50 protein-coding genes and 1 pseudogene (1 of these 51 only partly in view) are annotated in these 57,671 nt (G+C 44.6%); 3 read left to right on the top strand and 48 right to left on the bottom strand.

Annotated features, from left to right (window positions below):
• From tsaD to KP625_RS07760, 16 genes are all read right to left on the bottom strand, one after another.
• On the bottom strand, positions 1 to 445 hold the start of the coding sequence (tsaD, locus tag KP625_RS07685) for a tRNA (adenosine(37)-N6)-threonylcarbamoyltransferase complex transferase subunit TsaD (protein WP_238297063.1). It extends 575 nt beyond the left edge of the window; the window shows 445 of its 1,020 coding nt (coding positions 1-445); the start codon lies at positions 443 to 445; its stop codon lies beyond the left edge, outside the window.
• A 112-nt stretch (positions 446 to 557) separates the two neighbouring features.
• The gene (locus KP625_RS07690; RefSeq protein WP_238297066.1) at positions 558 to 1,172 is read right to left on the bottom strand and encodes a DUF6715 family protein; all 615 of its coding nucleotides are present in this window, start codon (positions 1,170 to 1,172) and stop codon (positions 558 to 560) included.
• 6 nt (positions 1,173 to 1,178) lie between these two features.
• Positions 1,179 to 2,090 (bottom strand): ribonuclease Z, encoded by a 912-nt coding sequence (locus KP625_RS07695; RefSeq protein WP_238297067.1) that lies wholly within the window; start codon positions 2,088 to 2,090, stop codon positions 1,179 to 1,181.
• Between the two features lies 1 nt (position 2,091).
• Positions 2,092 to 2,655 (bottom strand): ribosomal protein S18-alanine N-acetyltransferase, encoded by a 564-nt coding sequence (rimI, locus tag KP625_RS07700; RefSeq protein ID WP_238297069.1) that lies wholly within the window; start codon positions 2,653 to 2,655, stop codon positions 2,092 to 2,094.
• Between the two features lie 3 nt (positions 2,656 to 2,658).
• The gene (gene tsaB, locus KP625_RS07705; protein WP_238297071.1) at positions 2,659 to 3,375 is read right to left on the bottom strand and encodes a tRNA (adenosine(37)-N6)-threonylcarbamoyltransferase complex dimerization subunit type 1 TsaB; all 717 of its coding nucleotides are present in this window, start codon (positions 3,373 to 3,375) and stop codon (positions 2,659 to 2,661) included.
• Entirely contained in the window at positions 3,372 to 3,815 is a 444-nt protein-coding gene (gene tsaE, locus KP625_RS07710) for a tRNA (adenosine(37)-N6)-threonylcarbamoyltransferase complex ATPase subunit type 1 TsaE (RefSeq protein ID WP_177970568.1), read from the bottom strand. The genes tsaB and tsaE overlap by 4 nt, the downstream gene beginning before the upstream one ends.
• Entirely contained in the window at positions 3,799 to 4,338 is a 540-nt protein-coding gene (locus KP625_RS07715; RefSeq protein ID WP_238297073.1) for a YcxB family protein, read from the bottom strand. The genes tsaE and KP625_RS07715 overlap by 17 nt, the downstream gene beginning before the upstream one ends.
• A gap of 20 nt (positions 4,339 to 4,358) precedes the next feature.
• Entirely contained in the window at positions 4,359 to 4,841 is a 483-nt protein-coding gene (locus tag KP625_RS07720; protein ID WP_177970565.1) for a deoxycytidylate deaminase, read from the bottom strand.
• 165 nt (positions 4,842 to 5,006) lie between these two features.
• Complete coding sequence (locus tag KP625_RS07725; RefSeq protein WP_238297075.1) at positions 5,007 to 6,218, bottom strand: homoserine dehydrogenase; 1,212 nt, start codon at positions 6,216 to 6,218, stop codon at positions 5,007 to 5,009.
• Positions 6,215 to 6,700 (bottom strand): chemotaxis protein CheW, encoded by a 486-nt coding sequence (locus KP625_RS07730; RefSeq protein WP_177970563.1) that lies wholly within the window; start codon positions 6,698 to 6,700, stop codon positions 6,215 to 6,217. Before KP625_RS07730 ends, KP625_RS07725 begins: the two co-directional genes overlap by 4 nt.
• Positions 6,701 to 6,759: 59 nt before the next feature.
• A protein-coding gene (gene prfB / locus KP625_RS07735; protein ID WP_238297077.1) for a peptide chain release factor 2 occupies positions 6,760 to 7,879 on the bottom strand; the annotation gives its coding sequence in 2 pieces (ribosomal slippage) (positions 6,760 to 7,803 and positions 7,805 to 7,879; 1,119 coding nt in all).
• 230 nt (positions 7,880 to 8,109) lie between these two features.
• Entirely contained in the window at positions 8,110 to 10,683 is a 2,574-nt protein-coding gene (gene secA, locus KP625_RS07740; RefSeq protein ID WP_177970560.1) for a preprotein translocase subunit SecA, read from the bottom strand.
• Positions 10,684 to 10,874: 191 nt separating this feature from the next.
• Entirely contained in the window at positions 10,875 to 11,402 is a 528-nt protein-coding gene (hpf, locus tag KP625_RS07745; protein WP_177970558.1) for a ribosome hibernation-promoting factor, HPF/YfiA family, read from the bottom strand.
• A gap of 220 nt (positions 11,403 to 11,622) precedes the next feature.
• Positions 11,623 to 12,933 (bottom strand): C40 family peptidase, encoded by a 1,311-nt coding sequence (locus tag KP625_RS07750; protein WP_238297079.1) that lies wholly within the window; start codon positions 12,931 to 12,933, stop codon positions 11,623 to 11,625.
• Positions 12,934 to 13,305: 372 nt separating this feature from the next.
• Positions 13,306 to 14,487, bottom strand: a complete 1,182-nt coding sequence (locus KP625_RS07755; RefSeq protein ID WP_238297081.1) for a sugar transporter — start codon at positions 14,485 to 14,487, stop codon at positions 13,306 to 13,308.
• Positions 14,488 to 14,696: 209 nt separating this feature from the next.
• A complete protein-coding gene (locus KP625_RS07760; protein WP_238297083.1) occupies positions 14,697 to 14,888 on the bottom strand; it encodes a YjfB family protein in 192 nt (63 codons plus the stop codon).
• A 204-nt stretch (positions 14,889 to 15,092) separates the two neighbouring features.
• Between KP625_RS07760 and KP625_RS07765 the strand changes: the two genes are divergently transcribed.
• Positions 15,093 to 15,866, top strand: a complete 774-nt coding sequence (locus KP625_RS07765) for a LytR/AlgR family response regulator transcription factor (RefSeq protein WP_238297086.1) — start codon at positions 15,093 to 15,095, stop codon at positions 15,864 to 15,866.
• Positions 15,867 to 15,902: 36 nt separating this feature from the next.
• On the opposite strand, the gene KP625_RS07770 is transcribed toward KP625_RS07765, so the two are convergent.
• Together KP625_RS07770 and KP625_RS07775 are read right to left on the bottom strand one after the other, a co-directional pair.
• Positions 15,903 to 16,745, bottom strand: a complete 843-nt coding sequence (locus KP625_RS07770; RefSeq protein WP_238297088.1) for an accessory gene regulator B family protein — start codon at positions 16,743 to 16,745, stop codon at positions 15,903 to 15,905.
• Positions 16,746 to 16,835: 90 nt separating this feature from the next.
• Entirely contained in the window at positions 16,836 to 16,982 is a 147-nt protein-coding gene (locus KP625_RS07775) for a hypothetical protein (RefSeq protein WP_238297089.1), read from the bottom strand.
• Between the two features lie 250 nt (positions 16,983 to 17,232).
• Here KP625_RS07775 and KP625_RS07780 point away from each other — a divergent pair, with 250 nt between their 5' ends.
• Complete coding sequence (locus KP625_RS07780; protein ID WP_238297091.1) at positions 17,233 to 18,507, top strand: sensor histidine kinase; 1,275 nt, start codon at positions 17,233 to 17,235, stop codon at positions 18,505 to 18,507.
• Here KP625_RS07780 and KP625_RS07785 read toward each other — a convergent pair.
• The 25 genes from KP625_RS07785 to mltG all read right to left on the bottom strand — a co-directional run bounded on the left by KP625_RS07785 (position 18,502) and on the right by mltG (position 52,287).
• Positions 18,502 to 19,179: an N-acetylmuramoyl-L-alanine amidase gene (locus KP625_RS07785; protein ID WP_238297093.1), complete on the bottom strand. Its 678-nt coding sequence runs from the start codon at positions 19,177 to 19,179 to the stop codon at positions 18,502 to 18,504. The genes KP625_RS07780 and KP625_RS07785 overlap by 6 nt on opposite strands.
• Positions 19,180 to 19,398: 219 nt before the next feature.
• A complete protein-coding gene (gene aspS / locus KP625_RS07790; RefSeq protein ID WP_238297095.1) occupies positions 19,399 to 21,210 on the bottom strand; it encodes an aspartate--tRNA ligase in 1,812 nt (603 codons plus the stop codon).
• Between the two features lie 114 nt (positions 21,211 to 21,324).
• On the bottom strand, positions 21,325 to 22,587 hold the full coding sequence (gene hisS / locus KP625_RS07795; protein WP_238297097.1) for a histidine--tRNA ligase: 1,263 nt from the start codon (positions 22,585 to 22,587) through the stop codon (positions 21,325 to 21,327).
• A gap of 36 nt (positions 22,588 to 22,623) precedes the next feature.
• On the bottom strand, positions 22,624 to 24,264 hold the full coding sequence (gene hemZ / locus KP625_RS07800) for a coproporphyrinogen dehydrogenase HemZ (protein ID WP_238297099.1): 1,641 nt from the start codon (positions 24,262 to 24,264) through the stop codon (positions 22,624 to 22,626).
• A gap of 1 nt (position 24,265) precedes the next feature.
• Positions 24,266 to 24,898, bottom strand: a complete 633-nt coding sequence (locus tag KP625_RS07805) for an MBL fold metallo-hydrolase (RefSeq protein WP_238297101.1) — start codon at positions 24,896 to 24,898, stop codon at positions 24,266 to 24,268.
• Between the two features lie 239 nt (positions 24,899 to 25,137).
• Entirely contained in the window at positions 25,138 to 27,414 is a 2,277-nt protein-coding gene (locus KP625_RS07810) for a RelA/SpoT family protein (RefSeq protein ID WP_238297102.1), read from the bottom strand.
• A 70-nt stretch (positions 27,415 to 27,484) separates the two neighbouring features.
• Entirely contained in the window at positions 27,485 to 28,009 is a 525-nt protein-coding gene (locus KP625_RS07815) for an adenine phosphoribosyltransferase (RefSeq protein ID WP_238297103.1), read from the bottom strand.
• 31 nt (positions 28,010 to 28,040) lie between these two features.
• Positions 28,041 to 29,882 carry a single-stranded-DNA-specific exonuclease RecJ gene (gene recJ / locus KP625_RS07820; RefSeq protein ID WP_238297104.1) on the bottom strand — a complete coding sequence of 614 codons (1,842 nt, stop codon included), beginning with the start codon at positions 29,880 to 29,882 and terminating at the stop codon, positions 28,041 to 28,043.
• A 71-nt stretch (positions 29,883 to 29,953) separates the two neighbouring features.
• Complete coding sequence (gene secD, locus KP625_RS07825; RefSeq protein WP_238297105.1) at positions 29,954 to 32,164, bottom strand: protein translocase subunit SecD; 2,211 nt, start codon at positions 32,162 to 32,164, stop codon at positions 29,954 to 29,956.
• 24 nt (positions 32,165 to 32,188) lie between these two features.
• A complete protein-coding gene (scfB, locus tag KP625_RS07830; protein ID WP_177970351.1) occupies positions 32,189 to 33,577 on the bottom strand; it encodes a thioether cross-link-forming SCIFF peptide maturase in 1,389 nt (462 codons plus the stop codon).
• A 105-nt stretch (positions 33,578 to 33,682) separates the two neighbouring features.
• Positions 33,683 to 33,823 (bottom strand): six-cysteine ranthipeptide SCIFF, encoded by a 141-nt coding sequence (gene scfA / locus KP625_RS07835; protein ID WP_021986091.1) that lies wholly within the window; start codon positions 33,821 to 33,823, stop codon positions 33,683 to 33,685.
• A gap of 161 nt (positions 33,824 to 33,984) precedes the next feature.
• Positions 33,985 to 34,344 (bottom strand): TIGR04086 family membrane protein, encoded by a 360-nt coding sequence (locus tag KP625_RS07840; protein ID WP_238297106.1) that lies wholly within the window; start codon positions 34,342 to 34,344, stop codon positions 33,985 to 33,987.
• A 125-nt stretch (positions 34,345 to 34,469) separates the two neighbouring features.
• A complete protein-coding gene (locus KP625_RS07845) occupies positions 34,470 to 35,672 on the bottom strand; it encodes a cation:proton antiporter (protein WP_238297107.1) in 1,203 nt (400 codons plus the stop codon).
• A gap of 2 nt (positions 35,673 to 35,674) precedes the next feature.
• Positions 35,675 to 36,022 carry a hypothetical protein gene (locus tag KP625_RS07850; protein WP_177970346.1) on the bottom strand — a complete coding sequence of 116 codons (348 nt, stop codon included), beginning with the start codon at positions 36,020 to 36,022 and terminating at the stop codon, positions 35,675 to 35,677.
• Between the two features lie 144 nt (positions 36,023 to 36,166).
• Complete coding sequence (locus KP625_RS07855) at positions 36,167 to 36,820, bottom strand: HAD family hydrolase (RefSeq protein WP_238297108.1); 654 nt, start codon at positions 36,818 to 36,820, stop codon at positions 36,167 to 36,169.
• Positions 36,821 to 36,886: 66 nt separating this feature from the next.
• The gene (locus tag KP625_RS07860; RefSeq protein ID WP_238297109.1) at positions 36,887 to 37,114 is read right to left on the bottom strand and encodes a hypothetical protein; all 228 of its coding nucleotides are present in this window, start codon (positions 37,112 to 37,114) and stop codon (positions 36,887 to 36,889) included.
• A 5-nt stretch (positions 37,115 to 37,119) separates the two neighbouring features.
• Positions 37,120 to 37,413, bottom strand: a complete 294-nt coding sequence (locus tag KP625_RS07865) for a hypothetical protein (RefSeq protein ID WP_238297110.1) — start codon at positions 37,411 to 37,413, stop codon at positions 37,120 to 37,122.
• 13 nt (positions 37,414 to 37,426) lie between these two features.
• Positions 37,427 to 38,158, bottom strand: a complete 732-nt coding sequence (locus tag KP625_RS07870) for a PP2C family protein-serine/threonine phosphatase (protein WP_238297112.1) — start codon at positions 38,156 to 38,158, stop codon at positions 37,427 to 37,429.
• A 134-nt stretch (positions 38,159 to 38,292) separates the two neighbouring features.
• Entirely contained in the window at positions 38,293 to 43,812 is a 5,520-nt protein-coding gene (locus KP625_RS07875) for an Ig-like domain-containing protein (RefSeq protein ID WP_238297114.1), read from the bottom strand.
• Between the two features lie 20 nt (positions 43,813 to 43,832).
• On the bottom strand, positions 43,833 to 44,654 hold the full coding sequence (locus KP625_RS07880; protein WP_238297116.1) for a hypothetical protein: 822 nt from the start codon (positions 44,652 to 44,654) through the stop codon (positions 43,833 to 43,835).
• 5 nt (positions 44,655 to 44,659) lie between these two features.
• Positions 44,660 to 46,864, bottom strand: a complete 2,205-nt coding sequence (locus KP625_RS07885; RefSeq protein ID WP_238297118.1) for a serine/threonine-protein kinase — start codon at positions 46,862 to 46,864, stop codon at positions 44,660 to 44,662.
• Positions 46,865 to 46,881: 17 nt separating this feature from the next.
• Complete coding sequence (locus KP625_RS07890) at positions 46,882 to 47,652, bottom strand: PP2C family protein-serine/threonine phosphatase (protein WP_238297119.1); 771 nt, start codon at positions 47,650 to 47,652, stop codon at positions 46,882 to 46,884.
• A 1-nt stretch (position 47,653) separates the two neighbouring features.
• Positions 47,654 to 49,348 carry an FHA domain-containing protein gene (locus KP625_RS07895; RefSeq protein ID WP_238297121.1) on the bottom strand — a complete coding sequence of 565 codons (1,695 nt, stop codon included), beginning with the start codon at positions 49,346 to 49,348 and terminating at the stop codon, positions 47,654 to 47,656.
• A 33-nt stretch (positions 49,349 to 49,381) separates the two neighbouring features.
• Positions 49,382 to 51,124 carry an FHA domain-containing protein gene (locus KP625_RS07900; RefSeq protein ID WP_238297123.1) on the bottom strand — a complete coding sequence of 581 codons (1,743 nt, stop codon included), beginning with the start codon at positions 51,122 to 51,124 and terminating at the stop codon, positions 49,382 to 49,384.
• A 26-nt stretch (positions 51,125 to 51,150) separates the two neighbouring features.
• Complete coding sequence (mltG, locus tag KP625_RS07905) at positions 51,151 to 52,287, bottom strand: endolytic transglycosylase MltG (protein WP_238297125.1); 1,137 nt, start codon at positions 52,285 to 52,287, stop codon at positions 51,151 to 51,153.
• A gap of 118 nt (positions 52,288 to 52,405) precedes the next feature.
• On the opposite strand from mltG, the gene KP625_RS07910 reads away from it, so the two are divergent.
• Positions 52,406 to 52,933, top strand: a complete 528-nt coding sequence (locus KP625_RS07910; protein WP_441316597.1) for a peptidylprolyl isomerase — start codon at positions 52,406 to 52,408, stop codon at positions 52,931 to 52,933.
• Between the two features lie 104 nt (positions 52,934 to 53,037).
• Here the strand turns inward: KP625_RS07910 and KP625_RS07915 are convergent, their stop codons facing one another.
• The 5 genes and pseudogenes from KP625_RS07915 to KP625_RS07940 form a co-directional block, all read right to left on the bottom strand.
• On the bottom strand, positions 53,038 to 53,799 hold the full coding sequence (locus KP625_RS07915) for an amino acid ABC transporter ATP-binding protein (RefSeq protein ID WP_238297127.1): 762 nt from the start codon (positions 53,797 to 53,799) through the stop codon (positions 53,038 to 53,040).
• A 15-nt stretch (positions 53,800 to 53,814) separates the two neighbouring features.
• The gene (locus tag KP625_RS07920) at positions 53,815 to 54,450 is read right to left on the bottom strand and encodes an amino acid ABC transporter permease (RefSeq protein ID WP_238299923.1); all 636 of its coding nucleotides are present in this window, start codon (positions 54,448 to 54,450) and stop codon (positions 53,815 to 53,817) included.
• A 180-nt stretch (positions 54,451 to 54,630) separates the two neighbouring features.
• Positions 54,631 to 56,103: pseudogene (locus tag KP625_RS13675) on the bottom strand (transporter substrate-binding domain-containing protein); the annotation flags it as partial.
• 284 nt (positions 56,104 to 56,387) lie between these two features.
• Entirely contained in the window at positions 56,388 to 56,645 is a 258-nt protein-coding gene (locus KP625_RS07935; protein WP_238297128.1) for a hypothetical protein, read from the bottom strand.
• A 51-nt stretch (positions 56,646 to 56,696) separates the two neighbouring features.
• A complete protein-coding gene (locus KP625_RS07940; RefSeq protein WP_238297129.1) occupies positions 56,697 to 57,440 on the bottom strand; it encodes a YesL family protein in 744 nt (247 codons plus the stop codon).
• Positions 57,441 to 57,671: the final 231 nt, after the last annotated feature.

A 57,671-nucleotide genomic window follows, 5' to 3' on the forward strand; every position in this document is an offset into this window, starting at 1 on the left:
TCTTCACATACACCAGATGAGAATGTCCACCTGAAGCTACCATACACATAAATGGCGGTTCTAAGTCCGGGTGTTCAATATAATTTGCCGCAATATGCCCCTCGATATGATGCACACCAACGAGTGGCTTGTTCTTTGCATAAGCAACTGCCTTTGCCGCACTCACGCCAACCAAAAGCGCACCAACCAGCCCCGGTCCATAAGTCACTGCAACAGCATCAATATCATCCCATCCGACATGTGCTTCCCCGATTGCTGCTCGGATCACCTGATTGACTTTCTCCACATGCTTCCGCGATGCGATTTCCGGCACGACTCCGCCATACAGTTTGTGCAATTCAATCTGTGAATAGATAATATTGGATTTTACTTCTCGTCCATCGACAACAATTGCCGCTGCCGTCTCATCACAGGATGATTCAATTGAAAGTATTGTTGTACTCATAACGTTTCCTCTTTATATCTGTTTTCTTTTTATATATGCCGCACCGATTCCGCACAACCATTCATATTCTGACTGCTTGCGTAATTTCTACTGTGCATATTCTATCCGAGCCTCACTCCGTCATCCCTGCCTGCGTAGTCACAGAGCCACTTGGTAACTGGGATTCTGTCCAGCCGTAAATCTTCCACCGGTCATTTTCCTTGACCATGGCATACTGCCGGTAAAAATAGCCCAGATTGTCACCGGTATTGATTGTAATGCACACCTCCAACAGCGCCATATCTTTTCCATCTTTCGTAAAATACTGTACCTGGCTTGCCTCCGGAAGCTCGCACATCTTGTATGTGTAACCCTGTTTCTTTACCGCTTCGATATCTTTCTGCAAATTCGTCAGGCTATCGCTCTCCGGGTTCGCTACGAGCAAATCGGTACAATACAACTGCCGCACCTTTTTGTTCATAGAATCCAGCTCATCATCCGTCAGTTTCTGTCCGTAAAAGGCCTTAAAATAACGATTGTGCAGCTTTGCTACATCCCGTGGTGTCTTCGGGTATTCCGCTGTCATATCATATTCCATCAATGCTTCCACTTCCGTCTTCTGCGATTCGCTTCGCCGGATGGAAGAACGATCGTTCAAATAGTTGAAATACCAAAGCACCAGTACAACCAGCAATACCGCCACAATTATGCCTTTAATTGTCACTTCTTTTTTCTTATTTTTCGCCATGCAGCATCAATCCTCTTCAAAATTCAAAACCATCTCTGTACGGTCCTTCGCAATATAGCTTCTCGGAAATATCGCCTGCACCATTTCTTCAAACTCCTTCGGGCGGTTGGTTGCCGGACTGTAATGTGTCAGCCACATCTCCGTCACCTGTGCGTCTTTCGCAAGTTCCGCTGCCTCCCGCATCATCATATGCTTATGTTCCTTCGCTTTGGAAAGCTTCTCTTCCTCACCATACATGCCCTCACAGATAAATAAATCCGCATCTTTTGCACATTGCACAATCGCATCTACCGGCCGGGTATCTGTGCAATAAGTAACTTTCAAGCCCTTACGCGGCTTTCCCATAACCATATCGCTCGTATAAATATTCCCTTCAAAATCCACATTCTCACCCTTTTGCAGCAGGCTCCAATACTGTACCGGAAGTCCCAACTCTCTGGCACGTAAGGCATCGAATTTACCTGCACGGTCAAGTTCAATATTATACCCATAACAAATCACACGATGGTTCACGCGAAATGCCCGAATACGCAAACCACAGATCTCGATTACTTCCTCCGGCTGCTCTAACTCAATAAATTTTATCTCAAACGGAAGTTCCGGCGCGATAACCCGAAGTGAATTCACCACCCGTTCCAATCCTTTTGGGCCAATCATCGTCAAAGGTTCTGTCCGCTCGGCATTCCCCATCGTCAGAAGCATACCCGGAAGTCCACTGATATGATCCGCATGAAAATGCGTGATACAAATCACATCAATCGGTTTGAAACTCCAGCCCTGCAAACGTATTTGATTTTGTGTACCCTCACCGCAGTCGATCAGGATACTGCTTCCGTTATACCGCACCATCAGTGAGGTCAACGCCCGATATGGAAGCGGCAGCATGCCACCTGTTCCAAGCAAACACAACTCTAACATTCTATTCTCCGTTTTCTGTAAATATTATCTCATAGATATCCGCATCCTCATCCGGATGCTTATAATATTTTTTCCTGACAGCAAGCAAATGATATCCATTCTTCTCATATAAACACTTTGCTGCAATATTTCCATGACGCACTTCCAACAGGCCGCGCATAGAACCCCTCTGCACAAACGAAAGATATGCCTCCATCAGCATCTGTCCGATTCCATCCTTCCGGCTTTCCGGATTGACTGCTACCCTCAGCAATTCCGTCTCATCACCAAGTATATTCGCAAGCAAATAACCACAAGGTGTTCCCGCATCGTTCTCTACAATCCACAGATGATTGTAACTTTGTGCAAGGGAATCCGCCACCATCGCCTCTGTCCAAGCATCCGCAAACGAGTCAACTTCCATCTGTGCCACTTCATGTGCAGCAATCGTCAAATCATATCTTTCCGCCCGTACGGACATCGCCTGGGCATTTTCTGCCATCTGTCCGGACAAGATTTTCGATTCCGCTTCACAGTCCTTCGTTACACATTCTGCAATTGTGCAATTGTAATATTGAATCTTCAACTTCTATGCCTGTCCCTCTGCCGCAAGCTTCTCTTCACGTTCCCGCTCTGCCTGAGATTTGCGCAGATAAATCGGAATCAGATCATCTGCCGGTTCTGCCTTGCCCTGCTTAAAATACTCCTTGCCAAGGCTTGCAACCGCTGACGCACGCTGGCGGTTCAAATGTGCCGGTGCATATGTATATGGCACCTGCATACATTCTGTAAGCACCGATGCATATACCGGGCAGCCATCTCCAAGAAAGATGACTTCGCGTTCCATCGCATTTAACTTCTCCGCAAGCACCCGGATATCCATTGCAGACTGATCCAGAAACACCTGCATGCCATCCGTCGTAAATTCATATATGCCTGTATAAACCTGACTTCTTCTCGCATCCATAATCGGGCAGATCAGCTTATCGCTGCCCCACAGATTATACGCAAGCCCATGGCAGGTCGGCACCGATATCACCGGCTTTTCAAGCGCCATTCCCAGACCTTTCACAGTCGCCGCGCCAATCCGAAGCCCGGTAAAAGATCCCGGTCCCGCCGCAACCGCGATGGCATCAATCGTATTCAAGTCTAACTCTGTCATCTTCACAATCTCATCCAACATCGGGAGTAAAGTCTGTGAATGCGTCTTCTTATAATTTACCGAATATTCTGCTACCAGCAGGTTATCCTCGACAAGCGCCACACTTGCCACCATGCCGGAACTGTCAATACCTAAGATTTTCATCTCGTTATCTCCTCAACCGTAATCGTTCGATAGTCGAACCCTTTTTCGACATCTTTTTGGATTGTCACTTTCTTATATCTCATCGGCAATATGTCATAGATCAGCTCCGCCCATTCAATCAGGCAGACACCTTCACCGTCGACTGCTTCATAATAACCAATCTCGTCCATCTCATCATCACTGCCAATCCGATAGACATCGAAATGGTAAAACGGCATACGACCTTCGTCATACTCCTTCAATATCGTAAATGTCGGACTGCTGATCGGCTCTGTCACACCAAGCCCTGCACCAAAGCCCTGTGAGAATACCGTCTTGCCACAGCCAAGATCTCCATACAGGCAATACACCTCACCCGGCTTCGCCTGTTCTGCCAGTTCTTTGCCGATTGCAAAGGTCTCCTCCGGGCTAAAACTTTCCTTCTTAAATACCTTTTCCACTTTGATACCTCTTCAAACTTCTGCTGACCCTCGGCTTATATCCGGCAGTAAAATTCACCACCGATGCCAGAATCTTACCCTTGTCATCACCCAGTTGGTCGAGCGGAATTACAAACGCGTGCATCCGGTTTGTATAAACTGCCAGCATGTATTTTGTCATAAGCAGACGATACACGCCCTTCCACTCAAGATTCATATGTTCTTCGCCCTGTGACACACCGATTCCATCATCACTGAATGTATAAACAAGCGGCTGCTTATATGAAGGGCTTGTCTTCAACTGCTTAAATGTCTTGAATGCAAGCGAAAGAGGATTAATCACGGTAAACATCAAGGCCACGATAATAAAAATTGCTTTCTGTCTGCCTGATGTCGTATTCCAGCCGATCACAAGCATCACTATCGCACCCAAACTCAACACCAACCCTAATATTCCACTCATGCTTCGATAGTTTGTATTCATTACATAACTAAACAATGCCGGAAATGTCATATTTACACTTTTCGTCTTTGCTTCTGTCATAATTTCCTCCGGTCAGATCTTTATAATTCAAATTCAATCTTTTTATGCTGATTCTCGTACTCGGTATATTTGACGCCCGCCATCTCGAACATCTTCTTTGATGCCATCGTACTATCCGAATCCGCATATTTATCCGACATATAAATCACTTCTTTGATGCCTGCCTGAATGATCGCCTTCGCACATTCATTGCACGGGAACAAGGTTACATAGCAACGTGAGCCACGCAATGTGCCTCCTCCACGGTAATTCAGAATCGCATTTAATTCCGCATGACAGACAAAGAAATATTTACTCGCCATTCCTTCGCCTTCCCGATCCCATGGCATCTCATCATCATTACACCCGGACGGCATACCATTGTAGCCTACCGTTAAAATCCGGTTATCCTGATCCACGATACAGGCTCCCACCTGAGTGTTCGGATCTTTGCTACGATTCGCAGACATGATTGCGATTCCCATAAAATATTGATCCCATGTAATATAATCACTACGTTTCATAAACTGCCACCTCATTTCCCAAGAAATCAAATGCACATCATTACATATTACATACAAATTTGCATATACGAGCACTTGCCATGCAAAACACAAATCGAAAACAGTTGCATCACCGCATGGCAATGCAACTGTATTCTATCATATTTATTTTTGTTTGTCACTTTATTATAATGCAGTACGGATGCGCATAATCATGTCAATCTGCTTGCTCTTCCCCTCAAATGCGCCTTCCGTCAGTTTCTCTGTCAGGAATGCATATTCACCGCTTACATCTGCAAGTGTCACATACTCTACATCACCGAAGACCCTCTCAACTGTCTCCCTAGATGTTGTGTCTGCCACGCGGACAAAGAATCGACACGTGAAGTTTGTTCTGTCACCAAGTTCGACCTTATCCTGCTCCCAAATTGTCATGATGTTTGTGCCCTGATGCTTCACAGCATCTACCACATCAGCTACAACCGCACTTGCTGTCGGAAGTTTGCCTGCGCCCTTGCCATAGAACATCGTATCACCGAGCATATTTCCATTTACGAAAATACCGTTGAACACGCCATTGACATGTCCTAACGGATGATCGCTGTCGATCATAAACGGTGCTACCATCGAATAAATCTTTCCATCTGTTTCCCACTTGCTTGTACCGAGGAGCTTGATACTTGCATGCAATGCCTTTGCATATTCAATATCAGTCTTTGTAATCTTCGTGATGCCTTCTGTATAAATATCACGGTAGTCTACCTGCTTACCTAATGCAAGGGATGTCAGGATTGCAATCTTACGACAGGCATCATAACCTTCCACATCTGCCTCCGGATTACGTTCCGCATAACCCTTCTCCTGTGCACGCTTCAGCACTTCTTCAAAAGACTTGCCTTCGTCTGTCATCTTAGACAGAATATAGTTTGTTGTACCATTTAATATACCGGTAATCTCTGTAATCTCATCTGCGGTCAGAGACTGATTGAGTGGACGAATGATAGGAATTCCACCGCCAACGCTTGCCTCAAACAGGAAGTTTACATTGTTAGCCTTTGCGATTGCCAGAAGCTCTGCACCATGTGCTGCAACTAACTCTTTGTTGGAAGTACAAACACTCTTGCCTGCCTCTAATGCCTGCTTCGTAAAATCATACGCCGGCTTAATGCCTCCCATTACCTCTACGATAATTTTCACTTCCGGATCATTCACAATCACATTGTAATCATGCACAAGAACCTTCTCAACCGGATCGCCGGGGAAGTCTCTCAAATCAAGGACATACTTGATGTTTACCTCCTGTCCGGCACGCTTGTTGATACTTGCGTGATTTTTGTTGATTACCTCTACTACTCCGGAACCTACTGTACCGTAGCCAAGCACTGCAATGTTAATCATTTTCCGCTCATCTCCTTTTCTAATGCGTTTTCAATCTGTCCAAATTCATGATCGGACATCAATGTGTCAACCGCGATGCTGATCACGATTTCCTCTTGATCGGATTCCGGCAGAGTCAATCTTACAACATCCTCTAAATATCCGGTTTCCTCTGTATGTACTACCATCGGAATCTGTTTAATGTCCTCTTCCTCTACATTCACAATTCCGAGCACGGTGTCCACCTCAATCGCAAGTTTCATACCATGTGTCTCCGTGATCAAAAGCTGCGTCTCCACCGTCTCCTCCGGCATATCAAACAACCGCTTCAAGCTAAATACAGGTATCACTTCATTTCTAAGATGAATAATTCCTTTGATGCATGCAGGTCCCATCGGCACGGGTACCACATGATATACATACTCTATGCCATTGATCTTCGACAGCTTCATGCTATATTTTTGATCATTCAATCGAAACACTATGTACTTCGTCACTGCCATGCACATTCCTCCTTTTCATAACCTTGTGCGCTCCACACACCCTTATCTCATCATCCAGATTACTCTGTTTTTTCCTTCGTGTTGATCCATTTCAAATATGCACTGATAAACCCATCAATGCCGCCATCTAATACCGCCTGCGCATTCGTACACTCAAAGCCTGTTCTTGCGTCCTTCACCATCGTATACGGCTGCAGAACATAATTTCGAATCTGACTTCCCCAGCCATTATCGGTCACCTCTCCACGAATACCCGCAAGTTTTGCTTTATTTTCTTCTTCTTTCATCATAAAGAGCTTTGCATTAAGCATCTTCATTGCGGTATCCTTGTTGCTGTGCTGGGATCGCTCATTCTGACATTGTACCACAATTCCGGTCGGAATATGCGTAATACGGATTGCCGAGCTCGTCTTGTTGATATGCTGTCCACCGGCACCGCTCGAACGATATGTATCAATCCTCAGATCATCCGGATTGATCTCCACCTGAATACTGTCATCTAATTCCGGCATCACATCAACCGCCGCAAAACTTGTCTGCCGCTTGCCCGCCGCGTTAAACGGAGAAATACGTACCAGACGATGCACACCTTTCTCGGATTTTAAATATCCATACGCATGCAGTCCATTCACCCGGAACGTCACAGATTTGATACCTGCTTCTTCTCCATCCAGATAATCCAGCACTTCTACAGAAAAACCCTTCTTCTCTGCAAACCTCGTATACATGCGATACAACATCTGTGCCCAGTCGCACGCTTCTGTACCACCGACCCCTGCATGAATCGTAACAATTGCATTGTTCGCATCGTATTCTTCAGAAAGAAGTGTGTCGATGCGAAACTCCTCAAACTTCTCTTCAAAGCTCGCAAGTTCGGCTGCAATCTCATCAATCAGACCGGCATCATTTTCTTCCTCCGCCATCTCAATCAATGTTCCGATATCTTCATACTGTGTTGAAAGTGCATCAAATTCCTCAATTGTATCTTTCAGATTCTTCAATTCTTTCATAACCTGCTGGCTATGTTCCACATCATCCCAGAACCCGGGCTGTTCAAGCATCGGTTCTAGCTGCCTGATGCGTAACTGCTTACCAGCGATGTCAAAGTGAATCCCTCACTTCCGCAAGTGGAGTTTTGTATTCATTTAAAGTATATCGAAACTGATCTAACTCTATCACTTCCGTCACCGCCTCTCATAATTTAACTATCTTCCACGATATTATAGCATATACAGTTCTACGCAGACGCGCTCCCGCTCAGTTCAGCACGTAATGGTACTAAATTCGCGATAAAAAACAATCGCTCATTAAGTACCAACGTGCTTCAATGGTCTGCTTAAGAACATGTAATGCTATATATCGTAATATACATTTTCTCTAAATAATTATGATTCAGATATTCCTTATCCTTACAAGTTTCTGCCACAGCACATCTTGTATTTCTTGCCGCTGCCACATGGACATGGATCGTTACGCCCAATCTTTGCGCTCTCACGTCGAACCGGTCCCTTCTTTGCAGAATCATCCTTGTTCGTTCCGGTTACCTTGGCAACTTCTTCACGCTCTACCTTCTGCTCAATCTTGACATGGAGCAGCATACGGACGGTATCCTCGCGGATAGCTGCTGTCATCTCATTGAACATATCAAAGCCGGCAAACTTATACTCAACAACCGGATCTTTACTACCATACGCCTGAAGAGTGATACCCTGGCGAAGCTGTGTCATATCGTCCAGATGTGCCATCCACTTCTTATCAATCACCTTCAGCAATACGACACGCTCAATCTCACGGAAATGCTCCGGTTCCGGAAACTCTGCTTCCTTCGCTTCGTATACCTTCGCTGCCTCTTCCTTAATTCTCTGCTTAAACTTATCCAGCTTGCCGGTTTTCTTCTCTTCCTCTGTCAACTCAATCGGCTCCATCGGGATAATCGGGATCAGAAGCTGATTCAATTCGCCGATCTGCCACTCACCGGGAGCAAGATCCGCTGAGCAGGTCTTGTCAATATAATTCTCAACTGTATCCTGAATGAACTTGAAGATAACATCACGCATATTCTCGCCATCCAACACACGACGGCGCTCTGCATAGATAACCTCTCGCTGATCATTATTTACCTGATCATATTCCATCAGGTTCTTACGGATTGCAAAGTTGTTGCTCTCAATCTTCATCTGTGCTTTCTCAACGAATTTGGTGATTGTACTATGCTGGATTTCTTCACCTTCCGGAATCTTCAACGCATCATAAACCGCTTTTACCTTCTCTGAACCAAACAAACGCATCAGGTCATCATCCAGAGACAGATAGAATTTGGATTCACCCGGATCACCCTGACGACCGGCACGGCCACGCAGCTGGTTATCAATACGACGGGACTCATGACGCTCTGTACCGATAATCTTCAAGCCGCCAAGTTCTGCCACACCTTCACCAAGCTTAATATCTGTACCACGGCCAGCCATGTTGGTTGCAATCGTAACCGCACCACGCTGTCCGGCATCCGCAACAATCTCAGCCTCCAGTTCGTGGAACTTCGCATTCAATACCTTGTGCTGGATACCACGCTTTGTAAGCATACGGCTAAGTTCCTCAGATGCTTCAATCGTAATCGTACCAACCAGCACCGGCTGTCCTTTATCGTGTGCTTCCGCAACCGCCTGTACAATTGCATCCAGCTTTTCCTTCTTCGTCTTAAATATAGAATCATGATGATCGATTCGCTGTACCGGCAGGTTTGTCGGAACAACGACAACATCCATACCGTAAATCTCACGGAACTCTTCTTCCTCTGTGAGGGCTGTACCGGTCATACCTGCCTTCTTCTTATATTTGTTAAAGAAGTTCTGGAAGGTAATCGTTGCCAGTGTACGGCTCTCCCGTTTTACCTTTACATTTTCCTTTGCTTCAATCGCCTGATGCAGGCCATCCGAAAAACGCCGTCCCGGCATGATACGTCCGGTAAACTCATCAACAATCAAAACTTCATCATCTTTTACAACATAATCCTTATCACGGAACATAAGTGCATGTGCACGTAATGCCATAATCATGTTGTGCTGGATATCAATATTATCTGCATCCGAGAAGTTATCAATATGGAAAAACTGTTCAACTTCCTTGACGCCCTGTGCGGTAAGAACAACCTGCTTATCTTTCTCATCTACTAAGTAATCGCCATCTTCCTCAATCTCGGTTCCCATGATTGCATCGAGCTTGCTGAGTTCCATCGAAGCAGTTCCCCGCTTCATACGGCGTGCAAGGTAATCACACATCTTGTACAGATCCGTAGACTTACCACTCTGTCCGGAAATAATCAATGGTGTACGCGCCTCATCAATCAATACAGAATCGACCTCATCGACAATTGCGTAATGCAAGTCTCGCTGCACGAGCTGCTCCTTGTAAATAACCATATTATCACGTAGATAATCGAAACCAAGTTCGTTGTTTGTTACATATGTAATATCGCAGTTGTATGCTGCACGTCTCGCATCGTTCTTGTCACTATTTAAGATTACGCCTACCGTCAGTCCAAGGAATTCATGCACCTTTCCCATCCACTCTGCATCACGCTTTGCCAGATAATCGTTGACAGTTACGATATGAACGCCCTTTCCCTCAAGCGCATTCAGATATGCAGGAAGGGTAGAAACCAGTGTCTTACCTTCACCAGTACGCATCTCCGGGATACGTCCCTGATGCAGCAGGATACCACCGATCAACTGCACACGATAATGCTTCATATGAAGAACCCTGTCTGCTGCCTCCCGTACCACCGCAAATGCTTCCGGAAGCAGATCATCGAGTGTCTCACCTTTTTCAAGGCGTTCCTTAAACTCCGGTGTCTTTGCCTTCAGCTCTTCATCACTAAGTGCCTGCATAGACGCATCGAGTGCTTCAATCTTATCTACAATTGGATATATTTTCTTAAGCTCTTTATCGCTATGTGTTCCAAATATTTTTTCTAATAAGCTCATTTCTTACCTCCCTGAGCACGATTCAATCTAATACCACAACTTGTAATATAACATTAAATGCCATGTAACGCAAGACGTTTCCGCGCCGGAAACAGGATTCCCGCGCATAAAATCCTCCTAAACAAATATCCCGGAGACCTTCGTCTCCGGGATACCGTCTTTTTATAACCCTCTATACATAACTGAAACTATTAAAATTCCGGCTCAATCAATCCGAATGTATTACCTCTACGCTTGTATACGACATTTACCTTGTCTGTCTCTGCGTTACGGAATACGAAGAAGTTATGTCCGAGCAGATCCATCTGGATGCATGCATCTTCCGGATACATAGGCTCCAGGACAACTTTCTTGCTACGGATAATCTGAACATCCTCGTCCTCGAGTCCTTCTACATCAAAGAAATCACTGTTGATGTATCCTGCATTCTGCTCCTTGTCCAAAATACGTTTCTTATGGCGTGTCACCTGACGTTCGATAATCTCTACGACCAAATCAATGGATACATACATATTATCGCTTGCCTGCTCTGCACGAATCGTATGCCCCTTCATCGGGATTGTAACTTCAATCTTCTGGCGATCCTTATCTACAGAAAGAGTAACCTGTGCGGCTGTATCTTCTGCGAAGAACTTCTCGATTCTCTCAAGCTTCTCATAGATAGCCTGTTTCAATGCGTCTGTAACCTCAATGTTTTTTCCACTAATGATGTAATTCATAAGCCCCAGCTCCTTTACGTCGAACTATAGAAAATAAAAAAGTGCAAGAAGCACATCTATCTTCTATGTTCAGTATTATAGCACACCGAACCCCCTTTTGGGAAGGGATTTTTCGTCAAAATACACAAAAAAAATCATTTTTAAGGAAAAAGCAAAAGGACATTTCCGATTCTGTTCGGAAATGTCCTTTTTACACATTATTAGAAGTTTAAATTGCGTACTAATTTGCGATTCTGCAAGCCTTAAATGGTGTGCTGTAATTTACACTGGAAATCTTAATTCCCGTACGACGGTTACTTGCATGAACAATCTGTCCGTTTCCAATATAGATTCCGACATGCTGCACAGATCCGGATCCATGATCATAGAACACAAGATCTCCCGGCTGAAGTGCTGCAAGACTGATTGCAGTTCCTGCATTGCTCTGTGTTGTTGCAGTTCTCGGCAGAGAATATCCAAAGTTCTTATATACACTCTGGACGAATCCCGAACAATCCGCGCCATTCGTCAGGCTTGTACCTCCATAAACATACGGATTTCCAACAAACTGACTTGCGAAGTTTGCAACCTGCTGGCCAAGCTCAGATACAGGAACATCTGTCACAGGCGCTTCTGTTGTTGGTGCCTCTGTTGTTGGCGCTTCTGTTGTTGGTGCTTCCGTTGCAGGTGCTTCTGTTGTCTGCTCCTGTGCCGGTGTGCTCACCGCCTTTGCCGTCGGCATATTATAGGAAATTGTAATATACTCATTCTTCACATAACCTGTAGTTCCGTCAAGCTGGATCTTTGTCCATGCATCGCCTGTGGAAACAATCGGATATGTCTCACCCTGTGCAAGAATTGTAATACGCTCGCTATCCACGCTTGCATCACTACGGAGTGTCAATGCTGCCGTATTGACAACTGCTACCTTTGAAAGGTTTGCAGCCGCATAGCTTGCAGCGTCACCGTCAAATACAAGAAATTCATTCTTGATATATCCATCTACATTACCGGATGTAATATGGGACCATGTATCGCCCTTTTCTACCACATTCACGAGACCAAATCCATCAATGGTTCCCACCTTTGTAGAATTTACATCTCCAGCCTGGCGGATATTTACAGAACCGGATGCTTTCACAACTGCTTTACCCGTAAAATCCATAACCGGTGATGCCGCTGCTTCTTCCTGCGCCGGTGCTTCTGTTGTTGCTTCTTCGGTTGTCGTCTCAGTTGCAGGAGCCTCGGTTGTTATTTCCGTTACCTCTCCTGTTGTCTGTGCAACTTCTTCAATACTTCCTGTCACAACCGCATCTGTAGCAGTTGCCTCTGCAAGTGCAGTTGTTGCTACCGCATCCTCAGGAGTTGCTTCTGTAAATACGGCTCCGCCGTTTACTTCAATATAATGGTCAACGATCGAAGTTATACTTACGTTTGCGTCACTATATACGAATTCATCCGCCAATACCTTATATGTATATGTACCCATGGACGAAGCGAATATGCAACCTGCCGCCGCTGCCGCCAACCACTTTTTTGATGGTTTTCTCATGTTCTTACCTCCAATTTGTTACAAATATGTTACAACTTATTACATTGCCCATTATAGCAACCTGTAATATTATTGTCAACCAATTTTTGGATGTTTTTTCAAAAGTTCACAATTTATTCGCATTTTTACAGCATTTCTGCCACATTCAAGCCCTCTTTTTCTGTCAACTTTTTTCAAAAGATAGTTCACATAAAATTATTACATTTTGTAACATTTTGAAATATTTAGTACATGATATTGAGTGACAAATCCTTGTAATACAATATATAGAAATCCGCCCACAGCATTATAACAAGCTCTTCATCTTCTTTACATAAAAATCCCGGTAGCAACAGCCACCGGGATTCTACAGTTCTTTTTCACTTTTATTCTTTATCTGTGTTCTGACAGTTCCATACTATTTGTCACAATCGTTACAAAGAATACCGCAGATATCACTGCAAAAATCGCACCTACAAAGCCAATATGCGGCAGATGTCCATTCGAGCAGACAATTCCGCCGATCCAGCTCCCCGCACCGATTCCAAAATTAAATATTCCCGAGAAGATGGACATCGCAACCGAAGACGACTGCTCATCTGTACAGCGGATTGTCTCTGATTGGAACGATACATTAAACACAAGTACCGTAATTCCCCACAGTGCGCAAAGCACCATCATAAACCAAGGCTGCTTCGATGCCGGCAACAGCAATGCGAGTTCGATTGCAAGAGAAATCATCACTGTCCGCAGGAAACGCAGACGATAGCGGTCATAAAACTTTGAGAACAGAAAACTTCCAAGCAGGCCCGCTGCGCCAAACAAAAACAGCGTCACCGTGATTGTATTATTCTTCATTCCCGCAACCTGTTGCAAAAACGGATCAATATAACTGTAACTTGTGTAGTAACCAACCACAAACAGGAAAGTCTGTGCATATACACATACCAGCGAACGGTTCTTAAACAATCCCGGAAGCTGTTTGATGCGGAACGGTTCCCCTGCATCCATCTTCGGGAACAAAAATGCCATATATAAAACCACAATAAATGTGATAATTGCAACAATCAAAAATGCACTGCGCCAGCCTGCATAATGTCCAACCAGGCGTCCCAGAGGCAGCCCTGCAATTGTGGCAACCGAGGTTCCTGTTACAACCATACTAAGTGCCAGAGACTGATGTTCTTCTGACGCCATCCGCACCGCGATCGGTGACGCAATCGACCAGAAGATTGCATGTGCACATGCAACGCCAATTCGGGACACCATCAGCATACCATAACTGTTGGATAGCACGGAAAGTACCTGGCAGATGCCAAACAGCGTAACCGTTCCCATAAATAATTTCTTATAATCTATCTTGCTCACCAAAAGCATGAGCGGAAGCGACAACAACATAACGATCCAGGAATATACCGTGATCAGCATTCCCGCTTTCGCCTCTGAAATCTCAAAATTCTTCGCTATATCCGTGAGTAACCCGATCGGCATAAATTCCGATGTATTAAATATGAATGCAGACACCGTCATTCCTATAAGTGGAAGTCTTTCCTTTGCTGTCATCTTTGTTCTCATATTATATTACCTCTTCTACTAATAAATATTATAAACAGTATGTCTTTCATCAATTGTCATTCGATTTCACCGGAAATCAAATTGCATTTTAATAGAAAGGTTTTAGAAAAGCAATACATAGAGTTTTCATATTTTTCATTTATTTGCTTTTTTGATTACCAACAAAAAAGTCCTGCATCTTCACGCAGGACTCTACATCATATCTTTAATTATAAACGAATATCTATATTGGCACCGACATTCGGATTAACAGACTGCTCCATCATCTGCGTAAGCATCGCTCCACTTGTCTCAACTGTATCAAGTGACTTTCGGAGCATCGCCATGTCAATTGCATTCATGCTGCCAGTATCGCTGACCGCCAATGTGATATTCGAATTTCCAACAGCTGCTATATTCATATAACCCTCCATAGTTCCTTTCCCCAAAACGCTTATATTCTTGTAGTTATATTACCGCTTTTCCCCCGGAATTGCAAGTGTTACCTATAGGTTCGTTTTGTGTGTCTAATGTTCATATATAACATGTTTACCATTCTTTTATCTATCATTTTTTTACGTTTTTTAGCATGTATTTTACGTTGTTTTTTATCGCCAGAGCAAAAGATGTTGACACAGAAATTGCGAAATATTTATAATATACGAACATACGAGAGGAGCGATTTCATGGATATTTTGATCGTAGAAGATGATCCTGCCCAGTTAGATGGCATCGAGGCTATCTTACTCGAGAAATATGATAATATGAATTGCATAAAAGCAGACACCTACAAGCAGGCAGTCAAAATGATGCAGGCAAACAAGGTTCAGTTATTTCTTCTGGATATCTCCTTGGGGGATGAGGATTCCTTGCAGGACGGCGTAGCGCTCGGAACTTATATTCGTTCTATCCCACGCTATGCCAAAACGCCTATTTTATTTTTAACTGCACTTTCCACGGACGCACCTCGCGCAATTCACGCAACCAACTGTTACGATTATCTCGTTAAACCATACAAAAAGGAAGATCTGCTGCTTACAATTGACAAACTGATTCACAATCGCTTTCTGGATGTGACCCCGATTGAATTACGTGATGTAAACGGAATTTACTTCCGTGTTCTACCGGAGAAAATCCTGTACATCGAAGCCGGTGGTAAAAATTTAACGATTTATACCGAAAGCGATGTCATCCTAGCTACCGGTCTCCGGCTGAAAGAAATCATTGCACAGCTTCCACCAAACTTCATACAGAGTCATCGTGGTTTTATCATCAACAGCGACTATGTCAATTCCTACGACCCGACTAACGCAATTCTTTATCTGGGCAACCACAATCTTCCCACACCGGTCGGACGCAAATTTAAAGATATCGTCAAAAAAGCAATTAGCAGGGACTGAAAAGATTTTACCAAAACACTTTCAGCCCCTGCTAATTTATTGCCTCTTCCAAAAATCGTGCACCGCCTGATAATGGATATCCTGTACCAACCGGTTCTTCTCCTCATCGGTCAAAAGAGCCAGAAATGCATCCTTTTCCGAATCGGAAAATCCTTTAAATGCACTTGTTCGTTCCTTTCTTGTCATTTTTTCAAACTCCGCCGGATACCGAACCAGCCCATCCAATCTTTGTTCATAGTTTCTGGTATATTCCATAAAAAGCTTTTCCGCTTCCGCCGACACCGTCACCGGTGCATCCTGATTCTGATAATACATATAATCCTCTCTCAACAATACAACACCTGCCTCTACAATCTGTAATACCAATGTCCATCCAACAAATGCAGCACATGCAGGGAAAATGGTTATACAGATGCTCAAGACAGCCAATCCTAACAGCCCTCTTATCTGAATTTTGCGTTTTCGTTCTCCCTTGTAAACCGGACGATTCGGTGACGGAAGCGGCGCTATCTTAATCATCAAATATGCCACAACCAGAATCAATCCCGCAGTTACAATCTGAGAGACAGGTGCAAGTGTGCCTCCCACCACTGCCAGCACATACACGCTTATCGAAACAACTGTACAACCTATATTTGTCTTCATGTGAATACCGCCCAGAAAGCGGCGAACAAGATTCACTGTCAAAAAACAGAACAGAAACTCTCGAAAGAATCCCGATATTGCAAAAACGAAAAATAGAAGTAGATTTTTCTGTAAATCCCCAACTAACGATTCGACTGCATAGCATATTTTGGCACAGTGTATATCTGCCACATCATATTCCTGCCCAACCAAATATTCCGTTATGCACGTTCCAATCTTATGATTTATCCCCATGTCCACATCCCCAGTCTCTGATTCATAACAGATGGGATATCCGCCCAATTCCGTGCAACGGATACCCCCAATGTTATTTTGTTACTGTGCTTAGTTGTCCTCTTCAGACTCCATCTCAACTCTCATGCAATCCGGAAGCTCCGGCTCTCCCCAAAAGTTTTTACATCCTGTAAGAGTCAAAATAACATCTGTCAGGTCCTCCAACTGCGCAGCAACTACTCTCTTCATATCTTTCATCACACATCTCCTCCTTCTTATGAAAGCATATTCTCGGAAATTCATCTTCAAACGAATTTCTGTATTATACTTACCACGAATATTCCGTGAGTACAAGTAGTTTGGAACGAACGACATCCACCAGGGAATAAACAACATTTTTTTCAAATATTTTACAGTTTTTGCGTTCAAACGCACATATCATATATAACAATTGACATAAATCGCAAAAGCATATAATATTTTAAAAAATGCAAGGGGAAATTTACTTATGATTAATTTTGCAATCTCAAGCGGTTCATATGTTATTGAAGCTATCGCCGAATTACTTCTAATCAGCTCATTGCTTGGCAAGAAAAAGAAATTGTTATTTTCACCATTGATAATTCTACTCCCACTCTGTGGAATCATCAACAATCTACTGTACTACTGTATTCCAAATATCTTCGGATGGTTTATAGCCTTTCCCGTTTCTTTATTAACCTATTGTCTAATTTTACATATATCAATATTTGAAGTTATCTTCCCTTTTATATTAAGTTTTGTTAGTTGCGGTTTGATTGAAGCCATGTCAATGATTGCGTTTCCCACTGCAGTGTTTGCGCTATCTGAAGAAACCATTCAGTTTATTGGAAACTGTGTTATTTTAATTGTTTGCATTGCTATCTCATTCCTCCCGCTTCGCAAATTATATATTTTTATCAACAGCGGAAATCTAATTGGAAAACTTGTCCTTTCCTACATTTGTCTATTACTTATTGTGATGGTAGCTCTCTCAAAAATTGATTCTATTAACGCCATCGCAGTTTTACCATTAACGTTCTCATTCATGATCGTCCTGCTTCTTGCAGACATCATGGTTTTAAATCAGCAACGTACAATCACGATGCAGAAACAGGACATTGAGAACTACCAGACTTACGAGCCGATGACACATAATTTAATTTCTGATATTCTCGGAAAACAGCATGATTTCAACAACCAGATGAATGCCATTCGGATGCTGCCTTACACATACAAAGATTATGAGTCATTGAGCGAAGCTATTGCAAATTACTCTTCTTATCTGGAAGATGAATTCAACGAATCTGAACTGCTGAAGATTAATCTCCCCGTTGTAGCAGGATTCGTGTTCAGTAAGATAAAAGAAGCAGCCAAGAAAGACCGCATTTTATCAGTGAAAATCAAAAACAAATCATTGGTGACACAGGTGCCGGAATATGACTTGATCCGTATTCTCGGCATTCTGATTGATAATGCCATCGAAGCATCCAGCAACAAGCATCCGGTATATTTGATTCTTGACAGTCAGGACGGTCACATACTCATGCAGACAAAAAACGAAGGCAGAGAAATCTCTTCCGAGATGCGCAAAAAAATGTTTATTCGCGGCTACTCCACCAAAGTATCCGGCACGGCACGCAGCCCCCGCGGGCAGGGTCTACCAAATCTAAAAGAGCTTGTAGACCATTACGGCGGCAAAATCTATCTGGACAACGAGACATTTCACGAGCAGACTTGGATTTGTTTTTCAATCAAACTATAATTTGCATACCGCCCTCGCGATTGCAACAGCAATCTTCTGCTGATACTCCGGATTCTGCAGATTTCCGCATTCCGCCGGATTACTCAGGAATCCACATTCTACAATCACGCCTGGGCAGCTGCTGTTTTTCAGGATATACAGATCATTTCCGGTTTTAATCTCCCGTTCTTTCGGCGGCTGCAGATCTGCAATCAACTGTGCCTGTATCGTTTGCGCTAATTCCTTTGATTTATCCGATGGCCCATAATAAAACACTTGCGGACCGCTGATTTCTGTTTCCGGATAGCTGTTTTGGTGAATGCTGATCATGCAATCTGCACCACTTGCATTAATAAGACTTACACGGTTATGCATATCCGATACCTTCTTATTTGCCGCTCCCTGCGTCGCCAGACACACATCCGCATCTCTCGTCAAAATCACCTTCACACCACGCACCTGCAGCTGTGCTTTCAAGCATAACGCAATCTGTAGATTCACATCTTTTTCCTTTATATTATCCACACCGATTTTCCCCGGATCATTTCCACCATGTCCGGCATCTATCACCACTACCAGCTCCCTCTGCATCCCCGCCTTATTGCAATACAGGACACAGTTCAAGATAAGCAGCACCATAAAGACCGTAAATCCAAACAGCAAACGCACTTTTTTATGTTGAAGAATCTGCATAGACAAGACTCCGGTAGAAATTTCTTCTTTTAATCATATGCAGATTCCGGATTTGTATTCTGTCATTTTTCTATGTAAATCAGCCCCTACAAAATACATTTTGTTCCCATCGGTCGCCAAACAGACTGGTGTCTGCCTGATACAAAGCAAAAAGGAGACCGAAATTAATCAATCTCCCTGCATCACTTTCTCTATATTGGATTCACACCGATTCCACCATTACTCAGTGTCCGGCTCTGCCTTTGCTTCCGGCTTTGCAATTGCTATACCAAGCTCTTCAAGCTGTTTTGCATCAACCGTATTCGGTGCCTCACTCATCAGGCAGGAAGCATCCTTTACCTTCGGGAATGCGATAACGTCACGGATAGAATCTTCTTTCGCCATCAGCATAACGAGACGGTCCAATCCGTATGCAAGTCCTGCGTGTGGTGGTACACCATATTTGAATGCATTGAGCAAAAATCCGAACTGGTCGTATGCACGCTCCATTGTAAATCCAAGTGCCTTGAACATCATTTCCTGGATGTCATCCTGATGGATACGCACGGAACCACCACCGATTTCTGTACCATTTAATACGATGTCATATGCTTTCGCACGAACTCTGCCCGGATCAGACTCGATATACTGCAGATCCTCTTCCATCGGCATAGTAAACGGATGGTGCATTGCCTGATATCTGCCAAGTTCCTCGCTCCACTCAAGCAGCGGAAACTCTGTAATCCATACAAAACGGTATTCATCCTTCTTCAGAAGGCCAAGCTGATTTGCAATCTCCAGACGAAGTGCACCAAGTACATCATAGACAAGCTTGCTCTTATCTGCTGCAAAGAGCAGTAAATCGCCCGGCTTACCCTGCATCTTCTCAACAAGCGCCTGCATCTCTTCGTCCTTCATGAACTTTGCGAAAGATGACTTCATCGTTCCATCCTCATGGATTGCAATATATGCAAGTCCCTTTGCACCGTAACCCTTGGCAAAGTCAACGAGAGCATCAATTTTCTTTCTCGGCATTGCGCCCTGTCCCTCGGCATTGATACCACGTACGCTTCCGCCGGCTTCAATCGCATTCTTGAATACGACAAATTCACAATCCTTCACAACATCTGTCACATCACAAAGCTCCATACCAAAACGGAGATCCGGCTTATCAGAACCGAAACGTTCCATCGCCTCTTTGTATGTCATACGCTGAATCGGGAGCTGCACATCCACGCCGATAACTTCCTTGAACAGTTTTGCAAGCAGACGCTCATTGACATCGATAACATCATCGACATCCACAAAAGAAAGCTCCATATCAATCTGTGTAAATTCCGGCTGTCTGTCGGCACGCAGATCCTCGTCTCGATAACAGCGTGCAATCTGGAAATAGCGGTCGTAACCAGAACACATCAAAAGCTGCTTGTAGATCTGTGGCGACTGTGGCAATGCATAGAACTCACCCGGATGTATACGGCTTGGTACAAGGTAATCACGTGCGCCTTCCGGAGTTGACTTACAAAGTGTCGGTGTCTCAATCTCGATAAAGCCTTCGTCTGCCATGAAGGAACGAACCAGTGTTGTCACCTTGCTGCGCATCATGATATTCTTCTGAAGGTCCGGACGGCGAAGATCCAGATAACGGTATTTCAGGCGAAGATCTTCCTTCGTCTTGCTGTTTTCCTCGATTGGGAACGGTGGTGTATCTGCTTCTGCAAGGATACGGATATCCTTCGCGATCACTTCGATATCACCGGTTGCAAGGTTCTCGTTGACTGCGCCGCCACGCTTTGCAACCTCACCGGTGATTGCAACTACAAACTCGGAGCGAAGCTTCTCTGCCTTTGCGAAGCTTATCTTCCCGCAGTTTGCTTCCTCGAAAATCACCTGCAGAATGCCGCTTCGATCACGCAGATCAACGAAGATAATTCCACCTTTGTTCCGGCTCTTCTGCACCCATCCCATCACGGTGACGGTATCCCCAATCATCGTATTATTTACTTCTGTACATCTGTGACTTCTGTGAAGTCCCTGCATTGACTCTGCCATTTTCATAGCCTCCTGTGTCTAAGTTAATTTATAAAGACCTGCTCCTATCTCTGACATTCTGCGTTTGCAATTATCTACATCAGTTGTGGAGCTTTTTTATATCATAAACAATGATTAACCTTCAAAAGAATCCGCATAGAATTCCTCAAACTGTGTATAACCCTCCGCGGTCATCTGATCCTTCTGGAACTTCTTGTTCTTCTTCATGATCGCGATATTCACGATCTGTCCCTCGGCTCTTGCCTGTTTTGCCTGCTCTAAGATCTTAAGCAGCTTGTCGCTTGGCATCTTCCTGTCGATTAAGTATGCGGTCTTGTTCTTGCTTCCCGGTACTTCGAAATCACGCTCTAACAAAAGCATGATGATTCGCTCGAATCCGATAGAGAATCCACACGCCGGTGTTGGCTGACCGGTGAATTTGCCGATCATCTCATCGTAACGTCCGCCGCCGCCGACCGATCCGCCATACTCATCCATCGAAATCTCGAAGATTGGACCTGTGTAATATGACATACCGCGTACCAGAGTCGGATCAAATGCCATCTTGAAGTCCGCACTCTTCGTGCTCTCCACGCTGTCAATGATCGTCTTCAAATTCTCAGCAACCTCTTCCGGTAAGAACTCACCAAGAGTCTCCTTCAGATACTGTACGCCGCTGATATCAGCTGTCACCTTCTCGAACAGTTCGAGATATTTTGTCACAGCGTCCTCGGCATAGCCTTCCTTCAGGAGCTCTTCCTTGACGCCATCCAAACCAATCTTATCCATCTTATCGAGGATGATAAATACGGTATCATAATCCGCTTCCGCAAATCCGCTGTAAGCAGCCATCGCCTTTAAGATACGACGATCATTGATACGGATCGTGAAGTTCTTGAAATCCAGCTTGCCAAGCAATGTCGTTGTCGCTAAGATCAGCTCGATCTCTGCTAAGATTGTTGGCTCACCTAAAATATCAATATCACACTGCATGAACTGTCTGTAACGACCACGCTGTGGACGGTCAGCTCTCCATACATTTCCCATCTGCAACGCCTTAAACGGGCTCGGCAGCTCGTTCGCATTGTTCGAATAATATCTACAAAGCGGTACAGTCAGATCGTAACGGAGTCCGCCGTCAACTAAGTCAAGCTCTTCCTTTGCCTCGTCGATCTTCAGCTTCTCACCACGCTTCAAGATCTTGAAGATGAGCTTCTCATTCTCGCCGCCCTGCTTGCTGTTTAAGTTCTCGATATGCTCGACACATGGTGTCTCCATCGAATTAAATCCGAATGTCTTATAGGTATCCTTGATCAATGCGATGCAATAATCACGGATTGCCATCTCCTTTGGTAATATATCTTTCATGCCGGTGACCGGCTTCTTCTTCATTGCCATCTTTTTCCTCCCGCTTGTATTCATTCTCGTTCGATTTTAAAACGCTTTGCGCTTTCGGTCAAGCATTTCATCAAAACGGTTGATATAATCATCGACAGATTTGCAGTTTTCTACCCGCTCCACACGATTTTCCGCATGATAGACAAGCTTCGTCGACGCGCCTGCGCCCGCCGCAATGATATCTGTCATCTCTTCCATAATCAAAATATTATATAAACATTCGCAGCCCGGCTTCGCATATCCGACATTCTCCAGATTACCACCGATATTCTTCTGCCGGTACAGATAATATGGTTCCATGCCAAGTGCCTGTGCCGTCTCCTGCGCCGCCGTATGCATCGCATCCATATCGTGATGGATCGTGGATTTGTAATCGTCCATCTGCTGGTTCAGGTTCGCCGCACGCTTGATTGCCAGCGAATGTACCGTCAGGCTCTCCGGTGCCAACGCCCGCACTTCCGCAAGCGTATGCCGCATACTGTCTAAGTCTTCTCCCGGAAGTCCCGCAATCAGATCCATGTTGATATTATCAAAGCCTGCCTGTCGTGCCATCGCAAATGCTTCCTTCACCTGAGCCGCATTGTGCGCACGCCCGATCGTCCGCAGTGTCTCGTCGTTCATCGTCTGCGGATTGATGCTGATACGCGTCACGCCATATTCCTTCATCACCGCAAGCTTCTCCGGTGTGATACTGTCCGGGCGTCCTGCCTCCACGGTAAAATCCACAAGCCCACCGGCAGCCTCCGGTTCCTGTAACCGGAATACGGTCTGAATCCGCTTCAATAGCACTGCAAGCAGCTCATGCGAGATTGACGTCGGCGTTCCGCCGCCAATGTAGATTGCGACTAACCGTTTATGCTTATACTGTTCTGCCACATAAGCTAATTCCTTGCAGAGCGTATCAATATACGTCCTTGCTTTCTCCGCGTAAATTCCGATCGGATATGACGTGAACGAACAATACAGGCAACGGCTTGGACAAAACGGAATCCCAACATACAGACAATAATCATTGTCGAGATCAATTCCTTTCACCAGACGATGCTCATTTTCTGCCACTGTCGTTGCAAGCTCCGCTTTCTGCACGCTTGTATCGTAGGTATCACGGTAATATTGTACGATTTTATCGTGGATTTCCTGCTGCTTTGCAAGTGCCAGATTGACATTTTCCACGAATCCATGTCCGTTCACTCCAGTTTCGTCGGTTTCGTCCGAATCACCCAGAAGCTCCTGTGCACCTACATCCATATACTCCACAAGCTTTGTCATCGCGATTTTTGTCGGACGTACCCCGGTCAGGTCGCCCCACAGAAGTCTCCGGTCCGCAAACTGTCCGAGTAGCCGGTAGGACGCCATCTTCAATATGTTTCGAAACCCTGCCTTATCCCGGTAATCAACAAGAATCTTCGCCCGCAGTCCACAGGTCGATATCAGCAGCTTATCCTTATACGCCGGAAGCTCCGGCACCTCCTGCAGATCATCCGGTTTGTCGCACGCATGTCCATGCTTGCACACCGTCAGGATGGTAGATACTTCCTCATACCGAATCAGAAGCCGAAGGTCAAAATCATCGGACAAGTTCTCATCCTCAACAATCTTCACGCCCGGATAAAACGCCATAATCATCGCCCGCAGGTCGTTGTTATATAATTGATTATTCTGGTCTAGCAGTATCATCTTAGAAATAAGGATTACCCTTCTTTTCCTTTCCAATCATTGTCTGTGCATCATGTCCCGGAAGCACAAGCGTCTCATCCGGCAGTGTAAATAACTTCTCACGGATAGCTTCTTCCAGCGCCCTCGCATCTCCCGTCGGGAAATCGGTTCTTCCGACACTGTAGCAAAACAGCGTATCCCCGGTAAAGACAACCTTCTCCTCCGGGAAATAGTAGCACATGCCACCTTTCGTATGTCCCGGCACCAACAGGCACTTACATGTCCGTCCGAGCACCTCGATTTCAGTGCCATCCTCCAAATAGATATCTGCCTGCGCCGTAAATGCCGCACCGAACGAAGACGACAGATTCAAAGCAGGGCTCTCCATAACTTCCTTCTCTGCTGCCGCCGCATACACCTTAATATCCGGGTATTCCTTCTTTACACCCGCAAGTGCCCCGATATGGTCAAAATGTCCATGCGTTAAGAGCACTGCCTGCGGATGCCAGTTTCGGTCTTTCCAGTCCTTTATCAAAATATCTGCTCTATCTCCGGGGTCAATAATCACCGCTTCCCGTGTATCTGTATCTCCCATCGTATAACAATTCGTCGCACAGATCCCGAGCACTTTCTTCGTTATTTCAATCTTTCCCATAAAACTCCTTTCAAGGTCAGACGCCACTGTGATTTGATTGTATCATTTTCCAATTCGTAGATAGAGTTGGACACAATCTACCAATTCATATGCAGACCGTTGAAGCACGCTGGTACTTAATGAGCGACTGCTCTTTGTCGCGAATTTAGTACCACTGCGTGCTGAACCGAGCGAGAGCGCGTCTGCATGGAATTGCGTAGTTGTGTTCAACTCTTCCACCAATATGTTAATTCATACAATCAACCCGTGGTCCGCTCGATGTCGATGATTCCTTCCACATTCCGGATCTTCGCAATCATCTTGTTGAGCTGCTCCTTCGAGCGAATCTCAAACTTAACGGAAACCGTCGCCTTACCCTGTTTGTTGACACGCACATTCATACCTGTCAGATTGATATTCTCCTCATTGAAGATCTTAGACAGCGAGAACACCAGTCCCTTACTGTCATTTGCATAGATATTGATCTCCGTCATATACATCTTCTGATTCTGCAGCAGGTCTTCCGACCACTCTGCCTCAATCAGACGTTTCCGGTCAAACTCATCCATACAAAGCACATTCACACAGTCGGTACGATGAATTGATACACCACGACCACGCGTGATATAACCGACAATCTCATCCCCCGGCACCGGAGCACAACAACGTGAGAAACGCACCGCCACATCGTCCATACCTTTGACCACAATACCACCCTTTGCATGCTTGTGGCTTTCGCCTCTGCCAGGTGCATTAATCTTGTCAACGATCTGTTCCTCTGTGACCTTCTTCGCTTCTTCTTTTTTGTATTCTTCCTGCAGACGATTGACAACCTGTCCTTCTTTCAGACCGCCATGTCCGATAGATGCAAGCACCGCATCCCATGTCAGGAAATTATATTTCTTCATTACCTTTTCCTGCAGTTCCGGCTGCAAAAGGTTCGGCAACACGATACCCTTCGTCTTACAGTACGCAGCAATCGCATCTTTACCACGCTGGATATTATCTGTCTTGTTCTCCTGGCGGAACCACTGGTTAATCTTCGTCTTAGCCTGGGAACTCTTGACTACAGACAGCCAATCCATACTTGGACCTTTGGAATTCTGTGAGGTAATAATCTCGACACGGTCACCATTGTGAAGCTCTGTCTCTATCGGCACCTGACGTCCATTGACACGTGCACCGATCAGTTTATTTCCGACTGCCGTATGGATACTATACGCAAAATCAATCGGTGTTGAGCCTGCCGGAAGATTCTTGACATCACCCGCCGGGGTAAATACATACACCTGATCGGAGAACAAATCCAGATCCGTCTTGACAACGTTCATGAATTCTTTGTTATCCGTTGTATCGGTCTGCCATTCCAGAATCTGACGAAGCCAGCTTAACTTCTGTTCTTCGTTATCATTCTTACCATTGCCGCCTTCTTTGTATTTCCAGTGCGCGGCGATACCATATTCCGCAGTACGGTGCATCTCATAGGTTCGAATCTGAATCTCGAACGGACGGCCGCCCGGTCCAATCAATGTCGTATGAAGAGACTGATACATATTCTCCTTCGGCATCGCAATATAATCTTTAAAACGTCCCGGAATCGGCTTGTATTTCTCATGGATAATTCCGAGTGCCGCATAACAATCACGCACCGTATCAACCTTGATACGAATTGCATGGATATCGTAAATCTGATCCAGTGTCTTGTTCTGTGTAATCATCTTCTTGTAAATGGAAAACAGATGCTTGACACGTCCGTCCACTTCTGCCTCAATGCCCGCTTCTTTCATATATTGCTTGACCTGTTCTACCATCTGTATGATAAAATCTTCACTCGCATTCAGACGCGTTGTGATCTCTTCCTTCAAGTTCTTATACACATCCGGATAGAGATACTGCATAGAAAGATCATCGAGTTCGACCTTAATTTTGGAAATACCAAGACGGTGTGCAAGAGGTGCATAAATATCCATCGTCTCACGCGATTTCTCGATCTGTTTTGCAGGAGACTGATACTGCATCGTCCGCAGGTTGTGCAGACGATCGGCAAGTTTAATCAATATAACCCGGATATCCTTCGCCATCGCAAGGAACATCTTACGCAGGTTCTCTGCCTGCACCTCAATCTTGTCCTGTGACAGATCGAGCTGTGTCAGCTTTGTAACACCATCAACAAGCAAAGCAACCTCTTCGGAGAACTCCTTTGCAATCTCTTCCCGCGTCATCACCGTATCCTCAACGACATCATGCAGGATGCCGGCTACGATCGTCTCCTTATCAAGCTCCAGTTCTGCCAGAATGATTGCCACGCAAAGCGGATGGATAATATAAGGTTCCCCGGACTTTCGTTTCTGTCCTTCATGTGCCTTGCTTGCAATCTTGTATGCCTTCTCGATCTCCGACAAATCTGTCGTCGGACGATATGACCGTATCGTATCAATCAGCTTCTTATATAACTCCTCCGGCGGGGTAAAATCCTCCGGTTTACTGATTTCTTTTTTCAGAGTATCATGTGGTATTTTATAAGTTGTATCGGCCATAGAAATCACTTCTTTCCTCGATTATAGTCGTATAACATATCTAAAATCCGCTTTTTTAGATTGCGGAAGCTTACTCACCTTCGTACTGTACAACAGATGCTACATCGTAGCCTTCCAGCAGTTTTCTTCCGCCAAGATCTGTCAGTTCAATCAGGAAGATCATCTTCACTACCTCGCCACCCAGTTCTTCCACCAGTTTTGCAGCTGCCTGAATTGTACCTCCTGTTGCGATCAGATCATCTACCAGAACAACCTTATCACCCGGCTTGATAGCATCCTTATGAATCTCGATAGTTGCAGAGCCGTATTCCAGATCATAACTCATCTCAACCGTCTCACGCGGAAGCTTTCCCTTCTTACGAACCGGGATAAATCCCTTTTTATTCGCATAGGCAAGTGGCGCTCCAAAGATAAATCCCCTCGACTCTGTACCGGCAATCAGGTCATAATCCACACCATCCAGCAATTTGTTCAGTTCATCAATCGCCAATGCGTACCCCTCCGGGCTCTCCAGTACACTTGTCACATCCCGGAATATGATTCCCTTGCTCGGGAAATCCGGAATACTGATAATATAATCCTTTACACTTTTCATTTGCGTTCCTCCTGCCTTCACTTATATATCTTTATTCTTGATAATGTACACTCTTTCGAATCGATACCGGTTCCATCTGAATCGAAACCGTTCCATTAAATTCATTCTTTTTCACATGGTATAAAACATCAATCAAAGCATGATTTTGAAAACCCTTCAATATTCTATCACATTCTTCGTCTCCAAACCACACTTTTATGTTATCCAATAACTCTTTTCCGCGAAATACCATCGCATTGATGTTCGTTCCATTGCCATCCACAAAGGTACAGCGCGCATACTGTGCTTCATTTCCAACCATACGGATACGGCGAATTCCTAATTTCACAATTCCAAACAACGGTCTTGGATTTGCACTTCCATACGGTTCCAGTTTCGCAAGCTCGTTGTATAATGGCAGCGTCAACTGTCGCAGAGTACAGGATTCATCAACATACATCTTCTCGACCAGATCTTCATCTGTCAATCCGCAATCTCTGTTCAAAGCCTCTCGCAGTGCATCAAAATTCTTCCGTTTCATTGTGAATCCCGCTGCCATCGGATGTCCACCGACTTTCTCGAACAAATCCTTGTGTTCACACAGCTTATCGAACATGTTATACGCTTCGATTGAACGGCCGGATCCTTTTAAATCCTGCCCATTATCCGCATCGGTAAACACAAGCGTCGGCCGGTAAAAGGATTCCTTCAGCTTACTCGCAACCAACCCTGCGATACTCTCATGAATTCCCGGCATATATACTACAAGCACCTTATCATCGCCCACTTGTATCTCCCGCGTTCCATCGTCCGTCGGAATCAGGCGGATGTCCCTGCGCACCCAGTCTGTGGCTTTAATCACACCCCGGTCCGTCATTTCCTTCCGAACCGTATTCAATCGTGCCATATCCTGTGCGAGGCTTTGTGCTCTTGCAGTATTCTCCGTCAGCAGCAGTTCCAGCCCTTCCTTGGCACTCTCCAGACGTCCGGTTGAATTCAGACTTGGTCCGATTCGAAAGCTCAGATGATGCACTTCTATCGTTATATCTTCCAGGCCAAGCGCTTTTTTGAGTGCATTAATTCCAAGATTCGTACTATTTGTAAGTTTGCGCAGCCCGTGTTTGACAAAAATCCGGTTTTCATCTGTGAGCGGCATAATATCACACACCGTTCCAAGTGCCAGAATATCCATATAGTCATCCGCATCTTCCCACCGAAGCTCCATCACACGATATAAATGCCGGATGAATTTGTAAGCCACTCCCGCTCCGCACAAACCTTTGTACGGATATCCGCATCCCGGCTGGTGCGGATCGATAATCGCATCCGCTTTTACAAACTGGTATTCTTTTTTACCATCTGCCCCTACAACGCACGGTACTTCATGATGATCGGTCACAATCACCGTCATGCCAAGCTCTTTTGCCCTGTTCACTGCCGCCTCTGCCGCGATTCCATTATCGCAGGTGATGATCGTATCCACGCCATCCGCATACGCCGCATCCACAAGCCGCACATTCATTCCATATCCATCTAATATACGATGCGGTATATCGTAGGAGATATCTGCGCCCGCTTTCCAAAGTCCCTGATACAAAATATAATTGGAAGTGATTCCATCCACATCATAATCCGAGATAATCCGAATCTTCTTTCCATTCCTTATTTTGTCACTCATGATCCTGCAGCCTTTGTCCATATCCTTCATCAATGTCGGATCATATACATAGGACAGATCATCGCTCAGATACCGTTCTACCGCTTCTGCCTCCGTAATCTCACGGTTCACAATGATATGTGCCAGAATCGGGCTGATGGAAAACTGTTCCGCCAGCGCATGCACATCTGCCATCGGCGGTTTCACGCGCCAGTCTTCTTTTTTGTATTCTGCCATATATTTTCTCCTGTCACCGGTTATCAAAACTACAAAAATGGGCCTGTCGAAGCAGGCCCACCGTCTATGCTTTATGCATTTTTCTTTGCGAATTTCTTCTTCATGGTATACCACAGTGGTCCAGTGATACATACAGAAGAGTACGCACCACATACAATACCAAGCATCAGGGTGAATGTAAATTCCTTCAGGGATGCAACACCCATCACGAACAAAACGAATACCATGATAAAGGTTGTAAGAGATGTATAAATTGTTCTTGTAAAGGTCTGCCCGATACTCTTGTTGACAAGGTCTTCCAGGCTTTCCTTACTATCCTGTGTACGCATATTCTCACGAATACGGTCGAAGATAATGATTGTCGCGTTGATAGAATAACCAACGATCGTCAGCATACATGCGATAAATGTATTACCGACAGACAATGTGCCAATCGAATATGCCGCAAATACAACCAATACATCATGTACAAGTGCAAGCACTGCACTCACACCGAACTTCACATCTGAGAACCGGAACGCAATATACAGAAGCATCAATACCGAAGATACCGCAATCGCTACAATCGCATCCTTCTTCATCTCGCCACTGATTGTGGAACTGATACTCTGATTATCAACTTCCGTTGCCGCAAACTGTGACTTCAACAGATCGTCAACCTTAGCACTCTGCTCTTCTGTAAGCTCAGCGGTCTTGAAGATAACCTGATTCGTACCTTCGACTGTCTGAATCTGAATCGTTCCGGCATCAATGCCGACTGCTTCCGCAATGGCCGGTGCGACTTCCGATTCAGCACGCTCCAGAGTATATACATTATCCTCTGCAAAAGTTGCTGTCGTTGATGTACCACCCGTAAACTCCAGACTGTAATTGAGTGACTTACCGATTCTTGAATGATTTACGCCAAGGAATGCAAGTCCCGCAACAATTACGATCAGAGAAGCAATACCGCAGATCTTGAAGTTCTTTACATAACCATGGATCTTCGGCTCTTTTGCCTTACCATACATCTTCGGATTCTGTACACCAAGCTCTAAGAATGAGTTCAAAAGCATCTTTGTCACAAACAGCGCTGTGAACATGGAAAGCACAATACCAAGCATCAATGTAACAGCAAATCCCTTAATACTACCGGAACCAAGTGCCATCAACACAACGGTTGCGATCAAAGTTGTGATGTTACCATCCAGAATAGCGGAAAGCGCCTTAGAAAAACCTGCCTTTACCGCAGCGCGCACACCGTTGCCTGCCGAAATCTCCTCACGGATACGTGTGAAGATAATAACATTCGCATCCACCGCCATACCGATGGAAAGAATAATACCTGCGATACCCGGCAGCGTCAGTGTTATATGACGAATGCTCAAAATCAAAAGCATCAATACAACATATCCTGTCAACGCCAGACTGGCAATAAATCCAGGGAAACGATACAGCACAATCATCAAGACACATACCAGTGCAAAACCGATTGCACCTGCAATCAAACTTGTGGAAACCGCTCTCTGTCCAAGCTTCGCACCTACGATATTATACTGAATCTGCTTTAACTCCAAAGGCAATGCACCGATCTTGATTGTCGATGCAAGATTCTCTGCCTCTTCGTAGCTTGAAATCTTATTGATTACTGCATTTCCATCTGTGATGGCTGCCTGTACTGTCGGAGCACTTGCAACCGCACCATCATAGATGATATAGATTGGTTTTCCGATGTTTGCAGATGTCACAGCTGCGAACTTCTGTGCACCCTCATCTGTGAACTGAAGCTGTACCACGTAATCCTTCACTGTACCGCTATCATCTACACCTGCCTGTGCATTCTTGATATCAGAGCCTGTCAGAGCTGCTTCGTATGCATCATTTGTGCCATTGCTCTGGTTGCTCTGCCAGATCGTATAATTTGTAGAATCCAGGAACAGAAGCTGTCCAGGCTGACCAAGCTCGTCCAACACGTCATGCGCATCTACCTTCTCTGTATTCAAAGGAATCTCAACGGTGATACGGTCGTTTCCTTCCTGATATACCTCACCTTCAGAGCTGTATGCATCCACTCTTCGCTGCAACTTATCTACCGTTGCGTTAATCTCATCACTTGATGGTTTCTCGTCCTGAATCTCATATGTAACGGACAAACCACCCTGCAGATCCAGTCCCAAAGGAACATTCGCAGTTTTACCGGATTCATTCTTTCCCACACCGGCGATCGCCATATAGATACCGCCAGCCAGAAGCAGGAAGAAAATAATCAGATTGATGACTGCTTTTCTTTTTGTTTTCTTCATCTCTTTGTCTCTCCTTCATTTATTTTACTCTGCCGCTTCGTCTTCGCCGTCCGCCAGAGCTGCTTTCATCATAATTGCACATTCGACACGCTTGCGCTGCAACTCACAGCCCACATCGTATGCATCTAATATATTACCGTGAAACTGATACGAATTCGCCGCGCAGCCGCCACTGCAATAGAATCTTGCGAAGCAATCCTTACATTTATCCTTGGCATAGACATTGCAAAGCTTAAATTCCTCCACAATATCATTTCTGTCCACGCCATGGAATACATCACCCAGCTTGAATTCATCATGTCCGACAAACTGATGGCACGGGTACAGATCTCCGGTCGGTGTCACTGCCAGATATTCCGTTCCGGAACCACATCCGGACAGACGCTTGTACACACACGGTCCACCGTTTAAGTCAAGCTTATAATGGAAAAATGTCACCGGTTTTCCTTCCTTCTGCCGGCGGATCAGGTCAACTGCCAGCTTATCATACTGCTCGAAAATCACCGGTAAATCTTCCTCACGGATCGCATAATCATTCTCATCCGGTGTAACAACCGGCTCAATGGAAATCTCCTTGAAACCAAGCTCGGTCATCAATTCAAAATCCTTCGTGAAATCCAGATTGTTTCTCGTAAATGTCCCGCGCACGTAATAGCTCTTATCACCACGCTTCTCCACAAACTTCTGGAACTTCGGTACGATGATGTCATAGCTGCCCTTGCCATTTCTGGTCGGACGCATCCTATCGTTGATCTCTTTTCTGCCATCGAGGCTCAATACAACGTTTGAGATTTCTCTGTTACAGAAATCAATGACTTCATCATTTAACAGCATACCGTTTGTCGTCAGGGTGAAACGGAAATTCTTGTTTGCCGCCTTCTCCTTGCTTCGTCCGTATGCTACAATCTCCTTTACCACATCAAAGTTCATGAGCGGCTCGCCGCCAAAGAAATCAACTTCCAGATTCACACGGTTTCCGGAATTCTCTATCAAAAAGTCAATCGCCTGCTTACCAACCTCCAAGCTCATAAGCTCCCGCTTCTGACCATGATATTCACCCTCATCCGCAAAGCAATACTTGCAGGCAAGGTTACAATCATGTGCGATATGTAAGCAAAGTGCCTTGACCACGGTTTTTCTCTTCTTAAAATCTATAATGACATCCTTGAATACATCTTCTGTGAATAACAATTCTTTCTCTTCCAATTCGGAAATGTCAGAATACGCATCCTGAATATCTTCCTTGCTATAGGTATCTCCATACTTCTCTAAAATTGTCTGTTCAATCTCTTCGAATTTCTTGTCCTTGTACATGGCAATCATATCATATACAAGGTCATCCACTACATGTACGGAGCCGCTGCACACATCAAGCACGATATTATACCCATTGTTCTTGTACTGGTGTACCACTTTCTTAGTCACTCCTATTTCTCTTATTCATTAAGGAAAGGGGACATCGCAGGACATCCCCTTTTCTTGTGTGAAGTGTATGTACTACACTTTCTGTATCTGTAATTAGTTGTTCTCGCAGCTCTGATTACCAACGGTACAGCTTGTCTTACATGCTGACTGGCAAGATGTCTGGCATTCACCGCAACCACCCTTAACTACAGTGCTCTTCATTGTCTTCTCTGTTAAAGTCTTAATTCTCTTCATCCTTATCGCCTCCTACTAGCATTATTAATGAGTATTTTATCACATTATACGTAATATGTCATCCCTAAATTTTAACAATATACGCAATATGTCACCACGTATAAACAGGGTAACCTGCGCATGCATCATCCGGATTCCCTGCCTCATATGCCACGCATTACCTACGATAAAAATGCGCCGATTGCTCCACCGCCGACACAAATCAGTGTGTTGAGCAGTCCCGACTGGATAATGCCCTGTGCATTTCCGCGCGCGATCAATGACAAAATAAGCAGAATAACCGCATAGCAAAGCCCAATCAGGATGCCCCACAAAAGGCGCTTTACCTCCATGCATTTGCCGATAAAGAATCCGCCGATCGCACTTGACAGCAGGTAGATAAATACAACACCTAGCTCCACCACATTCTCACTAAACCCCAGCTTATACAGCGCAAATGACAGGATCACAAGCAAAAGTCCTGTCATAACGTATGAGGCAGCCAGAGCCTTCAAAAAACAAAACGCAACCCGTTTCTCCATACAATCTCCTGATTCGATTCTTTCTCCGAACTGCATGTGATGTACAACAAACAATCCGGTAAATCCAAACATTTTTGTAATATATATGAAAAAAGAGCTGCGTTTATTACTTTCTATATTTATTTTTACGCTTTCGCGTTTATTTTTTTCTTTGGTTCTTCCACAAGTTCACCCGCCTTCTTTAAAGCAAGCTTCGTGATGACCGGGCCTATCAGTTCATAGATCACAACGCCGCACAGCACGATTGTCTGGATCTGGGCTGCGTACTGCGGCAGAGATTTACCCGCAGATGTTGCAAGTCCGATTGCAACGCCTTCCTGCGGAACCAGTGTAAGACCAAGCCATTTTTGAACAACCTTCGGTGCCTTCGATATCTTCGCGCCAAACGCAGCACCAAGTGCCTTTCCTACGATACGGCCTACAACATAAACCGCACCAACAACTCCGACAGATACAATAACTGTGACATCCAGCGATGCGCCGGACAGGATGAAAAACATCATATAGATCGGTGGTGTGATACGATCCAGTGGCTCATAGATTTTGTCGCTCTGCTTTGAAATATTCACAAAAATCGTGCTGAGCATCATGCAGGCAAGCAGGGAAGAAAATCCAACCATATCAGAGACACCAACACACAAGCAGATCATCATGATTGTGATTGCCAGCCTGTTTCCACGTCCTGTGTAGAACTTCACAAGGATTGCCATGATTACGCCAAGCACAGCGCCAAATAACAATCCGCCGAATATCTCAATACAAGGAGCAATCAGAAGTTTGCCAACCGGTGCACTGCCACTCGAGCTGATTACATTCGCCACCGCCATCGAAAGTCCATATGCGACCAATGCAACCGCATCATCAAGTGCCACAACCGGAAGCAGGGTGCTTGTCACAGGGCCTTTCGTCTTATACTGTTTCACGATCATCATTGTAGATGCCGCTGCTGTCGCGGATGCGATCGCACCAAGAGCCAGCGCGAAGCTGACATTATATCCAAGCAGAAGCAGGATTGTGTCTACGACAAATACCGCTCCCATACCTTCTGTAATTCCAACAATAATCGGAGCTTTTCCGACTTTTTTCAAGAATGTTGTCTTGAACTCCGCGCCGATAGAAAATGCGATACAGCCAAGTGCCAACTCCGTTAACAGATCCATGCTGTCAATTAATTCTTCGCTCAGGATCTTCAGGCAGTTCGGACCAATCAGCAGTCCGATTACCAGGTAACCTGTCACATTCGGAAGCCTCATCTGTTTGACAATCTTGCCCGCGATCAGTGCCGCCAACAGCATGATTCCCAAATACGTTAGTATATTTAAATCCATGATTACGCACCCAGTCCTTCCACAAATGATACTGGAAGTGCAAACATAATTCCGGTGTTTGGCTTATCCAGACCGATTACATCGTTAATCGTCTTGCGTGCTTTCTTCATCTCCTCGTCATTTACAACAAAGAACATCATCTTTACTACTTCATGGTCATCGTCATCTGCAAGAATGGAACGAAGCATCCCAAAGATCGGGAGATCGTCCATCTTCTCAACGACACTCGCCATACCGGTACCATCTACGATCGTACCGCCATGAACACCTTCTTCTACAAGCTCCTTGCAAATCTCGCTTACCAGATCTTCATGTTTCAAAATTACCACAAGCAAATTCATGTTACTCATCTTTCTCCATCCTCCATATTCTTCTTATATCGAGCAAATATCATGTATTCGAAGATGTATGTAGATATGATTCTACACAGACGCGCTCTGTTTTAGAATCATATCTACATACATCTTCCATCTACATAGCAGTCTTGTTCGACACTATATTAACTCCTTCAGGCGGTCAATGCGTCCGAATTCGTATACTTTCTTTGCGTACTGTTTCGTAATGTCGTTTGGCTCAATCAGATCGATTACCATGACCGGATACATACCTGCGCGACCGGCAGACAGGATTCCGTTGATAGAATCTTCCACCGCGATTGCTTCCTCCGGCTTCACGTCTAACATCTCACACGCTTTTAAGTAAATATCCGGTGCCGGTTTACCGTGTTCCACCGTATCGCCGAACACCAGCTCGTCAAAATACCGGTCAATATGATGGGCTTTCAGATATCCGGTTGCACGCTCACGTACCGTAGATGTTGCAAGTCCGACTTTGACACCCTTTTCCTTCAGATATTTCAATGTCTCCGCGACACCCGGCTTTAATTCTACACCATGTGCCTGTATATGTGCATCTAATTTGTTCACAACGGCTTCCCGGAAATCAAAATAGTCGATTCCCATTCCTACAACTTCCTCGAACCGCTCTTTGTTCGTGTATTTCGTGCCACCTGCAATTTTCTCACATGCAACAAGCATCACATCATCCGGAATTCCAAGCTTCCTGCCTTCTTCTAACTGAAATCGTCGATATAATTTCTCGGTGTCCGTAATCACACCATCCATATCAAATACAACTGCTCGAAACATCTTCTTTCTTCCTCCGTTGTTTTACGTAACAAGAAGGAAGTTGGATATATCCAACTCCCCTCATCTTCAACCAACCAACGCATCTGGTTCAATAGGAGATTCATCATCATAAAAATCCGGTTGCGTTGAAATAAGTCGAATAACATCAGACGGCGTTACCGATGAATTATTTTTAAGATAATTCATGATTAAATCTAAGTGTGTTTCTTTTTCATCCGCATAATCAACAACACTGTCAATAAATTCAAAATACGCATTTGGTATTTTATTTAATCTCTCAATCAACTCTTCCATGATTTTTACCTCCTTTTTGATCTTACTAATTTTCTTGAATAAATATTATAACTGTTGAATCCATGATTTTCAAAATAATATTTATAACACTTATTATCTAACGCATACGAATAATGAATACATAATTCTTGATTTTCATATTTACTATAATTTGTATTTATTTCATGTTCTATTTTAGATCTTTCTTTTGGATTTAATTTACGAGTTGGAAATTCAAATTGTTTACTTCCATCGTCAAATCTCATATTATCCCCCTTGTTATTTAATATATCACAAGCTATCTTGTCAAGATAGTACATACGATTTTACATTTCATCCTGCCACACGAACGACAATTGCAGAATAATTATCGGTTTTTGTCATATCTGCCCGCTTGAGCACAAATCGTTCCATCGCATCCAGCCACGCCTGCGCTGTATCCGTTCCTTTCAGCGTGTCAAGCAGTTCTTCCTCGTAAACATATTCCCAAAATCCATCTGTCATCAGCGCAAATGCCTGCGTCTCCCCACGCTCTAACACCGCACTCACATCATATGTCTTGCTGCCCCATTTTGCGCCCATCGCACGAAGCAACTTGTTCCGATCTTCGTGTTCCCGGATCTCCGATTCCTTAATCTCACCTGTATCACATAGAATCTGAACCAGACTGTGATCTCTTGTTTTCTGATATTTTGTGCCGTTATCGTAGACCCGGTACAGACGGCTGTCCCCGATATGTGCCCACTGTATAAGCTCTGGTGTGATCACAAGTACAACGAGTGTCGTCTTCATTGAATTGCGCAGATCTCTCCGTTCCTGCTCTGCAAGCAGGTCTTTCTGCGCCTGCTCAAATGCATCCTTAAAAAATCCTGCATAATATCCCTGTTTTGAAAATATCTCTGCTACGCTCGCCGCAACCAGTTCCGATGCAACCTCTCCACAGGCATGTCCTCCAAGTCCGTCACACAAAATCAGACACAATTGATCTTTATATGTTGCTTTTCGTATGTAATCCTCGTTGTGATCTCTTCCCCCACGTTTTGTCAGCATCGCAACATCTACCATACGTAAACCTCCTACCGTATATTCCCTGTCACCGTTTTGTTTCTTACGATTATAATATGCACACGCTTTGTTTGCAAGCAAAACAGGAGCATATCACTATGCCCCTGTCATTTCTTACTCGGTTTTAGCTCCGATTATTTACTTTTTTTCTTCTTTGCGGCTATTGCAAATGCTGCTCCACCGCCACCGATCAATACAAGTGCACCGACACCAATCAATACATACAGGAGTACATGACTCTTCTCTCCATATGTAAAGCCGATTGTTTTCTCAGCCACATTTCCGGCTGCATCATGTGCTTTCATTGTAAGCTTATAGTCGCCCTTATCTGCAACTGTCAGCGTTGCAGCGTTGTCCTTGATCTCAATTGGGGAACCGTTCAGAGATACCTCATCCAGAATATCCTCATCCAACTGCAAAGACACATTGATATCATACTGTGCGTTCTTGATCTCTCCATCTTCCACACCTGTTACAATAAATGTCGGTGCTTTCGTATCCAGATTGAAGTTTACAGTTTCCTCCGCCTTATTTCCAAGCTCGTCTTCTGCAGTAATCTTCATCTCATACGCACCATCCTCAATCTCGGATGTTCCATCATATTCACTGCCATTCAGATACATATGTACATCACAGACTGTCAGGTCATAGATGATATCATTGAGATCATAATCCCATGCAAAGCTTGTCAGCGTTCCTGCGTAAGCACTCAGGACTTTCTCATCAATCACAGGTTTTGTCTTATCGATTGTGAACGATACTTCCTGTGTATCCTCATTTCCTGCTGCATCAGAACAGGTAATCTGGAGTTTATATACACCATCCTCTGTGAAGATGCTTCGAATGATTGTAGACGGTGCAGACGGATTGTAGCCTGTCACCTGAATATTCTCTGTCTTCTCCTTGTAAGATGTTGTATCCAGATAAGTTCTTGTTGCATTGACACGGACTGACTTTGTCAGATAGAAATCCTCATCAATCTGCGCCTGGAACTCTACTTCCTTCGTGGTCTTGTCATTGTTTGATACACCGTTCAGCGTGATGATTGGTTTTCCTGTATCAATTCTAACTGTATAGCTGGTCGCTTCTGCAGTATGACCGGCACGGTCTTTACCAGTAAATGTAACCTTATATTCACCTGTCTCAGTCAAAGATTCCGTGAGTGTTGTCACTCGTGCAGTCGGCTTAAAGTCGATCGTTTTGTATGTAGACTCTGCTGCACTGTCACTTGCTTTCCGTGTGATTGTAATCGTACCGGAAGCATCTTTCCAGAATGCCTCTGTCATACTGAAGGTTAATGTTGTTCCCGCCTTCAGAGTAGAACCGGAAGCAGCGCCACTGATCGTAAGTTCCGGTGCAGTCTTATCAATACGGAACTGTACTGTCTTATCTGCACTTCTGTTTCCTGCCCGGTCGATTGAGTATGCTTTCACTATATAATCGGCCTCATCTGCAAATCCGAAAGAACGATTATCCGTCTTCAAAACATCCGCTGTAACCGGAAGCTGATCCGGGAGAGTCTTAATGAGCTGATAATTAAAGTCACCTACATCTTCATTTGCATCATTCACAGAGAAAGACACAACCGAATTGGATGTGAGATCTACTTCACCCATATTCTCGTTATAAATCATACCACCATTGATAACTGCTGTGATAGCAGGAGCTACCGTATCTTTGATGAACACAACCTGTTTTGTCACTGCCTGGTTTCCGGCTTCATCAATCGCATCAATCCGGATCGTGTGCGCACCTTCGTCGGTTGCTGTATAGATACCCTGATACTTGTTTGTACCCTGTACCGCAGCCCAGTCAACATTCACGCGGCTGCCATTGTCTGTTACGGTTACCTTCGATCCCCTGATGTTCACATCTTCAAAAGTCAAAAGAACGGATACATTCGAGCGATAGAAATAATCGCAATCAGTACCATCGAAGTTCTTGCCCGGCTGCTTACCCGCAGTTGTTCCATCCTGAATCTTCGCCGTCACAACCGGAATCGTATTATCCACACGGAACGAGACAGCCTCTTCACTTGTATTCGCTGCCTTATCTGTCACTCTCAAAGTAATTGTATAATCACCATCTGTCGCGTCCTTACCAAGCAGATCTGTAATCGTGAACCTGCCATCCTGCTTCGTCAGCACCTGATTTCCAGCATCACATAATGTCTTTGTAATATCTGTATCTGGTCCCTGTACTGTGATAGCAGCCACATTCAATGTGTAATCATCTGCTACATCTGCCTGTATATTTACAGTGCCTGCTAACGGATCTGTGAACGCAGTCTTTCCATTGACATTCAATACCATGGTTGGTTTTTTTGTATCTTTCACGAACTCAACCGTCTTTTCCTCTGCATTATTTCCGGCATTATCCTTCGCGTTTATTCGAATTACATGCTTACCTTCCGATTTTGCAACATAGACTGCCTGATACTTATTTGTTCCGTTTACCTGTGTCCATGTTACATTAACAGCATCCCCGTTGTCTATAACATCCACATTTGTTGGAGAAATATTTGTATCCTCATATGTAAGCAGCATTGTTACATCGGATCCATAATAATAGTCACAGACTGTTCCATCGAAGTTCGTTCCGGGCTGCTTTCCTGCGGTTACTCCATCTGTAATCTTTACTGTTACAACAGGACTTATGTTATCCACTACAAACGAAACTGTCTTGAAATTACTGCGTCCGGACTTATCTGTGACGGTAACCGTAATTTCATATTTTCCATCCGCAACATTCTCTTCAAGCAATGCATCCAGCGAATAATTCTTCGAAACAAGCGGTGTTCCCTCTATATCACTGCAGATAGTTTTCTCCACAGAAGATCCATCCGGTTTCACAATCTTTATGGTTGCTTTCTCGATTGTCAGATTGTCAGAAACCGTGGTGTTAACTGATATTGTACCTGCAATCGGATTTAAAAAGCCGATTTCACCATTGACTGTAAGTTCTGCCTCCGGCGCATGTTTATCAACCTTTATCCGATATTCTTTGTCAGCAATCATCTCATTCTGGCACATATCCTTCGCTTCAAACACAAGCTTCGTTCCGGCTACATTCACTGACTCTGGAACATCGATTTCATCCTTTTCATACTTTGTACTTTGATTCGGCTGTTCAACAATCTGAACTATTCCCGACTCAACACATTCATCAAACTGATAGCTTGCACTTTCAAGATTTGATTCCTGCTTCGCCAGATCCTCGCCCGACTGAATCATATATCCAAGTTTATATTCCTGATACCATTTGTCTTCATCAATAGCCGGCGAAACCTTTACGACAGGATTTGTTCTGTCATATAAAATATCTCCAATATATTCCATCTGTCCTGTTACCGCATTTGGACCCGGATATGTGATAGTCTGTGGTTTGCTGTCATATACTTTTATATATAACTGTTCCAAAAACTCATTTACATCCGCATTTCCTGGTAAAACAATCTCAACATCGGCCGTAAAGCGATGGCTGTCAGCATCTTCCGCGTTATTCTCTGCTGCTACCGGATTTGTTTTATACAAAGATCCATTTGCATACAGTTCTACTTTTGAGATACGATATGCCGAGGATATTTGTGTCTTCAAATAAAGCTGCTTATTACTATACTTGCCTTCAAGAACACTCTCTGTCACATCCTCACTTGCGACATTCAGGATTGCCAGCTTTTCTACTTTGAGATTTTCATCAATTTTATTAACGGTTGGAAGCGTCTTCTCCTCTGCACGATTTCCGGCGAGATCGCATGCCGAAACGGTCATAGTTAACCTGCCAGACTCCAAATCCTCCGGTTGGATTACATACCAAAACCGTGTTGGATCTATAGAATCTTCCACAAACTGCTTGTCTCCTGCCTTTACAGTCAAAGGATTAACGCCGCTTCCTCCGCCATCGTCTTTGACCACAACACCATATCGATACTCACAATTCAGCCGTGTTGTATAAGAGTTTCCCGGTATTGTCTTCCATGTTGTTTCACCGTTTTTTCTTTCCTGAAGCACCAAATCCGAGATTGTTGGTGGTGTCTTATCATACAGGACAGCTTTCGTTGAAATCTCCAGTTTTCCCTCAGTGTCTCCATCCATATAAGAAACGATCCACTTATCTACTGTAGTTGAAGCCTCTGTGTCAACTGCAGGAACCTGGTATTCCAATGTCCATGTATTTACTCTATTTGTGTCTTCAGAAAACTCTGTTTTTGTTACGGTGTATTTTTTTTCCTGGGCATCTTTCACTGTAACATTCTTAAAATTCCCTGCTCCGACAAACTCATACTCCACATGAACAGTGTTTGGATCCTTGATCGTTACATTCTTAGCTGTCAGATTCACAGATTCTCCGGACATATTCATAGTTACCTTTGTTAATTTCGTATAGGATGAATCAACCTGTTGAATTTTAAGCGGACATGTAAATCTGGTTTGTGTGCCCATCTTATCTTTCACTGTAACAACAACCGTCTTCGAATCATCCTTGGATAACTTGTCCTTTGGCACAATTATTTCATAAGTGTCATTCGTTTCCTGAACCTTTGTTGGTTTGTCTAAATTTGTTCCATCATCTAATTTTGCAGACAGGGATGTCTCGTCAACCCCGGAAGCACCCTCGCCCGCTTTTTCGACATCCTTGATTGTTACAATATATTTATAGTTTTCGCTGTTACCATAATAGAGATCGCCATCTTTATATTTATCTTTAATGGTCTCGTATTTATCTCCAATCTGTTCTTGCACTTCAGAACATCTAACCGTAGGTCCCTGCGTATCCAGCAAGAGTTGAACGCTTCCCAAGTCTTCGTATTCCAGCACCTTCCCATCCATTATATATGCTGCATACGCATATTTTGTTTTCGGGGTTGAAGAAGTAGCTATCAGGTGTCTATTTGATGTATATGCTTTCGCGTTCTTCAACGTTTCCGATGAGGCAGGTGCATCTGTAACCATATAGCTTAAATAATCAAATACACCATAAACTCCTGCTACAAGATATGCCTCGGATACAAGAGCATCCGCGTTTAAATGATAGTATATACTTGAATCATAGATTCCATCGCGCAAGTCCTCAAATGCAGTATTTACAAATCGGATATTAATAATTGACAATAACACACCGGTTTCTGCCGGATTGCTATCATCTACAGATGCAAATATTGCTATTTTTGTATTAGTTTTTATTTTCCCATCTTCTGGACAGATATAATCTGCACCTGAAAATGGTGTTGCCCCCGTCACCGATCTTACCTCCTTAGTTACCTCCCCTGTAAAAGTTTTAAAGAGAAACTTTACAGTTTTTCCTTCCGGGAGATTTTCGATTGCAGCCGCGCACTCCGGTATTTTTATTGTTGCAACCGATTGCTTACCATCATAAAGTATATATGCCTTATCAGCATCCGAATCTGTCTTATACTCTTTTAATGCATTTTTTTCAGCATCCCATTCAAGTGCAAATGTACCGGTTTCTACCGTAACATCTTTGGTCAGATTTTCCGCAACAAGTGTGGTTGTAGTTTTCCCTTCCGCCTTCGCATCATCTTTTCCAACGTGGTTTGCGAACGGTACGACAAGCATTGCAAAGACAATCCATAAGGCAATAAATCTCTTCAACGGGCGTCTGGATTTTGTTTCTTTCTTCTGATTTCTTTTCATTTTTCTCCTCACCTCCCCGATCAATCTATCGTTTCATCGGAATGTACAACTACTATGTTGTAGATCACTTTTACCTTCTTCGCGAGTGTTCCGGTTGTCAGTACGCTTGTACCTTCCTCGTCATCATCTGCGCGGAGGATATCGGTTGCGTCACCATCTTCTTCTGTCCGAAGAACATCTGTGGCATCGCCATCCTCTTCCTCATCTGTGCGAAGAACATCCGTTGCTCCGTCATCCCCCTCGTCATTTCGAAGAACGTCGGTTGCTCCGTCATCTCCCTCATCATTTCGAAGGACATCGGTTACTCCGTCATCTTCCTCATCATTTCGAAGGACATCGGTTGCTTCGTCATCTCCCTCATCATTTCGAAGGACATCGGCTGCTTCATCATCACCAACCTGCGCGCCATCACGAAGGATATCGGTTGTATCATCTTCGCTTCCCAGCACTTCCGTGGCTGCTTCGTCCGGTTTATCATAATCGTTTACACCCGGACGCAGGATATCTGTCTCTTCAAACTTCTTTTCTTTCTTTGCACGGTCAAGCAGTTCAGTGGAATCATTGCCGGATGCTTTGCGTTCCGCCTTGGAAGATATGGTTTCTTTCGCTGTAATCTTCCCACTGCCCATATTGTAATATTTTTCCTGTTCCTTCTTTGCTATGCTTCCCGGTTTTGCAGTGCCGTCCTGCATCTCCTTCATCGCTTTCTTGGCTGTACTGCCCGTCAGTTCTCCGATTACCTTCGGAATCTTCAACACGATGAATAACACGACTGCCACGATCAAAAGGAGAATCGCCATTACCAAACCGCCATAGAAACATACTTCATATACGCTCTGCATGCCTATCACTCTCCCATCTCTGCGGACTGCGCATCTTCGGATGTTTCATCCGGTGTCTGCGTTCCCTCTTCTTCCACTGCATCATAATTTCCATCTTTGAGCATCTGCAGGGTATCTTTCCGCTTGTACCATGTCTTATTGCTATCGATGCCGCTTACATTTGCTCCATTATCGTACACCTGAACCAACTGTCTTGTCAGATCCGGGATCTTTGCCGGCCACAATCTTGGGTCCTGCTCTTTCGCTTCACAGAGACGGTAGAGATAATCGAGATGCTCCGCATACACGTTGTCGCTCCACTCATTATCTGTTCCAAATACCTTCTCGGCTTCTTCATATACTGCCAGCGCATCATCCGTCTTACCCTGTGCATCATAGCAGCGCGCCTCTGTCATCATCTTGTTATAATAAGACTGGTTGTACGCGTTGACGGATGTTCCGCCGAGTGTGATACTGTCGTCTTCATCGACTTTCATTTTCAGGATACCGATGTAATCCTCGCAGTAACCGATTGCCATAGAATAATAACCACTCGCAACAGTATCATTGTCAGCATTTTCTTTTGCGAGCTGCTCGTAAATCACGATCAGATTGTCATCATACCGATAGTTGAGATCCATGATATCTGACTCATCGAGTTCATTTCCACTGTATTCGCTCAGATCCGTGACTGCCTGCTCCATCACAGTGCTTGCCTGCTCTGCAATACTTGCGCCGATATCTTTGCCGACATTCGTACTGTAGATCTCACCGATGATACGATAGTTGACAAACTTGGTGGCTTCCTGATTCGTGAAGTTGTTCTCATTATAAGTTGCAAAATCATTGACTGCCTGCATCAGCTCCGCCGCATCGGATGTACTGTCAGAGCGCAATTCCGATATAGACTTATAGAAGCTTGCAAGCTTTCCGTATTCTGCGTCCTTCTCATCAATCATCGCAAAATACTTTGCCGCCTGACTGTAAGAACGCTCTTCTTCAAAATATGTAAGTGCTAATTTGTAAAGCACGGCACTGTTCTTCTCAACGCCTCCATGCTTGCTGCTGATTCGGTTCGACACCAGAGTCAGTGCATCATCCAGATTCAAAGCGGACTCTGTGCCAGCCGCTTCTGCTTTATTCTTAGCATCAATATACGCCTGTATGTACTGCTCGTACGCTTTTTCTTCGGAGCCGTCCAGCTCGATTGCCTTCTTGAATTCTGCAGTACCCGCTTCGTAATTTTCTTCCCGGCAGTAATTCATACCGTTCTCGATGTACTGATTATAGTTGTTCAGCTTTATCTTCTGCATTCCGGAATATCCGATTCCGGCTGTCACACCTGCAACGATTGCAAGCACTGCCGTCGCAGAGAACAAGGCTAATTTCTTCTTATTCTTCTTACGATAACTGTCATCGAGCTCATCGTAATGCTCCAACGCATACATCAGCTCTGTACAGTTCTGATAACGGTCATCCGGATCTGCCTGTGTACATTTTAAGATAATCTTCTCCAGACCGGAGGAAAGCATCGGGTTCCACTCCCGGATCGGTTTCATCTCATATGGCGGCTCACATGGGTTCTTTCCTGTCACGATATGGTACAAGGTTGCACCCAGATTATAAATATCGGTTCTGGCATCCGTGTTATAGATACCACGTCCTTTTGAATCACCAAACTGTTCCGGCGCTGCATATCCTCTCGTACCAAGTGCAGTTGTATCCGCGTTGTTCTCGATCTCGTATTCCTTCGCTGTACCGAAATCAATCAGTTTCACGCCGCCTTCCGGCTTGATCATAACATTCGAAGGTTTCATGTCCCGGTAGATAACCGGTGGATTCATGTTATGCAGATAATTCAAGGCACTTGCAAGCTGCAATCCCCATTCTACAACCAATTCCTGTGGCTGTGCGCCTTCCTTTTTCAAGCGGTCCTGAATCGTATCACCTTCGATGTAATCCATTACAACGTAGATTGTTCCGTCCTGATTGATGATATCTACGATTCGTGGCAATACCGGATGATCTACATTCTTCAGGATATTCGCTTCTCGTTCCAATCCCTTGAGCAAAGTCTTCGCAGATTTTTTTCCATCATTTTTAATCTCTTTGACTGCCCACTGTTTATTCAGACGTTTATCACGGGCAAGATATACGATAGACATACCACCGCGGCCGACTTCCGCCAATATTTCATATTTTCCGTCTAATACGGTTCCTTCCTTCGTCATGGCAAATCCTCTCTATATTATATCGTTCGAACCATAGCTACCGTGATATTATCACGCTCCCCGCGGTTCTTTACCAACTCCGTCAGATATATCGCTCCATAATTCATTTTTTCTTCATCTGACGCCTCATCCGGTCCGATCTTCTCTATGATTTCTTCCGGTGAGATCACGTGGCGGAATCCATCAGAGCAAAGCATATAGACCGCATTTCTTGTTGCCGTGCCTTTCGTAAACTCCGGTTCTACTACCGGTGATGCTCCAACACACTGCAGCAAAACACTTCTTCTCGGATCAACCTTTGCCTGTTCCGGTGTCATACGTCCCGCCGCAAGCTCACGTGCGATAAATGTCTGGTCGTTCGTTAACTGCTTCGCGGTCTTTGTAAGCTCGTAGACCCGGCTGTCTCCTACGTGTACGATAAAATACTGGTCTTTATACAGCAGAATCGCGGATACCGTCGTACCAAGCTGCAAATGATTTTCTTCCCCGTATGCTCCTAACCGCTTGTTCTGTGTCTGTATAATCTCGTCCCACTCTGTCACGAGTTTCTGTTCTGTAAATGTTCCGTTCTGTATCTCGTCTACCAGCGTATCATCAAACCATGTACAAAATGCTTCGATAACCTCTTTACTGGCAACTTCCCCTTTTGCAAGTCCGCCCATGCCATCACATACGATTGCAAACGCCACATTTCCCTCCTGTGTATTCACGACTTTAATCGCAAGAGAGTCCTGATTTGTTTCCTTTCTTGTGCCGACATCCGTGTGATATGCTGCAATATACTCCATATTACTCTCCTTTTCTCAGAAGGAATGTAAATTCCTCATCTCCCATTCGAACCTCTGTCTTGTGTTTTAACAGCGTTTCTTTTCCCGGCTGTAATTCTACGCCATTTACATATGTATGATTGGTAGAATTGTTATCTTTGATATAATTAACACCATCTCTCTGAATGACGGTACAATGCTCACGGCTGATTGCACTGTTGTTCTCGATTGTATAATCTGCTTTCGTCTTTGATTTACCGATTACAAATTCCGGCTTTGTAATGTTGATAACTTCGCCTGTAGATTTCCGGATAAAATGCGGAATCGGACGTGCGCCTCCAAGCTGGCCCATCAAGCCACCATTTGGCATCTGTGGTTTCGGCATCTCCGGCGCCTGTGGCTTCGGCATCTCCGGTGCCTGTGGCTTCGGCATCTCCGGTACCTGTGGTTTCGGCATCTCTGGTGCCTGTGGTTTTGGCATCTCCGGTGCCTGTGGCATCGGCATCTCCGGTACCTGTGGTTTCGGCTGACCCATCGGCGGTTTCTGTCCGTTCATCGACTGTGGTATTGGCTGACCCATCGGCGGTCTCTGCCCGTTCATCGGCTGTGGTATTGGCTGACCCATCGGCGGTCTCTGTCCGTTCATAGACTGTGGCATCGGCTGACCCATCGGCGGTCTCTGTCCGTTCATCGGCTGTGGTATTGGCTGACCCATCGGTGGTTTCTGCCCATTCATCGGCTGTGGCATTGGCTGACCCATCGGTGGTCTCTGTCCGTTCATCGGCTGTGGCATTGGCTGACCCATCGGCGGTCTCTGCCCGTTCATCGGCTGTGGTATCGGCTGACCCATCGGCGGCACCTGTCCGTTCATCGGCTGTGGTATTGGCTGACCCATCGGCGGTCTCTGTCCGTTCATCGGCTGTGGTATTGGCTGACCCATCGGTGGCACCTGTCCGTTCATCGGCTGTGGTATTGGCTGGCCCATCGGTGGTCTCTGTCCGTTCATCGGCTGTGGTATTGGCTGGCCCATCGGCGGCATTCCCTGTGGGCGCATATTATTCATCACGCCAACACGGTTTACTTTGATTTCTTTATTCTGAGCATCTGCATTTGCCGGTGTATCTGCTTCTTTTTTCAATCCATTGTCCCTTGTGTAGAAAAGACCGATTTTTTCCATCTCCGCATCCACAAGTTCCTTTAATTTCATATTAGAATAATGATCTGCATTGATCAGAGTCAAAATTCTTGCAACATAGTTGTCCTTGTCCTCTTCATCAAAACGCATCCGTGACACGATTCCACGGAAGAAATTCGGAATATCAGACTGTCCCAGTGCGTCCTGCTTGACAGGAACCATAATACATTTTACTGCCAGACTGTCCGGTTCCACATAAATATAATTTGTATCACGCACAAGATAACTGATCTGCACACCTGCAGCGCCAATCTCAAACGCACACAAAAGACCTTTCAGAATTGCAAGAACATCCGCCTTCTTCAATGTGTGCTTCAGCATAACTTCCAATGTGTTGTCATGATGTACATAAGAAATAATACTTCTCTTTCCATCTTCGTCCTTATACTGGAATGGTATGATATTTCCAAGCTGGGCAACCTTGTCGGATACCCGGTCATCATATGCATCTGCTGCGCCAAGCTGATATTCCACCAGCGTCATTCCGTTCTGCTTTGAAACATTCAATTCTAACCCCTTCATTTGCTACCTCCTCGTAATATGAAATATCCTTAATTAGCGAATCTTAAATGTAAACTCCTCATCTGCAAGCCTTATCAGGGAATCATGCGTCAGGATTTCCTCTACACCGTCCTCCACGCGTTTTCCATTCACATATGTATGATTTGTAGACTTATTATCTTTAATGTAACATACCCCGTCTTTCTGGATGATAAAAGCATGCTGGCGGCTGATTGCTCCGTTTCCACCAACTGTATAATCCACGCCTCTGGTTGCCTTTCCAATCTTGAAGATTGCTTTATTCAGCATAATACGTTCCTCTGTGCTGACACGAATCAGATACGGCAGAGCTTTTGGTACCCCGCCTGTCGTCACTGCACCTACAGCATCCTTCACAATTTCTGTCACAGATTTGTTCAGGATGGAAGAACTCTTTGGTTTCTTCTCTTCATCCTTTTTCTTCTCGATATTCATATCTTCATAAATATCTTCGATGACAGGAACCTTAACATTCTCTGTCTGATCGGCAGCCTTGGTCTCCACAATTGTCGGAGCCTCCGGCACTTCCTGCTGTGTTGTCTCGGCTGCTTCTGCCTCTGCTGCCTCCATCTCAGCCTCCGTCTGCTGGATAATTGCTGCACGGTTTACTTTTACTACATTGCGTTTGATAACCGGCGGCTTATTCTCAAGAAAATTATCCAGATCTTCCAGAGTCTGAATATTCTTTGTTGGCTGTGGCTGTGGTTTTGCCGATGGAACCTCTCCTACCAGTTCCTTGATACGGTCTTTAATCACATTAATATCTGACTCTTTTTTATTCGTCTTAAGCTGCAATTTCTCGTTTCCACTCGTTGCAGTCTCCTCTTCTTCCGGTTTTACCTGAGACAAAATCTCTTCTGTTGCAGAAGGAATCTCTGTTTTCTCTGCAACCGGTGTTGATTCCGGTTCTAAATCCTGTGTCTCTTCCGGTGCAGGAGCCGGTGTCTCTTCTGCTTCTGAAGCATTTACCTGCATTCCTGCCGGGAGAATACTGTCAAGTTCTTCTTCCTCTTCGACTGCTTCTGCCGGTTCTTCTTCCTCTTCGTCCTCATCATCCCCAATCTCCGGAAGCGGTGTATCGTTCTCCTCGAGATTGTTCATGATGTCATCGATATGTTCCGGAACAGCTTCGTCCTCTGCACTTACGACCTCCACGCCGTCTGCATCGATAGCCCCTGCTTCCTCAAAGCTGATGCCTTCTTCTTCCATCAAAGCCTCTGCCAGACCGATCAGTCCGCGCAAATTGAAGTTATCACCGTTAATATAGGTGAGCAGCTTGCCGACATAGTTCAGGTCTTCCTCTACATCGTATTTCATATTTGCAAGCAGCTGACGCACAAAGCTCTTAAATTCAACAGAAAGCGCACCCTTGCTCTCAATCGGCAGGCACAAAAACTGTACGGTTTTCTTGTCTGCATCTACATAGATAAATCCACGGTTAAGCAACACATACGAAAGCGGGACCGCCTGTTCCTTCAGGGAGATCATCTCCTGTGCCACATTGCGAAGTATCAAAAGCACACTCTCACAGTCATGCTCATCTACAATATACTCCTCCAAAGATACCTTTCCCGTAATCGGATATGTCAGGTAATCGTAGTCATCATCTTCTTCGTAAATAATCTCCACCAGTTCTTCCGGTGCATTATCCTGACAATAATCAAGCACATCCTCATCTAACTCACAATCGTCCCCCATTGTGTATGATAAGTATTTTTCTTCGCCTATATTACGTGCTTTAAAATTAAAAGTTCTCATAACGTCCCTCCTAACACATTATTTTTCTATTGCGATTCCTCAGTTTCCGATTCTTCCGATGATTCATCACCCTCTGTAGTTACACCATTCGGTCCACCGATAATCTGAGTGTCAATATGCTCCTCATAATCCTCTGTGAATATATGCGTTCCCGCTTCTTCATCTCCCACATGATAGTACAGATAATTGTGTTCCTGCGGATACAACACCGCATTGATGCAGGCAATACCCGGATTACATATCGGTCCAACCGGGAGTCCGGCATTCTTATACGTATTATATGGAGAATCAAGTTCCAGATCTTCATACAAAACCTGACTCTTGTCATACATTCCGTTTGTGAGTGGATACAAAACCGTCGGACACATCTGCAGCGGCATATCCGCCTTCAGACGATTGTTAATAACGCCTGCTATGATCGGCCGTTCCTCATCTACCTTTGCCTCACGTTCCACAATAGACGCACGGGTTACGACCTCGAATGCACTATACCCAAGCTCTGCTGCACGATCCTGTAAATCCTGTGTGTAGTAGTTCTCAAAAGTCTGCAGCATCCAAGCAACCAGCGACTCCGCAGTTGTAGACTCGTAGATATCATAAGTAGCCGGGAACAAAAATCCCTGAACTTTATACTTTACATTTGCGCCAGCCGGAATATCTTCCAGATACGGAAAATCCGATCTTGTCACCGATTTACATGCATTCAAAAATTCTGTTGCACTGCAAATTCCCTGTTCTTCACACCGTGCAGCAATCATCTCTACAGTAAAGCCTTCCGGCACGACCAGATAATCAATCGGTGCATTCTCTTCATAGCTTGGACTCATCGCTGCCATCATCTCCAGCGTTGTCATACCTGTGTTCAATGTATAGGTACCGCCATGCAGCTTGCCCCGGTACTCCGAATCCTGCAGACGTTTCGTAAATGCCCTTGGATAATTGATCAATCCGTTTTCCTTCAGGATTTCGGCAATCTTCTTTACCGATGCCCCCTCCGGGATCTCCACCGTCACATCAACGCCCTCTCTTGACTCGGTTCCTTTATATTCATACATATAATCATCATAATATGTTCGGAGATGTTTATAGGTCAGATTGGCAAGTGCCAAAATTGCCACGACCAATATGATTCCCTTGACTATTCTAACTGCTGTTTTTCCCACGGTCAGTACCTCTTCTTTGCATTTTAGTTTACATAACTTTTTAAAAAATTACATACTTGATGTAATTTTACAATAATGGTATTATACTATCATCTTTTAGATAAAATTACAAGAAAGGATGATAAATTTGAGTAATCCAATTGTTACAATGACGATGGAATCCGGCGATGTTATGACGTTTGAACTTTATCCGGATATTGCACCAAATACGGTGAAGAATTTTATATCTCTGATAAAGAAAGGGTTTTATGATGGTTTAATCTTCCACCGTGTGATCAGCGGTTTCATGATTCAGGGCGGATGTCCGGACGGAAACGGTACCGGCGGTCCCGGATATTCAATCCGCGGTGAGTTCGCACAGAACGGTTTTGCAAACGATTTGAAGCACGAGCCGGGCGTACTTTCCATGGCACGTACCATGATGCCAAACTCCGCCGGCTCCCAGTTTTTCATTATGCACAAGAACAGTCCGCATCTGGATGGAAGTTATGCTGCTTTCGGTAAGATTGTGGATGGTCTGGATATAGTAAATAAGATTGCCGACGTTCCAACCGACTACATGGATCGCCCACTCGAAGACCAGCGTATCAAGACAGTAACAGTCGACACGAAGGGTGTCGAATACGATGAGCCGGAGAAGATGTAAAAATATCTTGTAACGGACGCACAGCGTACAAAAATAGAAATCCCCTGCAGATATGTTTCTATCAATCTGCAGGGGATTTCTGTTTCTGTAGGTCTTATACATCTCTACATTTCTTGCATCTTTTTCAAAAACGCTTTGGCACGGTCTGTCCTCGGATTATCAATCACATCCTCAGGTTTTCCTTCCTCGACGATAACTCCTCCATCCATGAAGATCACGCGGTCGGATACGCTTCTGGCAAAGCCGATCTCATGCGTTACAATCACCATAGTCATCTTCTCTGCCGCCAGTTCTTTCAATACCTTCAGAATCTCCGCAGTCAGCTCCGGGTCGAGCGCGGATGTCGGTTCATCAAAAAACAGCATTCTTGGCTTTAGAGCAAGTGCACGAGCGATTGCTACTCTCTGCTGCTGTCCGCCGGACAACTGGTATGGGTAATAATCCCCTTTATCTTCCAAATTCATCTTACGAAGCAATTCCTTTGCCTCCGCGTAGACTTCTTCCTTATCACGCTTCTGCACGTGAATCGGCGCATCCGCGATGTTTTTGAGCACGGAATAATGTGGAAACAGGTTAAAATTCTGGAATACCAGCCCATAATAGCTCTGGATTTCTTTCAGATCTGTTTTATTCGCATAAACCGGTGCCCCACTGTCTGAATTGACAGCCTCCTTTCCACAATATATCATGCTTCCGCCATCGATTTTCTCCAGCATTGTCATACAGCGAAGGAACGTAGATTTTCCTGAACCGGACGGACCGAGAATCGAGATTACTTCGCTCTCTGCAACCGACATACTGATATCTTTTAACACTTCGAGATCATCGAAGCTTTTCTTTATATTTTTTACTTCCAGTAAATTCATCGTAGCCCTCCTGTTCTATCGATAGTAATTCATACGTTTCTCGATTTTCTCCATAACAAATGCAACCACAAAGTTAAAGATGTAATAGAATACACCCGCAATAAAGAGCGGCATGATCGTCGTCTGTGCGGCTGCCACCTGCTTTGCCAGCGTGAACATCTCCGTATAAGAGATTGCAAATGCAAGAGAGGTGTCCTTAACCAGTGTGATAACCTCGTTTGTGACAGAAGGCAGGATATTCTTTGCCATCTGTGGGAATACGATCTTGAAGAACGTCTGACTCTTACTGTAGCCTAAGATCTGTGCAGCCTCATGTTGTCCCTGTGGTACTGCCTGAATACCAGAACGATAAATCTCTGCAAAATATGCTGCATAGTTCAGGGCGAATCCAATGATAACCGCCTGGAAACGATAGCTTGTCGTAAGCGTCGCACCAAACAGATAATACGGTCCGTAAAATACTACAAGGAGCTGTAACATCAGCGGCGTACCACGTGCGATGGAGATATAGAACTTCACCAGCCAGCGGATTGGCGCGATCTTACACATTCTGCCTGCCGCAACTAAAAGTCCGAGTGGCAGGGAGAAAAGAAGGGTAAGGAAGAAGATCACAAGAGATGCGAGCAGACCTTCTGCAAGCTGCTTCGTGATTGAGCAGAACTTATCCCAGAAGTTCGTATTCTTCTTACTTGTGGATGCACTGTCTGTTACAGTTGCCGCAACGGCATTTTCATCCCGTACCTGATCATCCGGTGACAGGCAGATAGATTCCTCAAGTCCCCATTTTTCTGCGATTTCCTCAAATGTTCCATCGGCAAGCATATCAAGCAACGTTGCCTGTACTTTATCACGGAGCTCGGTATTTCCAAGCTTAAATCCGATTCCGTATTCCTCGGAAGACAAACGATCCTCGAGCATCACGAATTTATCCCCACGGGATTCGATCTCGTAGTTTGCAACACCGATATCCATGCAGATTGCATCAACCGCACCGGATTCCAGATTCATAAATGCGCTGTTGTAATCACCCACCTGCTGCAAATCCTTGAACGTCTTAGCAAGCGCCAGATTCTCCTCACTTGCATCCTCACCGGTCAAGGCTGCGAGTGCAGAACTGTCTGCCTGTACCGCAACCACCTTATCTGCCAGATCGGTAAGCTGTGTGATACCGGAATCCTTACGCACGACAACGACCTGTGAATTATCGACATACGGCGTTGTCCATGTGTAAGCATCTTCTCTTCCATTCATCGTAAACCCGTTCCAGATACAACTGATTGAGCCGGAATTTAATTCCATATCCTTCGAGTTCCACTCGATTGGCTGTTTCTTTAAGATCCAGCCGTTCCGGTCACATACTTCCTGTGCCAGATCCAGATCAAATCCAACGTACTCGCCGTCATCGTTCTTATATCCATATGGTGGGAATTCCGCATCGAATCCGACAACAAATGTATTGTCATCTGCAGTTGTCTCCTCCTGCACCTCATCGTCTGCGGTCAGGCAGATAGATTCCTCCAATCCCCATTTCTTTGCAATCTCCTCAAATGTACCATCGGCAAGCATGTCAAGCAGTGTTGCCTGTACTTTATCACGGAGCTCTGTATTCCCCTTTTTAAATCCGATTCCGTATTCTTCGGAAGACAGGCGGTCCTCGAGCATCATGAATTTATCCCCACGGGATTCAATCTCGTAGTTTGCTACACCGATATCCATGCAGATTGCATCAACCGCACCGGATTCCAGATTCATGAATGCACTGTTATAGTCACCTACCTGCTGCAGATCTTTGAATGACGCACAGAGTATTTTGTTTTCCTCGCTCGCATCCTCTCCGGTTAATGCTGCCAGTGCGGAGCTGTCTGCCTGTACCGCAACCACCTTATCAGCCAGATCGGTGAGCTGTGTGATACCGGAATCCTTACGGACAACAACGACCTGTGAATTATCCACATATGGTTTTGTCCATGTATAATCATCCTCTCTGCCATTCATCGTGAATCCGTTCCAGATACAGCTGATTGAACCGGAATTCAATTCCATATCCTTCGAGTTCCACTCGATTGGCTGTTTCTTTAAAGTCCAGCCGTTCCGATCGCACACTTCCTGTGCCAGATCCAAATCGAATCCAACGTACTCGCCGTCATCGTTTTTATATCCATATGGCGGAAATTCTGCATCGAATCCAACAACAAATGTATTGTCTTCATTTTCCTCTGCTTTCACAGGCACCGATACCAGTGGTCCGAGCAGCAATGCCATCATCAAGATTGCGGTTATTATCCGCTTAAGGTTTGTCTTCATGTCCTTCCCCTCTCGTATTTTGTTCCCTTGTTATGTATACCGCGTTCCTTACACAAACACAAGTGCCTACATCATAATCTTTTTCCTATTGTATGTCAACGAAATACGCATGTCTTACAGGAATCCGGCTGCGATTCCGCTTACTGCCAGCAAAAGTCTTGGTCATTGAGCAATATCAACCGTTCCCGCCGCATGCACCCACGCCCCTAATATACCGAGATTCAAAAACAGGATACACCCGGCGTATATTGTCAGCATATATCCCGCATGATGCAGCACGCCTATCACACAGATGATATCAATTCCAAATAAAAGCAATGATGAAATAGCAGAGAGCCATATTCTCCGTGCAGCAAAAGCTCCGCAGCTGACCGGTACAGAAAAAATCCGACGGCACACACACCAAGCACATAATTCTGCGCCCGCACAATACCATCCATATCTGTCACATGCATCATACAGTTATCAAAGAGATATTCCGTGCCTAAAAACACAAAGAAAAAGACAGCAAGCAATATAATACTGATATAGTTTCGCCTCATTGATATATTCGCTTTCATCTCCGGATATCCTTCTTTGCCCTCTCCTGTTATTTACTCTTCATCTTCTGAATCATCGGAATCTTCATCCCCCGATACGTCAGTATCTTCCTCTTCATCATGAATCAACACACTATCATCATATGCATGCAGATCTTCTTCCGGAAGATATGGTTTAAAGCACCGGAGCATGATATAGCCCCACAAATATCCAACTAACCCGAATCCAATAATAACATACACGATCAACGAGATAACCGTATCATAATAAAAGCACCATGCAATCACCAGATATGTGAGCATCATCAGGAGCGTCATCGGGAAATTCTTGATACTCATCAGAAATCCGTTGCGCAGCTGCGTCTTCACCTTATTATCGAACTTTGCCTGCAAAGCAAATGTATACATAAACGTCATAACCGCCAATGTCATTAACACCACACTCACAAACAGAAAAGGTTTCGCCATACTGTTTCCGGTGTTCTTCCACTGTGTCAGCCAGAACCAGATATCAACGCCCAGTATAAAAAATACAACTAAAAACAGCATCCACATACCGGTTGCCTGTTTGAAGTTCTGTTTGAAACTTCTTGTGTAGAATTTCCAGACATATCCATCATCCCCGGTAATTCCTTTCATCGCTGTATAATAAAGCGCTGTAAACGCCGCTCCAATCGTCACAACCGGGATGCAGGAAAGCACGAAGAAGATTGAAAGAAGCATTGCATCCGCCATTCTGCTTAACAGCTTTATAAATATATTGTCGTAATTTACTCCTGATTCACCACTATCTGCCATCTAATTAACACTCCTATTATCTCATATTTGTCTGCAGCTGTTTCCGGAAGAAACAGCCATTTGCATGTTCTCATCATCTACGTGATAACTGCACATAATAATTTATGATACCATCTTCGATATTTATTTTCAATTAGATATCAAGTTTTTTACGCCATTTTACTTGACAAAACGCAGTTTTACTTCTAGATTATAGAGAGTGTGAATAAAAGGACTTATACATAGAAAAAC

Origin of the sequence: Eubacterium sp. MSJ-33 (assembly GCF_022174665.1) — a bacterium.
Taxonomy (GTDB): domain Bacteria; phylum Bacillota; class Clostridia; order Lachnospirales; family Lachnospiraceae; genus Coprococcus_C.

What these genes read in the sequence shown, in the direction of transcription:
- KP625_RS07870 (WP_238297112.1), bottom strand. Translation starts at nt 38,158, where the DNA reads ATGGTAGATGTTGCGATGCTGACAAAACGTGGGGGAAGAGATCACAAC.
- KP625_RS07885 (WP_238297118.1), bottom strand. Translation starts at nt 46,864, where the DNA reads ATGACGAAGGAAGGAACCGTATTAGACGGAAAATATGAAATATTGGCG.
- KP625_RS07815 (WP_238297103.1), bottom strand. Translation starts at nt 28,009, where the DNA reads ATGAAAAGTGTAAAGGATTATATTATCAGTATTCCGGATTTCCCGAGC.
- hpf (WP_177970558.1), bottom strand. Translation starts at nt 11,402, where the DNA reads ATGAATTACATCATTAGTGGAAAAAACATTGAGGTTACAGACGCATTG.
- KP625_RS07725 (WP_238297075.1), bottom strand. Translation starts at nt 6,218, where the DNA reads ATGATTAACATTGCAGTGCTTGGCTACGGTACAGTAGGTTCCGGAGTA.
- KP625_RS07935 (WP_238297128.1), bottom strand. Translation starts at nt 56,645, where the DNA reads ATGAGGCGAAACTATATCAGTATTATATTGCTTGCTGTCTTTTTCTTT.
- secD (WP_238297105.1), bottom strand. Translation starts at nt 32,164, where the DNA reads ATGAAGAAAACAAAAAGAAAAGCAGTCATCAATCTGATTATTTTCTTC.
- KP625_RS07865 (WP_238297110.1), bottom strand. Translation starts at nt 37,413, where the DNA reads ATGTACTATCTTGACAAGATAGCTTGTGATATATTAAATAACAAGGGG.
- tsaB (WP_238297071.1), bottom strand. Translation starts at nt 3,375, where the DNA reads ATGAAAATCTTAGGTATTGACAGTTCCGGCATGGTGGCAAGTGTGGCG.
- KP625_RS07855 (WP_238297108.1), bottom strand. Translation starts at nt 36,820, where the DNA reads ATGTTTCGAGCAGTTGTATTTGATATGGATGGTGTGATTACGGACACC.
- recJ (WP_238297104.1), bottom strand. Translation starts at nt 29,882, where the DNA reads ATGGCAGAATACAAAAAAGAAGACTGGCGCGTGAAACCGCCGATGGCA.
- KP625_RS07840 (WP_238297106.1), bottom strand. Translation starts at nt 34,344, where the DNA reads ATGGAGAAACGGGTTGCGTTTTGTTTTTTGAAGGCTCTGGCTGCCTCA.
- KP625_RS07850 (WP_177970346.1), bottom strand. Translation starts at nt 36,022, where the DNA reads ATGAGTAACATGAATTTGCTTGTGGTAATTTTGAAACATGAAGATCTG.
- hemZ (WP_238297099.1), bottom strand. Translation starts at nt 24,264, where the DNA reads ATGATACTGCTAGACCAGAATAATCAATTATATAACAACGACCTGCGG.
- aspS (WP_238297095.1), bottom strand. Translation starts at nt 21,210, where the DNA reads ATGGCAGAGTCAATGCAGGGACTTCACAGAAGTCACAGATGTACAGAA.
- KP625_RS07775 (WP_238297089.1), bottom strand. Translation starts at nt 16,982, where the DNA reads ATGAAAGATATGAAGAGAGTAGTTGCTGCGCAGTTGGAGGACCTGACA.
- KP625_RS07875 (WP_238297114.1), bottom strand. Translation starts at nt 43,812, where the DNA reads ATGAAAAGAAATCAGAAGAAAGAAACAAAATCCAGACGCCCGTTGAAG.
- KP625_RS07890 (WP_238297119.1), bottom strand. Translation starts at nt 47,652, where the DNA reads ATGGAGTATATTGCAGCATATCACACGGATGTCGGCACAAGAAAGGAA.
- KP625_RS07750 (WP_238297079.1), bottom strand. Translation starts at nt 12,933, where the DNA reads ATGAGAAAACCATCAAAAAAGTGGTTGGCGGCAGCGGCGGCAGGTTGC.
- KP625_RS07845 (WP_238297107.1), bottom strand. Translation starts at nt 35,672, where the DNA reads ATGGATTTAAATATACTAACGTATTTGGGAATCATGCTGTTGGCGGCA.
- KP625_RS07785 (WP_238297093.1), bottom strand. Translation starts at nt 19,179, where the DNA reads ATGCAGATTCTTCAACATAAAAAAGTGCGTTTGCTGTTTGGATTTACG.
- KP625_RS07780 (WP_238297091.1), top strand. Translation starts at nt 17,233, where the DNA reads ATGATTAATTTTGCAATCTCAAGCGGTTCATATGTTATTGAAGCTATC.
- KP625_RS07880 (WP_238297116.1), bottom strand. Translation starts at nt 44,654, where the DNA reads ATGCAGAGCGTATATGAAGTATGTTTCTATGGCGGTTTGGTAATGGCG.
- KP625_RS07940 (WP_238297129.1), bottom strand. Translation starts at nt 57,440, where the DNA reads ATGGCAGATAGTGGTGAATCAGGAGTAAATTACGACAATATATTTATA.
- KP625_RS07715 (WP_238297073.1), bottom strand. Translation starts at nt 4,338, where the DNA reads ATGACAGAAGCAAAGACGAAAAGTGTAAATATGACATTTCCGGCATTG.
- KP625_RS07760 (WP_238297083.1), bottom strand. Translation starts at nt 14,888, where the DNA reads ATGAATATAGCAGCTGTTGGAAATTCGAATATCACATTGGCGGTCAGC.
- secA (WP_177970560.1), bottom strand. Translation starts at nt 10,683, where the DNA reads ATGAGCTTATTAGAAAAAATATTTGGAACACATAGCGATAAAGAGCTT.
- KP625_RS07720 (WP_177970565.1), bottom strand. Translation starts at nt 4,841, where the DNA reads ATGAAACGTAGTGATTATATTACATGGGATCAATATTTTATGGGAATC.
- KP625_RS07860 (WP_238297109.1), bottom strand. Translation starts at nt 37,114, where the DNA reads ATGGAAGAGTTGATTGAGAGATTAAATAAAATACCAAATGCGTATTTT.
- hisS (WP_238297097.1), bottom strand. Translation starts at nt 22,587, where the DNA reads ATGGCAATGAAGAAGAAGCCGGTCACCGGCATGAAAGATATATTACCA.
- KP625_RS07695 (WP_238297067.1), bottom strand. Translation starts at nt 2,090, where the DNA reads ATGTTAGAGTTGTGTTTGCTTGGAACAGGTGGCATGCTGCCGCTTCCA.
- KP625_RS07730 (WP_177970563.1), bottom strand. Translation starts at nt 6,700, where the DNA reads ATGGCAGTGACGAAGTACATAGTGTTTCGATTGAATGATCAAAAATAT.
- KP625_RS07805 (WP_238297101.1), bottom strand. Translation starts at nt 24,898, where the DNA reads ATGGGAAAGATTGAAATAACGAAGAAAGTGCTCGGGATCTGTGCGACG.
- KP625_RS07690 (WP_238297066.1), bottom strand. Translation starts at nt 1,172, where the DNA reads ATGGCGAAAAATAAGAAAAAAGAAGTGACAATTAAAGGCATAATTGTG.
- KP625_RS07770 (WP_238297088.1), bottom strand. Translation starts at nt 16,745, where the DNA reads ATGGGGATAAATCATAAGATTGGAACGTGCATAACGGAATATTTGGTT.
- KP625_RS07900 (WP_238297123.1), bottom strand. Translation starts at nt 51,124, where the DNA reads ATGAGAACTTTTAATTTTAAAGCACGTAATATAGGCGAAGAAAAATAC.
- KP625_RS07910 (WP_441316597.1), top strand. Translation starts at nt 52,406, where the DNA reads ATGATAAATTTGAGTAATCCAATTGTTACAATGACGATGGAATCCGGC.
- KP625_RS07755 (WP_238297081.1), bottom strand. Translation starts at nt 14,487, where the DNA reads ATGAGAACAAAGATGACAGCAAAGGAAAGACTTCCACTTATAGGAATG.
- scfA (WP_021986091.1), bottom strand. Translation starts at nt 33,823, where the DNA reads ATGAAGAGAATTAAGACTTTAACAGAGAAGACAATGAAGAGCACTGTA.
- KP625_RS07765 (WP_238297086.1), top strand. Translation starts at nt 15,093, where the DNA reads ATGTTGACACAGAAATTGCGAAATATTTATAATATACGAACATACGAG.
- KP625_RS07810 (WP_238297102.1), bottom strand. Translation starts at nt 27,414, where the DNA reads ATGGCCGATACAACTTATAAAATACCACATGATACTCTGAAAAAAGAA.
- KP625_RS07895 (WP_238297121.1), bottom strand. Translation starts at nt 49,348, where the DNA reads ATGAAGGGGTTAGAATTGAATGTTTCAAAGCAGAACGGAATGACGCTG.
- KP625_RS07915 (WP_238297127.1), bottom strand. Translation starts at nt 53,799, where the DNA reads ATGAATTTACTGGAAGTAAAAAATATAAAGAAAAGCTTCGATGATCTC.